Origin of the sequence: Candidatus Poriferisodalis sp. (assembly GCF_965203655.1) — a bacterium.
Taxonomy (GTDB): Bacteria; Actinomycetota; Acidimicrobiia; order Acidimicrobiales; family Poriferisodalaceae; genus Poriferisodalis.
In genome coordinates, this window is the sequence record NZ_CBDBDD010000009.1 from 57,672 (window position 1) to 113,828 (window position 56,157).

Genomic DNA, 56,157 nt, shown 5'->3' on the forward strand with positions numbered 1-56,157 from the left:
CTGGGGGAGGCCCTGCGCGGTGCGCTGCTGCATGCTGACGCCGAGGCGGCCCCTGCCCCGCGGACTGAGGCGCTGCTGTTCTGCGCCGATCGGGCGCAGCACCTCGCGTCCGTCGTGGCGCCAGCGCTGGAGTCGGGCCGTGACGTGGTCACCGACCGGTCCTACGGGTCGACGCTGGCCTACCAGGGGTACGGACGGGGGTTGCCTCTGGACGAGCTGCGGGAGCTGATCGACTACGCCAGCCGGCGACCCGCCGGTGCGTCCGGCGAGCTGCCCGAGATCATCCTGCCTGACATGGTGGTGCTGCTCGATGTGCCGCTGGCAGATGCCGACCGGCGCGTGCACCGCCTTGACCGCCTCGGCGGCGAGCAGATGACGCTGCTGGAACCAGATCCGGAATCAGACCCAGAATCAGACCCGGCGACCGACCAAGGCGCCGATGAGCCGGCCGGCGACGGCCCGGACCGCCTGGAGGGCGAGGAGCTGGAGTTCGCGTTGCGCGTGTGGCGCAGCTATCGCGAGCTGTGCGACGCCGAAGGTGATCGCTGGGTACGTGTGGACGCCACGGGCAGCGTGGACGATGTGGCGGCACGGGTGGCCGAGGCGGTCTCGACGCATCCCGCGATGGCGGGCTAGGCCGCCGCAATGGCCACGACGCCCGACGACAACGACGTAGACGCAACCGCCGACCGCGGCGCCGAACCGGCGGAGCTCTCGCTGTTCGACTTCGGCGACGAGCCAGCGTCGACTCCGCCTGAGTCCGCGCTACCACCTGAGCCGCTCGAGCCACCCCCGCCTGCGCCTGCGCCCGCGCAGCGTGCCGCAGAAGCTGCCCCGGCCGGGGAGGCAGTGCCGTCCGACGAAGCTGCCGCGGCTGCCGACGCGGCACCAGGCGACGTGGAGGCGCCGGCTGAAGCGGCCACGCTGGCGTCCGTTGCGCCGCCGCCCCTGCCCCCGGCTCCGCCAGTCGACGAGCCGCCGGTGGGCAACCTGCTGGACGGCATCGTCGGGCAGCCGGCCGCAGTCGACCGCCTGCGGGCGGCGCTCGACTCGCCGCTGCCCGCGTACCTGTTCGTGGGCCCCGCGGGCGCCGGCCTGCGTACCGCCGCATGCCGGTTCGCAGGCGAACTGCTGGCGGCCCGCAGCGCCACGCCCGAGCGGGAGCGCCGTCTCGCGCTCGCCAACCAGCACCCCGACCTGCTGGTGTTCGACCGCGTCGGTGCGGCCATGACTGCAGAACAGGCCCGTGAGGCGGTCCGTGCCGCGGCTGCCGCGCCTGTCGAAGGGGACCAGAAGGTCATCGTTCTCAGCGATGTCGACCGCGCCGGGCTGCAGGCACCCATCCTGCTGAAGTCCGTGGAGGAGCCGCCGCCGTCATGCGTGTTCGTGCTGCTTGCCGAGGAGGTCAACCGGGCGATGGAGACGCTGGCGTCCCGCTGTGTCCGCATCGACTTCGAGGCGATGAGCGAGGCGGACCTCAGCGCCCTGCTGCGCGACGACGGCATCGCAGACGAGCGAGCCTCCTTTGCCGCTGCGGCAGCCGGCGGCTCGATCGAGCGCGCCCGCCTGCTCGTCTCCGACGACGCTGCTGCGACACGCATCGAAACGTGGCGAGGCTTGCGCCGATCGCTGAATGGCACCGCGTCGAGTGCCATGGCGGCCACCGACGCCGCGCTTGCAGCCGCCGAAGACGCAGCGGCACCCCTCGAAGCCCGTCACGACGCCGAACGAGCCGAAGCCGATGAGCGTGCGGAGCTGTACGGCACCAACACCGGCCGCAGCTCGCTCGACGAGCGCCACCGCCGCGAGCTGCGGCGAGTGCGCACCGACGAGCTGGCCATGGGTTTCGCCGTGATGTCGGCACAGGTCCGCGACGAAGCCCGCACCGGTGCACTGCCGGCCGGAGCTGCAGCGAACGAGCTGGGAGCCATCGCAGATGCCGCAGAAGCCCTGCGCTTCAACGCCAACCAGCGCCTCGCGCTGAGCGGCCTGTTCATCGGCCTCGGCCGTTCCCGGCTCTAGAACTCCACCGGCGAGCTAGCCGACGAGCCCGAGGTGGGGATTGAACCCACGACCTGCTCTTTACGAGAGAGCCGCTCTGCCACTGAGCTACTCGGGCCGGAACCGGCGGCTCACGGTAGCAGTGCGTGCCTGCCGTCCACGAGGGGGTTCGCGAGCCGGTGACCACTAATATCTGCCGCATGGAGCTTCTGGGTGCGCAGGTCTGGCACTACTGGTTGGCGGTGCCGCTGACCGTGGCGACGGTCGCGACCGTCGTGAAGCTGGTGGCGGGGTACGTGCAGAAGGTGGTCTCGCCCCGGTACCCCAAGCGCTGAGCACCCAGGTGAGCGACCCGGCCGACGAACACGTCGACTGGGATCTGGCGCGCCGGATCGCCGTCAAGGTCGCCGGCACCGAGCCGCTGTACCGGTCGTACCTCGCCGAGCCGCTGCGCGCTGACTTCGCCCGGTTCGTGCCGGTCGCCGCCGAGCTGGTGGCGATCGAGACCGGCCTGGAGACCCCGGGCGAGGCCCACGCCGAGGTCATCGACCGGGCGGGCTGGATCGACGCCAACATCGCCGCCTTCCGGCGGTTGCTGCAGCCCGTGCTGGGCGCACCCGGCACCGACGGCGAGCCTGCGGAGAGCTCCACCGTGACGCGCACGCTGGGCGCTGTCGAGCTGGGCGGGGTGCTGGGCTGGATGTCCAAGCGGGTGCTGGGCCAGTACGACCTGCTGTGGGCCTCCGACGACGACACGGCTCCCGGTGCCGCCATCGCCAACGGGGCCCGTGGCGAAGCCGGCGAGACCGCCGGCGACACCGTCTACTTCGTGGGGCCGAACATCCTGGTCACCGAGAAGCGCTACGCGTTCGTCCCCGCCCAGTTCCGCCTGTGGCTGGCGCTGCACGAGCTGACGCACCGCTCGCAGTTCACCGGCGTGCCGTGGCTGCGACCGCACTTCTTGAAGCTGGTGAACGGCCTCGTCGACGAGGCGCAGCCTGATCCCGAGCGGCTGCGCGAAGGCCTGCGCACGCTGGTGTCGGGACGCCGCAAAGGGCAGGACCTGCTCGGCGACGGGGGCCTCGCAGCAGTGTTCGCATCCGAGCAGCAGCGCGATCTCATCGCGCAGGTCGGCGGCATGATGAGCCTTGTCGAAGGCCACGGCGACGTGACCATGGCGAGGGCAGCCCGCGGCCACATCCCCGACGCGGAGCGATTCGCACTGGTCATGTCGCACCGGCGCCGCAACGCCCGTGGCATGAACCGGCTGCTCCAGCGTTTGCTCGGCATCGAGGCCAAGCTGGCGCAGTACCAGGCCGGCGAGGAGTTCATCGCCGAGATCGAGGCCGAGCGCGGCCCGCGAGCGGTGGACCGCATCTGGGAACGCGCCGAGCACCTGCCGTCCATGACCGAGATCCGCAATCCCGCAGCGTGGCTGGAGCGTGTCGCCGCCGCCTGAAGTTCCCGGCGGTGCCCCACGAGCTGAGGTGCCGGGGTTCGCAGTCGAACTCGATGCGCTGCTCGAGCGATGCACCTTCGGCGATGTCTCCGGGCGCGAGCTGGTCTGCGGGCTGTCGGGCGGTCCCGACTCGGCCGCCTTGGTGGTGCTGGCCTGCCGGTTCGCGCAGCGCAGTGGCACCCAGGTCGCCGCAGTCCATGTCGATCACGGCCTGCGCGACACCGGCGGCGCGGAGGCTTCCCACGTCGAAGCGCTCTGCAGCCGGCTCGAGGTGCCGCTGCGGGTCGTGCACCTGCAGGTCGCACCGGGCGCCAACCTGCAGGCGCGGGCCCGCGAGGCCCGCCATGACGCTCTCGGCCCCGGCGCGCTGCTGGGCCACACTGCCGACGATCAGGCCGAGACCGTGCTGCTGCACCTGCTGCGGGGCGGCGCGCTCGACGCGCTCGCGGCCATGCGCGCCGACCGTCGGCCGCTGCTCAACCTGCGACGGGCGGACACCGAACGGGTCTGCGAGCTGGTCGGCTACGAGCCCCTGCGCGATCCATCCAACGTCGACGCACGGTTCTGGCGCAGCCGCGTCCGCCACGAGGCGATCCCGTTGCTGTGCGACATCGCCGGCCGCGATGTCGTGCCGCTGCTGGCACGTGCCGCCGCAACCGCCGCCCCCGAAGCCGACCTGCTCGACGAGCTCGCGGCCGGCATCGATCCCACCAGCGCCGCCGAGCTGCGAGCGGCACCGCCGGCGCTGGCACGACGGGCAGTCCGCGCATGGCTGCGCACCTCCCATCCGCCCGATGCCGCCACGGTCGAACGGGTGCTGGAGGTTGCCCGTCACACGCACCGGGCCACCGAGGTGGGCGGCGGCCGCCGTGTGATCCGGTCTGCTGATCGACTCCGGCTCGAAGGCTGACGCGTCCGCTAGGTTCGGCCCACGTGGCAGGGGTACCGGCATCAGGGGCATCGGCTTCGCCGGATCCCCTCAGCGACCTCGACTCGATGCTGGCCGGCGATCCCAACGTCGGCGAGGTGCTGGTCTCGGGCCCCGAGATCGCCCAGCGGGTCACCGAGCTCGGCGCGCAGATCACCGCTGACTATGCGGGGCGCGAACCGTTGCTGGTGGCGGTGCTCAAGGGGGCCGTGATGTTCGCCTCCGACCTCAGCCGCGCCATCGACCTGCCGGTCGAGATGGACTTCATGGCGGTGTCGTCCTACGGCAGCAGCACGCGGTCCAGCGGCGTGGTGCGGATCCTCAAGGACCTCGACATCGACATCGCCGGGCGCGACGTGATCCTGGTGGAGGACATCGTGGAGAGCGGGCTGACGCTGTCGTACCTGCGCCGCAGCCTGCTGGCCCGCGGCCCGGCATCGCTGGCGGTGTGCTCGCTGCTGACCCGTGAGCACAACGGCAGCCTGAACGGGCTCGTCGACTACATCGGGTTCCGCCTGCCGCCCGTGTGGGTGATCGGATACGGGCTGGATCTGGCCCAGAAGTACCGCAATCTGGCCGAGATACGCGCCTACGACTCTTCTGCCGGCGACGAGTCCTGAAATACGCCCGGCAGCGCCGTGCACAGCCGGATCGGCACCGGTAAATTCGGCGGCGGACACGCTCTGAGACACTGCGAGCGTCGGTGACGCTCCGAGGCACTGCGAGCGTCGGTGACGCTCCGAGAAACGACGCACTATGAGAGGGAAGTGGGCGGAAGGCATTCAGCCCCGCAACTTCAACTGGGTCGTTGCCGAGCGCCTCGCAGTGTGCGAGCGTCCGGGTGGCTATGGCGCCAGCCACCGGCGCGTCCGGCGGCAGGAGGAGATCATCTGGCTGCGTCGCAACGGCTTCGACATCGTCGTGTCGCTCATCTCGGCGCCGCACAATCTTCACAACTACGACGAGCTGGATCTGCCGTACTTGCACCGTCCATGGCCCATGTTCGACGACCTCGGCGAGTACCTGCAGGGGGTCCACGACGACCTCGAACAGCTGGCCGCCGAGCGCAAGCGGGTCATCCTGCACAAGGAGCGGGTGGGCGAGGACGTCTGCGGGTTCGTGGCCTCGTACCTGCTGCTGTCGGGCAAGGTGCCCACAGGCCCCCAAGCGACAGCCATCACCGAGCGGATCTTCTCCCAGCGAGTCGGGCCGGAGGGCCGCCGTGTTGTCGATGTGGCGCTCGGCATCCTCGGCGCCGGCGGAGCGACAGCCTGAGCCCCGCTGTGGAAACGTCGCCGGGAACCGGATCCGACCGCATTGACGATCGCATTGAACTGCGCGACCTGCGGGTGGTGTGCATCATCGGGGTGATCCCTCACGAGCGCGCTGCGGCGCAGCCGATCAGCATCGATCTCGATATCTATGCGGACCTGCGACGTGCCGGCGCATCGGACGACGTTTCCGACACGGTCGACTACGGCGAGGTGTGCGAACGCGTCGAGGCGCTGTGCGCCGATGCGGAGCCGCTCCTGCTGGAGCGGATGGCCGAGCTGATCGCGGCGGACTTGTGCAGCGTGGAGCCCGTGACGGCGGTGACGGTCACGGTGACCAAGCTGCGACCGCCGGTGGCGGTCGACCTGGGCACCAGCGCAGTGCGCATCACCCGCACCGCGGGCTGAGACGGTGATCCGCACCGGCACCCGGGCGTTCGTGGGCATGGGCGCCAACCTCGGCAACCCGGCAGCACAACTTGCAGACGCACTCGAAGCGCTGGGTGACGCGGGCGTGCTGGCAGCCTGTTCGGGCGTCTACCGCAGCGCGCCCATCGGTCCCCAACAGCCGCCGTTCCTGAACCTCGTGGCCGAGCTCTCGGTGACCGAGGGCCCCTACGAGCTGCTGGCGCGCTGCCAAGCGCTCGAGGCGGTCGCGCACCGGGTGCGGCGGGAGCGATGGGGGCCGCGCACGCTCGACGTCGACGTGCTGCTCTACGGCGAGGAGGTGCTACGCGACCCCGAGCTCGTCATCCCTCACCCGCGGATGCGCGAGCGCCGGTTCGTGCTCGATCCGCTGGCCGAGCTGGCGCCTGAACTCGTCACGGTCGGCGATCTGACGGCAGTCGCCGATCAGGAGTGCGAGCGCATCGCGGCAGCGGACCGCCTGCGCGACCTGGCCGCAACCTCGCCGGATACGTAACCCCCGGGCGCCTGTCGGTACCGTGAGCGTGCGATGACCCAGTCGACGCCAGTGGGCGAGCCCGACGGCGGCGCTGCGGCGGCCCACCAGCATTCCGACGAAGCAGGGCCGCCGTACCGCTACGAGCGTGACGCCGTCGCGGCCGAACTGCACGAGCGGTGGTCCGATCTCGAGCCCGGCACCGAGACGGAGACCCGGGTCACGATCGCCGGCCGTCTCATGCTGCGGCGCATCCAGGGCAAGCTGGCCTTCGGAACGCTCGACGACGGCACCGGGCGCATCCAGCTCTTTGCGCCCGCTGCGCACACGCCCGACCATGCCGCGTTCTGCGACCTGAACCTGGGCGACTGGATCGGCGTCAGCGGGATCGTGATGACCACCCGCCGGGGCGAGCTGAGCGTCCGGGTCGAGCAGTGGGATGTGCTGGCACGGGCTCGCCGGCCGTTCCCCGACAAGTGGCACGGCATGACCGATCCCGACACCCGCTTCCGCCAGCGCTATGTGGACTTGTGGGTGTCGCCGGCTGTGCGGCGCACGTTCGCGCTGCGCAGCCAGATGATGTCCGAGACCCGCCGCTTCCTCGAAGACCAGGGCTACATCGAAGTCGAGACGCCGATATTCCACCCCATCCCCGGCGGCGCGCTGGCCCGCCCGTTCACCACGCACCACAACGCGCTCGACGCCGACCTGTACCTGAGGATCGCGCCCGAGCTGTACCTCAAGCGTCTCATCGTGGGCGGCCTGGACCGGGTGTTCGAGATCGGCCGGGTCTTCCGCAACGAAGGCCTGTCCACGCGCCACAACCCCGAGTTCACGATGCTGGAGCTGTATGCGGCCTATGCCGACTACGGCGACATGATGGAGCTGACGTCGTCGCTGGTGGAGCACCTGGCGGTGACACTCACCGGCTCGGCGGTGCTCAGCGTGGGAGACCGCCAGATCGACGTCACCAGGCCGTGGCGGCAGGCCACGATGGCCGAGCTGGCCAGCGAAGCGGTCGGCCGCCCCATCAGCGTGCACACGCCGCCGGGCGAGCTGGCTGCGCTGGCCGAGGCGCACGACGTGGCGGTGCCTGACGGCGCGCGCACCAGCTCAGCCAGGCTGCTCACCGAGCTGTACGAGAAGCTGGCCGAACCCACGCTGACCGGACCGATCTTCGTCACCGAGCACCCGGCGGAAACGTCGCCTCTGGCCCGGCGCCACCGAGGCGATCCGCTGCTGGCCGAGCGTTTCGAAGCCGTCGTGGCCGGCCGCGAGCTGGCCAACGCCTTCAGCGAGCTGATCGACCCCGACGACCAGCGCCAGCGCTTCGAGGCCCAGGCCGCCGCGCGGGCCGAAGGCGACGACGAGGCCATGGCCGTCGACGAGGACTACCTGCGCGCCCTGGAATACGGACTGCCGCCCACCGGCGGGCTCGGCATCGGCATGGACCGGCTGGCCATGCTGCTCGCCGGGGTGGAGGCCATCCGCGAGGTCGTGCTGTTCCCGACGCTGCGCCCCGAGCAGGACTGAACCGCAGCGCCTGATCAGTCCCCCGGCGCCGCCGGCGCGTCGGCGCGCAGGATGAACAGCCCTTCGGCCTTGACGCACATCCCATCGGGACCGTGCACCTCGGCGCGCTGGACGATCTTTCGGCCCGACGTGTGATCGACCCACGCCCGCAAGTGCAGCGGCACGCCCAGCGGGGTGCCGGCGTGATAGTGGACAGTCAGCCGGCCGGTGTAGGCCTGACGGCCCCGCATGCGGTTGAGCGCGCCCATCAGCTCGTCGATGATCAGCGCCACCACGCCGCCGTGGGTGCGCTCGGGCGGTCCCGCGAACATGGGATCCACGACGGCCTCGCCCCGCACGGCCCCGTCGGACTCCTTGAAGTACTTGACGTTCACCGATGCCGGATGCAGCACCCCGCCGCCGATCGAGAACGGGTCGAACTCGATCTCGTCGCCGGGCTCCAGCGGCAGCGGGAAGTAGCGGTTCTCGTAGATCTCCCGCAGGTACGGCCGCGAGAGCATGTCGTCGAGCTTCACCCGCAGCGTGCCCTGTTCCAGCCGCTCGGCGGTGGCTTCGACCGTTGCGGTGATCTCGTCGAGCACGTCGTCGTCGACCCGCCGGTTCGCCAGCGCTTGGTTCAGCCGGCGCATTGCGGCGGCGGCCCGCTCGGTGGCAGCCCAGTCGCGTGGAGCCTCGTCGGCAGTCACGGCCCGTGACGCTAGCTGCGAAGCCACATACGCTCCGAGTATGCGGCGCACCATCTTTGACGAAGAGCACGAGATGTTCCGCGAGACGGCCAAAGCCTTCGTGGAGCGCGAGATCGTCCCCAACCACGAGAAATGGGAGGCGGACGGCAAGATCGACAAGGCCATGTTCCGCAAGGCGGGAGACGTGGGCCTGCTGGCGACCGCCGTCGACGAGCGGTACGGCGGCGGCGGGGTTGCGGACTTCCGCTACAACGCCATCGTCAACGAGGAAGTCCACGCGTCGGGCGCGGCCAGCTCGGGGCAGTGCATGACGCTGCACAACGACATCTGCCTGCCCTACTTCATGAACCTCTGCAGCGACGAGCAGGCCGAGCGCTGGATGGGTGGCCTCGCCAGCGGCGAGCTGATGAGCGCCATCGCCATGACCGAGCCGGGGACCGGCTCGGATCTGGCCTCGATCACCACCACGGCGGTGCGCTCGGGCGACGGGTACGTGGTGAACGGCGCCAAGACGTTCATCACCAACGGCATCAACTCCGACCTGGTGATCGTGGCCGCCAAGACCGACCCCACCGAGAAGCACCGGGGCATGTCGCTGATCGTGCTGGAGGAGGGCATGGAGGGCTTCGAGCGGGGCCGCAATCTGGACAAGCTGGGCTTGAAGTCCCAGGACACGGCCGAGCTGTTCTTCGACGACGTGTTCGTGCCCGAGGAGAACCTGCTCGGCGGCGAGGGCAACGGGTTCCTGCACCTCGTGCGAAACCTGCCCCAAGAACGCCTGTCGATCGCGGTGGGCGGCGTGGCGCACGCGCAGGCTGCGTTCGACTGGACGGTGGACTATGTCGGCGAGCGCACGGCGTTCGGCCAGACCATCGCCTCGTTCCAGAACACCCGCTTCGAGCTGGCGGAGATGAAGACCGAGCTGGACATCGCCTGGGTGTTCGTGGACCGGCAGATCGAGGCGCTCAACGCCGGCGAGCTGACCGCCACCGATGCCGCCGAGGCCAAGTGGTGGGTGACCGAGATGCAGCTGCGGCTCATCACCCGCTGCCTGCAGCTGTTCGGCGGCTACGGCTACATGAGCGAGTTCCCGATCTCCAAGGCGTACGCGGACGCTCGGATCCAGACCATCTACGGCGGCACGACCGAGATCATGAAGGAGATCATCGGCCGCGAAGTCGCCGGCACCCGGTAGGCAGTGGACCGTGAGAACCATCAACTCAGTAGCGATCATCGGCGCGGGCACGATGGGTGCCGGCATCGCCGCAGCGTCCGCGGCGGCGGGGTGCCGGGTGCTCGTGCTCGACACTGACCCCGAAGCAGCGCAGCGCGCGCTGGACGGCATCGACGACGAATGCCGGGACCTTGTCAGCATCGGCACGGTCGCCGACCGGCTCGACGACATCGCCGGCTACGACTGGGTGTGCGAAGCGGTCATCGAGGATCTGGCCGCCAAGCGCGAACTGTTCGAGCGGCTCGAAGCTGCGCGCAGCGACAGCTCGGTCATCTCGTCGAACACGTCGGGCATCCCGTTGCGCCAGATCTCCGACGGCATGAGCGAGCGCTTCCGCCGTGACGTGGCGATTACCCACTTCTTCAACCCCGTGCGGGTGATGAAGCTGTTCGAGCTGGTGCCAGGCGAAGACACCGAACCCGAGGTGATCGACGCCTTCGCACGCTTCGGCGCCGAGCGGCTCGGCAAGGGCGTGGTGCACGCCAAGGACACGGTCAACTTCATCGGCAACCGCATCGGCTGCTTCTTCATGCTGTCCGGCCTGCACCTGGCCAAGCCGTTCCTGGCCGACGGCATGACCCAGGAGACCGTCGATGCGGTGCTCGGCGCGCCGGTCGGGCTGCCGCCGACGGGTCTGTACGGGTTGATCGACCTGATCGGCCTTGACGTCATGGAGCTGGTGGGCGCCAACCTGGCCCAGAACCTGCCGCCTGGCGACCGGGGGCTCGACTTCACTGCGTTTCCTGCCGCGGAACAGGCGATGGCCGACCGTGGTCAGCTCGGTCGCAAGACCGGCGGCGGCTTCGCCAGGCGCACCAAGCTGCCCGACGGGTCACGCAAGGCCGAGACCTTCGACCTCATCACGGCCGAGTGGCGTGATGCCGTCGCACCCGACCTCGGCGGCGTCCCTGGCGACTTGGGCGAGGTGATGTTCGCCGAGGGGCCCCAGGGAGAGCTGGCGAGGCACATCTTCGGCGGCACGCTGGCCTACGCGGCCGGCCTCGTGCCCGAGATCGCAGACGACATCGCGAATGTCGACAACGCCATCCGCTGGGGCTTCAACTGGGTGCACGGCCCCTTCGAGATGCTGGACCATCTCGGGCCCGGACGGGTGATCGAGTTCCTGCGCAGTGTCGGTGCACCGCTGCCGGTCATGCTGGCCACGCTCGAAGCATCCGGCCAGCCGACGTTCTACAGCGAGACCGCTGACGGCACCCGCACCCAGCTCATGCCCGACGGCACCCAAGCACCAGTCGATAGCTGACCCGCCAACGGCCCGCGATCAGCGGGCAGGGCGGACGATGGCGTCGGTCATGCGAACCGCCTGCATCATCTCCGCGGCGTCGTGCACCCTCACGACGTCAATGCCGGCACAGATGGCGGCAACGATGGTCGACGCTGTCCCGAAGAGACGATCGCCGGGCTTGGTGTCGGTGACCGCGCCGATCGTGGACTTGCGCGACGTGCCGATGAGCACTGGCAGCTCCAGCGACCAGAACTCGGGCAGGCGGCGCATCATCTCGAGGTTCTGCGACACGCCGAAGCCGAAGCCGAAGCCCGGATCGACGACGATCCGATCGGTGCCGATACCGGCGTCCGCACAGATCTGCAGGCTGGCTTCCAGCCCGGCGATCACGTCGGCGACGAGATCGGTGTGGGGCCGGCCGCGCTGGTTGTGCATGATGACGGCGGCCGCGCCGCGTTCGGCCACCAGCGGCGCCATGTCGGGATCGAGGCGGAAACCGGTGATGTCGTTCACCACCGACGCGCCGGCATCCAAGGCGGGAGCCGCCACGTCGGCCCACGTGGTGTCGACCGAGATCGGCAGCTCGGCCCCGATGCGGTCCAACTCGGCCCGGACGGCGCCGATGACCCCCACGGCGCGGCGCCGCTCCTCCTCCAGCGGAGTGGGCTCGGCGCCAGGCCGGCTGGACGCGCCGCCCACGTCGATGATGTCGACGCCGGCAGCCACCAGCTCCCGTGTCAAGGCCAGCGCCTCGTCGAGCCGATCGGCGACGCCGTCGCCTGAGAACGAGTCGTCGGTGGCGTTGATGATGCCCATCACGAACGTGCGGGTGCCCCACTCCCAGCACAGCCCCCGACCCGGGTCCCACACCGGGTGGCGGTAGCAGCGGCGCACCGGCCAGGGGGGACCCATACCGGGCACGCTCAGGATCGGCCCGCGGCGCCCGCACGCGAGGCGATCGGCGGCAGCGTCCCGAGCAGATTCGACGCAGCGGCCCGCAAGCCGATCACCGCCGGCGTCGCATCGAGCGGGGCCAGAGCGTCGAGCGCGTCCAACACGTAGCCCTGCGCGGTGTCAACCGAAGTGGCGATCTCGGGGCTGTCCACCACGATCGCTCGGGCTCGATCTCTCCGCTCGTCGTCCAGCGGCTCTCCCAGCAGCTCCGCCAACATCTCACGGGAAGGATGGCTGTCCGCCAGCATCCGGATGACCGGCAGGGTGTACACGCCCTCGCGCAGGTCGTTGCCCGAGGGCTTGCCGAGTTCCTCGTCGGTGGCCACCAGGTCGAGCACGTCATCGACGATCTGGAAGGCCACGCCGTACGCAAGGCCGAAGCTGGTGAGGCGCTCCAGCGACCGGGAGTCGACGCCCGAGACCAGCCCGCCGATGCGGCACGAGGTGGCGTATAACTCCGCAGTCTTGCCCTGGATGGCCAGCAGGTACTGCTCCTCGGTGCGGCTGCGGTCATAGATCAACTGCAGCTCACGCACCTGTCCCTCGCACAGCCGCCCGATGGTGGCGGCCAGCAGGGCCGCGACCTCGGTGCCCAGCGACGCTGCGAGCTCGGACGCTTTGGCCAGCAGGAAGTCGCCGGCCAGGATCGCTTTGAGGTTCCCCCAGCGGTGGTTGACGGCCTCGATGCCGCGGCGTGTCTCGGCGTCGTCCATGACGTCGTCGTGATACAGCGAGCCCAAGTGCACCAGCTCCACGGCCACGCCGCCGCGCACCATCTCGTCGGTGACTGCTGCGGGCGCGGCGCCGTCGGGATCGAGCGCCAGCGCCGAAGCGATGACGAACGCCGGACGCAGGCGCTTGCCGCCCGCTGGGATCAAGTGCGAGGTCACCTCGGTGAGGAACTCGTCGCCGGTGACCGCAGCGGCCCGCAATGCCGCTTCGACGCGGGCCAGGTCGTCGTCGGGACGGGATCGGGTTTGCAGGGGCGAAAGCAGCGCCACGGCGCAACCGTAAACGACGGCGGCGCTGTTGCCGCACTCGTGCCGCGCAGCCTCCGCCGGGCGCGGGCAGCCTCCAAAATGCGACGGAGCGATCCGGCAGGGCATCGTTACACTGCGCTCAGGAGACCCGAAGCTCCCGTGTGCAAGGCTCACGCCAGGAGGCCCAGTGTTTGAACGCTTCACCGATCGGGCCCGCCGAGTGGTGGTGTTGGCGCAAGAAGAAGCGCGCCTGCTCAATCACAACTACATCGGCACCGAGCACATCCTGCTGGGGCTGATCCACGAAGGCGAAGGCGTCGCGGCCCAGGCGCTCGAGTCGCTGGGCATCTCGCTCGAAGCTGTGCGCAGCCAAGTCGAGGAGATCATCGGGCAGGGCAGCTCGTCGCCGAGCGGCCATATTCCCTTCACGCCGCGCGCCAAGAAGGTGCTCGAGCTGTCGCTGCGGGAGGCACTGCAGCTCGGCCACAACTACATCGGCACCGAGCACGTCCTGCTCGGACTGATACGCGAGGGCGAAGGCGTCGCCGCGCAGGTGCTGGTCAAGCTGGGTGCCGATCTCTCCAAGGTTCGCCAGGAAGTTATCCAGCAGCTCTCCGGCTACAGCGGCTCAGGCAGCGGGCGCGAGACTGTCGGCGCTTCCTCAGGCCAATCCAGCGAGCAGAGCGCACAGAGCGGCTCGCTGGTGCTCGACCAGTTCGGGCGCAACCTGACCGCCGATGCCCGGGCCAAGAAGCTCGACCCCGTGATCGGGCGGCTGCGCGAGACCGAACGCGTCATGCAGGTGCTCTCGCGCCGCACCAAGAACAACCCGGTGCTCGTCGGCGAGCCCGGTGTGGGCAAGACCGCCATCGTGGAAGGCCTGGCCCAGAAGATCGTCAACAACGACGTTCCCGAGCTGCTGCGCGACAAGCAGCTCTACACGCTCGATCTCGGCGCGCTGGTGGCCGGTTCCCGCTACCGGGGCGATTTCGAGGAGCGCCTGAAGAAGGTCCTCAAGGAGATCCGCACCCGCGGCGACATCATCCTGTTCATCGACGAGCTGCACACCCTGGTCGGCGCCGGCGCCGCGGAAGGCGCGATCGACGCCGCGTCGATCCTCAAGCCGATGCTGGCGCGCGGCGAGCTGCAGACCATCGGCGCCACCACGCTCGAGGAGTACCGCAAGTACCTCGAGAAGGACGCCGCGCTGGAGCGCCGCTTCCAGCCGATCACCGTGGACGAGCCCACGCTCAGCCACACCATCGAGATTCTCAAGGGGCTGCGCGACCGCTACGAGCAGCACCACCGGGTCACCATCACCGACCAGGCGCTCGTGGCCGCGGCCAATCTCGCCGACCGCTACATCGCCGACCGTCACCTGCCCGACAAGGCCATCGACCTCATCGACGAGGCCGGCTCGCGCCTGCGCATCAAGCGCATGTCGACCCCGCCCGACTTCAAGGAGATCGAGACCAAGCTGGCCGATGTCACCGAGCGCAAGAAGCAGGCGGTCGAATCACAGGACTTCGAGACCGCCGGCGAGCTGCGCGACGAAGAGAAGGACCTGCTCGAGCGGCGCACCGAGGTGATGGCTCAGGCCAAGGCCGAGGGTCACGACCTGTTCGACGAGGTCGACGAGGAAGGCATCGCCGAGGTGCTGTCGATCTGGACCGGCATCCCGGTGTACAAGCTCACCGAGGAGGAGACCCAGAAGCTCCTCAAGATGGAAGACGAGCTGCACAAGCGGGTCATCGGCCAGCACGACGCCATCAAGGCGGTCAGCCAGGCCATCCGCCGCACCCGCGCCGGCCTGAAGGATCCCAAGCGTCCCGGCGGCTCGTTCATCTTCCTGGGCCCCTCCGGTGTGGGCAAGACCGAGCTGGCCAAGACGCTGGCCGAGTTCCTGTTCGGCGACGAAGGCTCGCTGATCAGCCTGGACATGTCCGAGTACATGGACAAGTTCACGGTGAGCCGGCTCGTGGGCGCGCCCCCCGGCTACGTGGGCTACGACGAGGGCGGCCAGCTCACCGAGGCAGTGCGACGCAAGCCGTTCTCGGTGGTGCTGTTCGACGAGATCGAGAAAGCCCACCCGGACGTCTTCAACACGCTGCTGCAGATCCTCGAAGAGGGACGGCTGACCGACGCGCAGGGCCGCTCGGTCGACTTCCGCAACGCCGTGCTCATCATGACCTCCAACCTGGGCACTGCCGACCTGCGCAAGGCGCGGGTGGGCTTCGCGACCAACGACGAGAGCGCCAGCTACGAGCGGATGAAGGAGAAGGTCAACGATGCGCTCAAGGCGCAATTCCGGCCCGAGTTCCTGAACCGCATCGACGACACGATCGTGTTCCACGAGCTGAGCGTCGAGGAAGTGGTGCAGATCGTCGACCTGATGATCAAGCGCACCTCGGACCAGCTTCGGGCGCAGGGTCTGGGCTTGGAGCTGACCGACGCTGCCAAGGAATGGCTGGCCCGCACCGGGTACGACCCCCAGCTCGGCGCCCGGCCGCTGCGCCGTGCGCTGCAGCATCACGTCGAGGACGCGCTGAGCGAGCGGATCCTCTACAAGGAATTCCACGCCGGCGAGATCATCGTGGTGGATGTGGAGGACGACGAGATCGTGTTCCGTGCCATCGAGGGCTTCGACCCCGGGCCGATCGAGCTCGAAGAGGCCGCGACGGCCGAGTAGCCGTGCCATGGCGGGCACGGTGCTTCCAATGCCAGTGCCGCACACCTGCGGGCAGTCGTGGTTGCGCTTTGCTGTCCCGTTGGTGGCTGCGGCAGCAGCGGTGCTGGCAGTGGGCTGCCGCGCCGACATCGTCGTCGACGTCGACATCGCGCATGACGGCGCCGGCGAGGTCATCGTCGAGGTCACCTTCGACGAGGAGGTGATGCGCTGGACGCCCGACCTTGCCGAGCTGATCACCCACGACGACCTGGTCGGCTGGAACGTCAGTCAGCAGGCCTCGGACACCGCCGCCGGCCAGCGCTTGGTAGTGGTTGCGTCGAAGCGTTTCGCGTCGCCCGCTGAGCTGGCCGAGGTGCTCGGCGAGATCGACCGGCCTGCGGACGGTTCGGCTGGCTTGTTCAGGTCTGCGACCTATGTGGGTTCGCGCGACGGCGCACGAGTGCGCTACGAGCTGACCCTCACGGTCGGCTTGGACCGTCCGGTCAGCAGCTTGGTGAACCCCGCCACCGCTGATGCTCTCGAAGGGGAGCTGTTCGGCATGCCGATCGCCGACATCGAAGCTCGCGCGGGAGCGCCGCTGGACGAGCTGGTGTCGCTGGTGGTGCAGGCGTCCGTGCCCAATGGCGCTGGCAGATTGCCTGAATCGGGGGCTTTGACGCTCAATGAAGGGGGTGTGCACGAGCTTCGGGTGGTCGGCGAGCTGGTTGATGCCGAGATCGCGGCCGCAGACGCCGAAGCCGAGCGGCTGGCTCAGCGTGCTAGCCGGGGTGCTCGCATTGCGATCATCTGGGGGATTGCTGTGGCCATCATTGCCGGGCTCTTAGTGGCTCTCGCTATTCGCAACCGGCGTCGGCGGGCGGGACTCACCTTCCGCTAGCCCTAGGCAGGTGCCCGGGCTGGAGAGGGGCCGGGGCACCCGTGCCTCAAACAGATGAAGCGCTTGGTCGGCGAGTTTGGTGTGGGCGGGGCGCTTCATAACTGCGCGCGGGCACCCCGGCCCCTCCCCAGCCCTCGTCTCCTGGTGTCCCCGGTCGCTGTTGCTACTGCCCTGAGCCAATTCCATATTGTTCACGAATCGCATTCACGTCACACGGGTTTGCTACACATAAGGGCTGCCGCAAACAGGGCGCGGCGTGATGATGGGACACGGTCGATGGCGACAGTCGAGTTGAGACAGGCTGAGAGTGCCGGCGAGCGCAGCAACCTGTCCTCGCTCGCGGTGCGGCGTCGGCCGAAGCGACTTGGCCCGTTCGTCTACCGGGATGTGGCGCACGCGGAGTTGCCCCATGTGGTCAGCTTCTCGGGCGGCCGTTCCTCGGCGGCGCTGACGTTCATGGCGGCGGAAGAGGGTCTGCTTGACCCGGGCCGTGGCGACGTCGTGTTGTTTGCCAACACTTCAGCCGAGCACCCGGGTACCTATGAGTTCGCTGCGGAGTGCAAGCGGCGTCTCGAGGCTGAGTTCGGGCTGCCGTTCTTCTGGTTGGAGTTCACGACCGTCGAGGATGCTTGGCGCGGAGAGTACTGGCGCAAACTCAGCTACCGGTTGGTGAAGCCAGTCCGGATCGAGGACGATCCCGAGGGCTTCCGTAGCAGCGGCGAGCTCTTCGAAGACTTGGTGAGCCTCCAGGGCATGTTGCCGAACGTTCACAGCCGTACATGCACCGCCAAGCTCAAGCTGTATCCCTCTCATCTGCTGCTGGGCGAATGGCTGGGTGGCACCGACGGGCCTGCGCACGCCGGGCACTACTGGTCCGTCTCCGATGACGGAAGTGGGGGGGGGGGGGGGGTCTTGTTAGCCCCGTCCGCGTTGCGAACCGCTATGCACAGGCACGCGGAACCGCATCACGTGAATCAGTAATCCGCAGGGCTGAACACCTCAATACCCGTCCTTCATCACGCGCACAGCAGTACTGGAAGAACTTCACCGACGCGCCCGTTCGGGCAGCTTCGATGGGGGCTGCACCTGCACCGATGCGCGGCCCGGATGCAGCTCCACACGTGAGACTTCTCGGCCTGCGGGCCGACGAAGATCGACGCGTCAACCGCGTCTTGTCGCGTTCGCTGTTCGCCGAGGGAGCTACGACGGCGAGATGCAGCGTCAAGACCCAGCCTCCCGGCGAGCGGCCGTACTTTCCGCTTCACGATGCTGGCTTTGTCGCAGCGGACGTTCGCGGCTTCTGGCGGTGTCGCGACTTCGATCTCGACATCCCACCCGATGCGGGCAACTGCGTGTTCTGTTTCATGAAGGGGACGCGGCAGCTTGTCGAACTCGGGCGCAGCAGCGACCCGCGCCGACGCCCGGACACACCATCGGACATCGGCTGGTGGGCAGATTTTGAGGACCGCCATGTGCGCCTGGCGCCCAAGCGCGGCGGCACTGGCATCTCGCGCTTCGGCTTCTTCGGGGTCAACGCCCGGCCCTTTAGTGATCTTGCCGACGGATTGACGCACAAGGAGGACAGGTATGCCACAGGTACACCCGCCTGCGACTGCACGGACTGAGCCACGGGCAGTTCATGGCTGCTGACCGGCATCGACGGATCGCAGGGCAGCGCCTCAGCGCTGACCTCTACTTCGCGCCCACGCATTCCCCGCATGGCTTCACACATCCCGCGCTGTCTCATTTCGACGGCGATGTCGAACCGGTTGTTCGCGAGTTGCTACAGAACAGCGTCGATGCCGCTGACAAGGCAGGCCGCCCCTGCAAGGTGCACTTTGAGATTCGAGATATCGACAACCACGAGTTGCCGGGGTTCGAGACCTACCGCCGCACCTTCGAATTGGCTGTCGAACAACGAGAGCAGGAACGAGGGGGAGCGCCGCCGACACACGATGAGAAGATCATCGTTGATCGCATCGGGCACCACCTGACAACCCCGCGCATCCCGGTGCTGATCTGCGTTGACAACGGCACCGGCATCACGCCGGCGAGGATGCAGAGCCTGCTCACCAGCGGCAACAGCGACAAGGGAGACGGTGGCGCCGGGTCGTTCGGTCTCGGCCACCACGCGGCCTTCTCCGCATCCGATCTGCGCTACGTGCTCTATGCCTCTCGTTTTCGTTCGAGCGAGGGCGAGCTTAAGTCGGTCTCGTCAGGCCACGCCGTACTGGCCACTCACATCCGTCAGCACGCCAACACGAAGCGCATCCATGCACATGACGGATTCTGGGTGAACGACCGGGACCAGGGCCAGCTCTTTGTGGAACCGGGCGAGGCATACCCGCGCAACGTGCCGCCAATGCTCAGCCCGACCATCGAGGCGATGCCCGACACCGGAATGGTTGTGTGCATTGCTGGATTCAACGAGTTTCAGCGCGAGGAGTTCGATCTGACATCGATGCACGCCATCGCATACGTGGCCGCGTCGAACTTCTGCGACGCCGTGCAGGCAGAGTCTTTGACGGTCACGGTTTGCGATGCGCGATCCGGAGAGGAGCTGATCGTCGACCCTTCCAGTCTCGAACGCATCCTTCGGTCAAGGCGCGAGGAGCGACGGGCACCGAAGCAGGGGCAGATTCAGGGATCGTTTGCCTACAGCGCGCACGAAACGCTCACACGAGGCACAGCGATTGCCCACGAGATGGGAGACGGAGTCGCGGTCGCGATTCGGAGTGTCGAAGGCAACGTGCGCTCCCGTGTCCACCTGTACCGCAAGGGAATGTGGATCACGTCGAGCGCAGAGAGGCTGCGTCACAACGACTTCAGCGACTACATGCCCTTCGATGCTGTCGTGTCACTTCGCGACGGTGACCTAGAGCGTCATGTGCGTTCGGCAGAAGGGCCCGAACATCGCGGCATCGACTTCAAGCGACTGGACCCAGCAGAGAAGAAGCGTCTTCGCCAACTGCTGCGCGAACTTGGGGCCGTCATCAGGGTGAACCTTGAAGCGAAGAGCGAACAGGAAGAGTTCCGCCCCGACGACTTCGCCATTGTGCAAGGCGATGCGACCCAGACGCTCGAGTCTGTTGGCCGCACCAGTCCAGGTTTGGGCGGTACTCGCAGGGGCCGCGGTCAGGGCGGCACACGACCTGGCAAGAAGAAGGGCACCGGTATCGTGCGGAAATCGGGAAGGGCCAGGCCGGGCTCTGTTCCCAAGTTCGCCTGGGCTCCGCTTGAGGCTGCACCCGAGGCTCGCGTCTTCACGGTGCTGTTCAGTCTGAGGGAGGAGATACCCGGGCTCATCGGCATACGACTGTCGGTACCGACTGGTTCAGACCAAACCTGCGACTCGCCGCTGCCCCAACGATTCCTCCAGCTCAGAGCCATTCGATGCGATGGCCAAGAGTTGGCGAGGACGCGCACACCGACCGGGGTTCAAGAGCTGACGTTTGAACCGCCGCCGCAGTGGGCTTCACAAGGCGAGCGCAAGACGCTCGAGATCGAAGTGACCGGCGAATCCGAAGAGTTGGCCATCGCGCAATTGGAGGTCGTGCGGAGGCAGCCGCCGAAGGCGATTCCCAAGAGCACCGGGGAAGGCGAGTCGACGGACGAATCCGCTGCGACGCCTCAAGCTGCCGGTGCCGAAAGGTGAGCATGATCAGCCCCCGAATACCTCTTTTGACGGAGGACGGAACCCGGCTCGACTGGCCTGACGCACAGTACGAGCCACGGATCGAGCGCAAGGGTGCTGAGACCAAGGTCACGGTCAACCATGTACTCAAGGGCGCCACGGCGCTCGCCGATGCCCTCGGGCGGTGCGAAGCCGCTTGGCAGACCGAAGTGCGATGCCCGCGGTTGCTGCACAGTGAGCACTTCATCAGCTTCGACGACAGGCAAGTTGTGGAATGGCGTGAGGATGCCGTGGACTGGGAGAACACCTACCTGCTGCCCGGCATGGCGTCGGTCGAGCCGAGCTTGAGTGTGTCGGGTGACCTCGCGGGCGCTGCGTGGACATCTGGCGAGTCCATAGATGTGCCGACCGGAGTGTTGCTCGCCCGGGCGGATGTACGCCGCCTGAAGCCGCTCATGCAGTCACTGCTCGTGTTCCGCAGGGATGATGCACTCGGCGACGGTCAGATGAAGGTCGAAGAGGACACGACATCTGACGACCCATGCTTCAAGGTGCGCATCGCGGCCGACATCTTCGCGGAGTCGCGCTGGAATCGGGATCGGCGTATAGCTGCGCTCATTGGCGCGTTTGCCGCGATGGCACGCCCCGAGTCTCGTGTGCAGCCAGGCAACGAACTGCATGATCATCCAGTCACCAGGCAGCTGCGCTCGCACCTGCTTGAGCAGGGGTCTCTGACGTGGGACGAAGAGGGCTTCGACTGCGTGTACGCGGCAACGCTCTTCGAGCCGATGGAGATGACCGAGCTTGGCAGCGAGGACGGTGACGACGAATGATCAGCCACGCTGACCTCGATGCGCTGATCAGCCGAACAGCGTTTCGTGACTGGCAGAGCGGTCTCATCTATCAGGGGAAGCGGCACAAGAGCCAGTCCGAAGCCGATCAGGCCGCCATCCAACGGGACACGGCACGACGTCAGCAGGTGCTTGCTGAGGCCATCGCCAGTGGGCCGCACGCGGTCCGAGACTTCCTTTGCCGGATGGCCTCGAGTTCCGGGGTGGCCGCGCTATTGGACGATCTGCCCGCGTTGCCGCGCCCGCTCACCGAGGCCGAGATGGCGCAGACGACCCTCCATGTGGACCGTGAGGTATCGGACGTATTGGACGATTGGGGCATCACGCCGATGCTGGCCGGCGAGTCCAGCTTCTGGGCCTTGTGCCACGCACGCTGGATCGGCGATGAGATGTTCCCCGACGGGGTCGCACGGGTCTTCGCTGGCGGCGAGAAGACGGCGTCTGACTCCGAGGCGATGACTCGAACGTTTCTGCGTCGGGTCTGTGGGTTGCCGGTGGAGCGGGGAAACACGTCGGTCATCACCGACTGTGCCCTTTCGACCGCTTGGTGGCGGTTTCGACTTGCCAGCGAGGTGTCCGACACGCTGGTCAACGAGGGTGAAGCGTTGACCGTTGCCCAGGCACATCGGGTGCTGCAGGGCTCAGTCGTCTGGGAGACCTTCGTGCTGAACATGATCCGCAGGCTCGCTTCGCTCAACGCCCCCCGCGCACGGGCGGCTGTCGTCTTGGCATTGCATGAGCACTCCTTGCGGAACGGCGGACGATCGGTGCCGCGGGAACTCGTCACCGGCTGCATGCAGCAGGTCGCTCAACTTGGCGATCGCTTCAGCTTTGCCCTCATCGACTGGACACGGCTCGCCGAGACGGCGGCCGGCGCGCTCGATAGCGAGGTGAACCATGCCGTCGATTGCTGAGCTGCTGTTCGATGCAGAGAAGGGCCAGATTCACATACCCGACTTTCAGCGACCGTGGGTCTGGAACAAGAACCAGGTGCGCGACCTGTTCACGTCCCTCTATCGGCGGTATCCGGTGGGCGCCATGGTGTTCTGGCCCAACCGCTCCAACGGAATCCAGCTTCATTCGCTGATTGACGGCCGCCAGCGGCTCACGGCCCTGTACCACGTGATTCGCGGCCAACAACCTCCGTGGATGAGAGAGACCCCGGGCGCATTCGCCCAGCCGCTGGGGTTCAACGTTGTCGATGAGGAGTTCGGCTACCTCAGCGACAAGCTCGCTGAGGATGTGCGTTGGGTGAACGTGTCGGAGGCCTTCGTTGACACCGACTTCTTGGAGCACTTTGACAGTGCGGCTGCGTCTTCTGCCTCAGGAGGGCGCGTCAGCCACGCAGCAGTCGTGGAGCGCATAGCGCGCCTCAGAGACATCACGCAGACGCACATCAACAAGGAGGTCCTACCAGAGAACCTCGACATCGACCGCGCTGTGGATGTCTTCGAGATCTTGAACCGCGCCGGCACGAAGGTGCGCGAGGCCGACTTGGTCGTGGCCCGCCTCAGCTTGGTGTGGCCCGAGGTGCGGGAATCCCTCGACAAGGCGATGGACCGATGGGAAGAGAGCGGCTTTCGCGTGCCGAGCGAGGCGGTGCTGCGTTGCCTGGCGGCGGTGGTTGCCGACACCGTCGACTACGAGGGGCTCTATGGCTCGAAGGGGGACCGCGAGCGGCCGCCGACGGCAGAGAAGCTCATGACGGCCTTCGAGCAGCTCGTCGCCGCCACAGATGCTGTCCTGACCAAGCTGCGGAACAAGCTCGGGCTTTCGCAGGTGAGGCCCACCGTGCTGAACCGCGGCTACGTGCCCGTCGTATTCGCGGCACAGCGTCGTGCGAGCGACGAGCTTCCCCACGTCGACGTTGACGCAATGATCGGCTGGTGGCAGCTCAGCAATCTGCACAATCACTGGTCCAGCGATGTGCGCAACCGACTGGCAGTTGCGGTCAGCGCCTTGGGCGATGGCGCAGGCGCTTCGCAGTTGGTCGAGCAGCTCGGCAAACCAGGCAGGCCGCTCGCGCTCGAGCCCATCGATTTTCGCATCCAACGGAAGCCCTCGAGCGCCGAATACAGGCTTCTCCTGACGATGACCAAGCGGTGCGGCGCAATGGACCTGCCTAGTGGTGAGTCGCTCTCGTTTGACCACATCGGCGAGAACGTGGAACTCGAAGCCCATCACATCTTTCCGAAGGCGTTCTTGGCGAAACAGTCAGGCGTGCGTGTCGAGCAAATCGACCAGTTGGCCAACATCGCGTTCATCACCAGGAGGAAGAACCTGAAGATCGGGTCGAAGTCCCCCGCTGAGTACCTAGGGGAGTTGGCCGATGAGAACTTCGAGAACCTGCGCTCGCAGTGGATTCCCACCGACCGCGCTCTGTGGCGCCCAGGCGCCTACAGCAGGTTCCTTGAGCAACGCAGCCGGCTGCTGGCCGAGCAGGCGAACGAGTTCCTGAGGGGACTGCTAGGCGACGAAGCCTGGCAGGCTGCAAAGGACCACTGAGTTCCACAGCCATAGCCACGTCCACGGTCTCGGCCGCTGGGTCGCTCGCAAGCATGGCAGAACCAAATTGGCTACTTGGTCGCCTCGATGCGGTGCAGCGCAACGGCAGAGCGCTCGTTTTCCCTAGCGCCTGCGAGGCGGGGATCCCCGTTTACGGCGGTCGTTCGCCTGACGAGTTAGCCGTCGAGAGCCCCGTGTCGGGTGGCGTTCAGGGGCTGCGGGCCGTTGCCGTCGCGTCGCTGGGCGGGTCGGTGTTGCGGGGTTCGGGGGGTTGGAGTTGGGGTCGGCCGTTGGGTGGGGTGTGCATCTTGCGGTTGTGGTTGTGGAGGTCTTGGTGGCAGGGCTCGCAGAGTGATGCGAGGTTGGGTATGTCGGTGGGGCCGTCGTTCTCGAAGTAGTCGATGTGGTGGGCTTGGGTGTGCTCTGAGGTGAGTTCGCAGCCGATGCAGCCGCCGTCGCGTGCGGCGAGTACGAGGCGTTGGGCGTCGCTGGCGTTGCGTGTGCGGCCCAGGGCGAGTTTGGACCAGTCGGCGCTGAACATCGCTGGGAGGACCTTGGCATCGACTGCGCATTCGGCGAGCATTTGTGCTGACAGGGGAGTGCCGTCGTCGAGGCGAGGGTTGGCGAGCCGGTCGTTGGTGGCGTCGTAGTCGGCGATGATCAGCAGGTTGGTGTTGGCGCGCCGGGTGGTGGTGCTGCCGGCGATGAGGTCGCTGATGGCGTCCGCGGTGAGCTGGGCGCGGGTCGGCTCGACGGTCTGGCCGTCGGCGCCGGTGGGTGTGGTGGCGGTGTTGCGGTGGCGGGCTGAGCGCAGTGCGGTTTGGATGGCGATGTTGACTTGGCGGCCGGTGACTGCGTCGAGCTTGGCGCGCAAGTTCCACATGCCGTCGTCGCCGATGCGCATCGAGCCGCTGCGCTGGTGGCGTTGGAGGGCGTGCTCGGCGTCGATGGGGCTGAGATCGTTGGCGGCGGCCTCGGCGGCGAGGTCTGCGTAGACCTGCTGGCTCTCGTAGGCCAGGGTGTGCTTGGCGACGGTGTCGGAGGGGTAGGCCCGGCACAGTCCCAAGAAGCTGTGTTCGCTGCGGCGGTGCTGCTTGGGCGCTTCGCGGGCGATCACCTTCGCGTGGGACATGTGGATCTCGCCGGCTCGCAGCGCGTCGAGGGTGCCGGTCATGTCGTGGTCAACGAGGCTGCGGGCCAGGCGGGACTCGGCTCGTGCTTGGGAGGAGTTCATGCGGGTCAGGTCCCGCAGCTCATAAGCGGCAGCCTGGGTGCCGTGGCGCGAGGTCAGCTCGCCCAGCACAGCGAGGTACTCGCCCTCGATGCGGTTGCGCTCTGCTACCAGTTCGACCATACGGTCTCGCAGCCCGCTGTAGCTCAGCGACCCCAGCTCGGAGTCCCCAATGGGGCCGCCTGCCTCGCCCCCAGCGGCATCCGCCGCAGAGTTGGCGTCGGCGGGATCATCCCCGAGCAGCCGCGCATCGGCGTCGTGCCAGTCCGGCTCGGCATCGGGCCACACCGACTCCCTCCGGCGGCTGCCGAGTCCGTCATCAAGAGCATCGTCGAGGGCCGGAAGATGGTCCCGGATCAGCTCGGCGAACATATAAGCAGCATACAAACGTATGCAACCAAACACAACCAAAAGCATAGAGATATTTGGACATTCTTCATGTAGCGTGACAGCCCACTGGGCGATCTCCGCTCGGGACCGGCACACCCGAGGTGGATCATGGCGGCCAACCAAGGGCTTCTACGCCGCATCACTGCCCGGCCTGACGTACTTGGCGGGAAGCCCATCGTCCGCGACCTGCGCATTTCCGTAGAACTTCTGCTGGGCCTCCTCGCACAAGGGGTCGCTCCCGAGGAGATCCTTGACGATTACCCAGGGCTCGAGCAGGACGACATGTGCACCTGCGCCGCCTATGCGCACGCGGTGACCGCTCGTCGTCTGTTGGCGACGGACCGTCGCCGAATCGTGCAGCTGCGGGCCAATACGATGTTGGCCGCGCTACACGGATGAAGTGCTGCTTGCAGCGGAACGGCGTGGCGCTTCGCAGACCACCTCGTATAGCGTTGTGGCCCTAGGGCGAATGACGCAGAGTCCGCCCCGGAGCAAGACCGGGTCGTTCGCAAAAATGGGAGACCCAGGTTCGAGTCCTGGTACCTCGCAAGAGGTATAGCTCAATGGGAAGAGCGTCCATTTTCTTCGCGCCTACGAGTCACTCGAGTGGCCAAATCGCGTTGTAGGTCTGCCGCGGTGATCCTCGCTCAAGGGTGCTTCGTGGGGTCGGGCCAGACGCCTTGGCTGTGCGCCGCTTGAAACAGCAGTGGCTTCGACGCACCCCCCTGACGCTTCTAGATCGGCGCTAGCGCGCTACAGGCGCCGCTCGCGGCGGTACTTCAAACGTGCCTTCAACCCAACCCAGCCGAGCGCAGCGAACGGCGCAGCCGCAATGAAGCTCACGTAGTAGTCGAGGCCGACGAGCCACCGGAACATGAACGCTGCAATCAGGAACGGGATCGTCACCATGAACGCCTGCGCCTGGCGTTCCTTGGCGTACTTGGAGGTGAAGTCAGGCCGCCACCACGACGGCATATCCGGTTCGGATGGCACGCTCAGCCGCCAGCTACTGTCGCACCGGCTTGGGCTTGTTGGCAGCCATATTCATGCACCGCACGGTATCGGGCCTGTCAGGAATTTTGTGTATCGGGCGTGATCTGAGGGTCCGCAGCCGGGGGCTGTGGGCTGGAGAGGATCATGTCTGTGACTGATCATGACATGCCGGCTGTGCCGGCGAGCGAGGCTGCCGGCGAGGCGGCGATGGCCGACTGGGCCGAGCAGCTGGTGGCCCAGGCCCGCGCTGAGGGCGTGGAGCTGACCGGTGACGGTGGCCTGTTGACCGGGCTGGTGCGCCAGGTGCTCCAGACCGGTCTCGAGGTCGAGATGACCGAGCATCTGGGCTATGAGCGTCACGCTCCTGAGGGCCGCGGCACCCCGAACTCGCGCAACGGGTCGACGCCCAAGCGGGTGACGACCGAGATCGGCGAGGTCGACCTGGCGGTGCCGCGTGACCGGGCGGGCACCTTCGAGCCGACCACGGTGCCCAAGCACCGGCGCCGTCTCGACGGGCTGTCGGGCAACGTGATCAGCCTCTATGCGAAGGGGCTCACCACCGGGGAGATCCAGGACCATCTAGCAGAGATCTACGACACCTCGGTGAGCCGGGAGACGATCTCGAAGATCACCGAGGGGATCGTCGCCGACATGGCGGTGTGGCAGAACCGGCCCCTTGAGCCGGTCTACGCCGTGCTGCTGATCGACGCGATCGTCATCAAGGTCCGCGACTCCCAGGTCGCCAACCGGCCCGTCTATGTCGCCATCGGCGTCGATCTCGCCGGCGAGCGCGACGTGCTGGGCCTGTGGCTGGGCCCCGCAGGCGGCGAGGGCGCCAAGCAGTGGGCAGCGATGCTGACCGAGCTGAGAAACCGAGGCCTCGCTGACGCGTTGATCGTGTGCTGCGACGGGCTGCGGGGCCTGCCCGAGTCGATCCGGGCGACCTGGCCCCAGGCCACGGTGCAGACCTGCGTGGTGCACATGGTCCGCAACAGCCTCCGCTACGCCTCCAAACGGCACTGGGGGCCGATCACCAAGGCAATGCGGGAGATCTACACGTCGCCCACCGTCGAGGCCGCCGAGGCACGCTTCGAGAGCTTCGCCGAGGACTGGGAGCACACCTACCCCGCCATGATCGGCTCCTGGCGGCAGGCCTGGGACGAATTCGTGCCGTTCCTGGAGTTCCCCGCTGAGCTGCGCAGAGTCGTCTACACCACCAACGCCATCGAGAGCCTCAACGCCAGATTCCGACGGGCCGTGCGCCATCGAGGCCACTTCCCCAACGAGCAGGCCGCGATGAAGGTCCTCTACCTTGTCGCCAACGCCAGACGCAAAAGCCGCAGCAACCTGACCGGAAAGACCAACGGCTGGAAGACCATCCTGAACACCCTGACCGTCCACTACGGCGACCGGATCGCCGACCACATCCGATGAACACCATCACGGCCGGTTACACAAAAAATCCGAGTGTCACTGTTGGGTCTGCCGGGGCTTTCTGCCAGGGGGTTACGGTCCGGCCTCGTGCTCGGCGGTGACTCCACAAAATTCTGGCCTGGTGCCTGTTGATTGACCTGTCGCGTCGAGCGTGGGGCCGGCAGGAGCGCTCCTGTCTTGAAGGGAGCCTGACTGTCTCGACTCGGTTGTGACGAAGCGCCCCTGCCGTCCCGGACCCACCGGAACATCACTTCCAGCAGGAGCACAGCATGACATCTGCGGTCGGGGGGATCGACCCCCACCAGGACACCTTCACTTTGGGGATCGTCGACGCCAACGGCGTCGAGATCGGCCACGAGACCTACGCGAACACCGCTGCGGGCTACGCCGCTGCGATCGATCTGCTCGACGTGCACGGCGTCGAGCAGGTCGGCGTGGAGGGCTCGGCGAAATGGGGAGCCCATGTCGCGATCGCTCTCGCCGCGGCGGGGTTCGACGCCCGCGAGGTGCCCGCGTCCCGCTCGGCCGCGCAGCGCCGATCTCGGCGGCTGGGCAAGACCGACGCCGTCGACGCGGTCGCCTCGGCGCGGGCGCTGCTGGCCGAGCCGACGCTGGGCCCCGTCCAAGCGCTGGAGGTCTATGACCCCCTCGTCGCTCAGATCGAGGCCGTGCTCGAGCACCGCAGAACCCTTGTGGCTGCTCGCACATTGATGCTGCACCACATCGCGGACCAGATCTCCAAGCTCCCCACCGAGATACGTGACCAGCTCACCACAGTCGGCAAGATCGAGAGCCGGCTGCGCCGCCTCGAACACCTCGACCCCGCCGCCTGCCCGACCCCCGCCGGCAGCTACCGCTTGGCCCAGCTTCAAGCGTTCATCGAACAAGACCGCGAAGCGCGCCGCGAGATCCGCCGCCTGGAGCGTCTCATCGACGAGCTGCTCGACCGCCACGGCACCACCCTGCGCGACGAGCCCGGCATCGGCCCCATCGCCGCAGCCACCCTGCTGTGCGAGGTCGGCGACCCCACCCGGTTCGACCGCGAGTCCAAATTCGCCCGCTGGTGCGGTACCGGCGCCGTCGCCTTGTCCTCAGGCGAAGGCGGCGGCCAGCCCGTCAAGCACCGGCTCGACTTCAGAGGCAACCGGCGCATCAACTCCGTGCTGCACATCGCGTCGGTCACCCAGGCCCGCAGCCAGCCCGATGCCGCCGCCTACCTCACCCGAAAAACCGGCGAGGGCAAGACCCGACGCGAAGCACGACGAGCCCACAAACGCCACCTCGCCAACCGCGTCATCCGCAGAATGTGGCGAGACGAAAAACACCGGCAACAGGCCCGACTTCACGTCGCCTAACCACCACACTTGACAAGGGAGCGTCTGACAGTCCCGGGCAGACTTGAGGGGTGGGGCGGGCTTGGGCTCTTGTTTTGGCTGCTGGGGCGGGGACGCGGTACGGGGCTGTGGCTGGTGGCCACACCAAGGTGATGGCGAACATCGCGGGGCGGCCGATGGTTGCGTGGGGTGTCAAGGCGGCTCGGGCGGCGTGCGATGGGGTGACGCTCGTAGTCGCACCGTCCATGGTTGACAGGTTCGGCGCGGGCGTGGACGCGGTCGTGGCTGGTGAGGGGACTCGGTCGGGGTCTGTTCGGGCTGGGCTGGAGATGGTTCCTGATGATGTGGATGTTGTGGTTTGTCATGACGCTGCTCGGCCGGGGGCCTCTGCGGAGCTGTTTGCGGCGGTGATCGGTGCTGTTCGGGGTGGGGCTGATGCTGCTGTGCCGGCGCTTGCTGTGAGCGACACGTTGAAGCGGGTGCCGGAGTGGAGCGATTCGGGGGGAATCGTTGCGGGCACGGTGGATCGTTCGGGACTGTTTGGGGTGCAGACTCCTCAGGCGTTTCGGCGGGAGGCGCTGGTGGCGGCTCATGTTGGGGAGCCCGAGGCCACCGACGACGCTGCGCTGGTGGAGGCTGCTGGCGGCACGGTCGTGGCGGTGCCGGGCGAGGCGGCGGCGCACAAGGTCACCACGCCAGCCGATCTCGTCGTTGTGGAGGCCTTGCTGCGTGGCCGCGGCGCGGGCGGAGGGCTCTAGCGTCAAGCGGTGTGACAAGGGCTGACGGGGGCGAGCGCGGTCCGGCGATGCGGGTGGGACATGGCTATGACGCGCATCCGTTTGCTGGTGGCGATCCTTCGGGGCGGACTCTGGTGCTGGGCGGGGTCCGGTTTCCGGGTGAACGGCCGCTGGTCGGGCACAGCGATGCTGATGTTGTTGCTCATGCGGTGATCGATGCGATGTTGAGTGCGGCTGGGCTCGGCGACATCGGCACGCAGTTTCCTGACAGCGATGAGCGCTGGCGTGATGCCGACAGCATCGAGATGCTGCGGCAGGTCTCGGCGCTGCTCGCTGAGAACGGCTGGTTGCTGGCGAATGCCGATTGCACGGTCATCTGCGATCGGCCGATGATCGCCCCGCATCGCGACCAGATGCAGCACCGGCTCAGCAGCGCAGCCGGCGGACCGGTCACAGTGTGCGGCAAGCGCACCGAGGGACTTGGCAATGCCAACGGGATCGTGGCCCACGCTGTGGCGCTCCTGACCGCCAGGGGCGGGCAGCAATCAGCACAGTTGGCCAGCGGCGAGCAGCCGTCAGTGCTGGATGAGGGTGGCAGCGAGCGGTGAGTGCGGAACGCGGCAGGCGGCGGGATGCGTCCGCTCAGCGCGGTGGCGCTACCTCGCGGCGTGGTGAGCGGGGCGGCGGGCCATCTGGTCGCGGCAGAGGAGCACCGCAGCGGGGTGGCGGTTCAGCGAACCGGGCGGGCTCCAGGCAGGGTGGTGCCAATCAGGCGCAGGCTGGTCGGTCCCAGGGACGGCCGAAGGGTCTTGGCGGCGATCACGTTGAGGGCCGGCAGGCCGTGCGCGAGCTGCTGCGGGCCGGCAAGCGCAAGGTGCACGAGGTGCTGATCTCGGAGGACGCGCACTCGGCCGCCACGCTGGCCGAGATTGTCGACCTCGCCGGCGATCGCCGCGTGCCGCTGCGCGAAGTCACCCGCCGCAAGCTGGACGAGACAGCGCTTACTGCCGCGCCGCAGGGCGTGATTGCCAAGGCCGCTGCTGTTCAGCCGGTGCCGCTGGAAGAATTGGCGAAGCCTGCAGGCGACAGGCTGCCGCTCGTGGTCGCGACCGACGGCGTCACCGACCCCGGCAATCTCGGTGCCATCCTGCGCACCGCCGAGGTAGCTGGTGCGACCGGGGTGGTGCTCACCAGCCACCGTTCGGCGAACCTCACGCCGGCCGCGGTGAAGGCCGCCGCGGGCGCCGTCGAGTACCTGCCCATCGCCCTCGTCGGCGGTTTGCCCGCTGCGCTGGCAAAGCTGCGCGATGGCGGGCTGTGGGCCATCGGTCTCGACGGCTACGCGCCGGACGGGCTCGAATCGCTGCGGGTCGGCGACGAGCCGCTGGTGCTGGTGCTCGGCGCCGAGGGCCGGGGACTGTCGGCGCTGGTGGAGCGCCGGTGCGACCAAGTGGTGTCGATCCCGGTGCTGGGCCGCATCGAATCGCTCAACGTGGCAGCCGCTGCCGCCGTGGCCCTGTTCGACATCGCTCGCGCCCGGGACTCAGCCTCTGCGCCCTGAAATCCGGGGTGTCGCCCATACGCTGGGGCCGGTGCCCGAGTAGCTCAACGGCCAGAGCACCGCTCTTGTAAAGCGGGGGTTGTGGGTTCGATTCCCACCTCGGGCTCACGACAGGGTGATCACCAGGTTGCCGAAGTGCTCCTTGCGCACGAAGGCCTCCTGCGCCTCGCGAATGCGCTCGAGGGGGAACGTGCCGCCGAGCACCGGGCGGATCTCGCCGCGCTCGATGTAGCCGACGAGGCCTGCGAACAGGCCGGGCCCGTAGATCGTGGCGCCGTGCAGCTCCAGGTCGTTGAGGTACACCGTCCGCAGATCGACTTCCACCATTGGTCCGGCGATGGCGCCCGAAGTGACATAGCGCCCGCGGCCTGCCAACGCATCGAGCCACAGCCCGACCGCTTCGCCGCCGACCACATCGGCGATTGCGTCGAACGGGCCGCCGTTGGCTTCGACCGCCGCAGCGACATCGTGCTCGGGACCCTGTCGCGGCACCACCGCATCGGCCCCGAGTTCGAGCACCTGCGTTGCCTTGGAAGCGCCGGATATCGCCACCACTCGTGCGCCCCGGCGGCGGGCGAGCTGCACCAGTGCCGAGCCCACGCCACCGCTCGCGCCCGGTACCGCGATGCTCTCGCCGCTGGTGAGCCCGATGCGCTGGAGCATGTGCTCAGCCGTCGAGGAGGCGCAGGCGAACGTTGCCAGCTCGGCATCAGACAGATCGGAGTCGACCGGATAGGCGTTGACGGCAGGCACCGCGACGTACTCCGCGAAGCCGCCGTCGACCTCGCTGCCGAGATAGCGCGCTTTGCTGCGGTCGCTCGGGTCGGCGGGATCCTTCAGCCAAGGCTCCACCATGACCCGCTGGCCGATCAGGCCCGCATCGGCACGTTCCCCCGCAGCGGTCACCCGCCCGACGACATCGGCACCCTGGATGCGGGGAAACTCCACACCCCGGCCGCCCCAGGTGGAATCTGCTGCATCCGCGTCGGCGTATCCCTCGCCCGACGTCGCCGCCGTCACCGACTTGCTGTACCAGGCCACCCGGGTGTTGATGTCGGTGTTGTTGATGCCGCACGCCGCCATCTCGATGAGCACCTCGTCGGGCCCCGGCACCGGCACCGGCACGTCGTCGCGCACCTGCAGCATCTCCGGCCCGCCATGACCCACCAGCAGCGCCGCCCGCATGGTCTCCCGGGAGCTCATTGGCGCAGCCTTGCCGAAGTGGGGTCGTACACCGGTGCATCCAGCACTCGCGCCGGGCGGTGGTCGCCGAGGACACGCACCGTCAAGGAAGTGCCTGGTTCGGCGTCGGCCGGGTTCAAGTAGGCGAACGCCAGGCCCTGGCCCACCCAGAAGCCGTACGCGCCCGTCGTCACCAGCCCGACCGGGCGTCCGTCGCGGTACACCGCGTCGCTGCCGCCGACCTCGGCTACGTCGGTGTCGACAGCCAGGTAGGCCAGCTTCCAGCGCCACGGCCGCTTCCCGCTGGCGGCATCCGCACGGCGGGCCAGCAGTGCGTCGCGCCCCACGAAGTCTCCCTTGTCAGGCTTGATGAAGCGCTTCAGGCCGGCCTCGTCGGGCGTGACGTCATGGGTCAGGTCGCGGCTGATCATGTACCGCTTCTCCATCCGCAGGCCCTCGGTGGCGTGATTGCCGACATTCGCCATGCCGTGCGGCTCACCGGCATCTCGGAGCACCCCATACAGATCGTCGATGCGGCCGAGCGGCACATGCAGCTCCCAGCCCAGCTCGCCCGTGAATCCCACTCGCAGTGCCCGCACGCCCGGCACGCCTGCCACCGTGATCTCACGGCACGACAACCAGCAAAAAGCCTCGTTGCCCAGATCGGCACCGGTGCATGCGCCCAGCACGTCCCGCGACCGGGGCCCGGCCAGCGTCAGCACGCCGAAATCGCTCGAGCGGGTGACCAGCCGTGCGTCGGCACCAGCCGGCCAGTGCGTCTCGAAGAACTCCCGCTCCTTCAGCTCGAACACCGCGGCGGACACCAGGTAGAAGTGCTCGGGCCCGAGCCGCGACACCGTCAGCTCGCCTTCGATCCGTCCCGTCGGCGTGAGGGTGTAGGTGAGCGACATGCGGCCGGTCGACGGCAGCCGGTTGGTGGTCAGCCGGTCCAAGACCGCCGCTGCGTCAGGTCCGGTCAGGTCGAACTTTGCGAACGCCGTCGAATCGATGATGCCGACCCGCTCGCGCACCGCGGCGGCCTCGGCAGCGGCCACCTCGAACCAGTCGGTGTGGCGAAACGAGACCACGTCGCGCTGGGGCAGCCCGGCGGCGCCCGGAAACCACTTGGGTCGCTCCCAGCCGTACACCTGGGTGAAGACCGCGCCGGCATCCGCCAGCGCACCGAGCACCGGCGAGCTGCGGTAGGGCCGGGCCTCGGGTCGCTCCAGCCCAGGCAGCGGGGTCTGGTGGCGGAACTCGTAGTCCTCGGTGCCCTTGATGCGCCCATAGGTGGCCACGTCGTCCGGCTCGATGTAGCCGAAGCGCCGGGCGTCGTAGCTGCGCAGGCTCAAGTCGGTCTCGCCGTGCACCATCCAGCGCGCCAGCTCGCGGCCCAATCCTGGTCCGTCGGCCAGACCCACCTGCACACCGGCGAACTGCCAGAAGTTCGGCACACCCGAGGGACCGATGAGCGGATCGCCGTCGGGTGTGTGGGCAATCGCGCCGCGGATGACCCGGCGGATGCCGTAGTCGGCCAGGATTGGCACCCGCTCGAAGGCGCGCTCCAGCCACAGCCCGACCCGGTCGTAGTCGGCATCGAACAGCGGATTCTCCAGGTCCCAGCCGGGTCCGTCCGCCCAGACCGACTCTGCGTTGCGCTGCTCGTAGATGCCGATGAGCCCGGCGTCCTGCTCTTGGCGGATGTAACCCGAGACGTAGTCGTCGCGCACCACCGGCAGTTCGCGTTCGAGTGCCGCGAACTCGGCCACCGGGGTGGACACGAAGTACGAGTGCAGCGCGTTTGCCATCGGCACGGCCAGCCCGACCATCTGCGCTACCTGGTGGGCGTAGCAGCCGGCGGCATTCACGACGTGTTCGGCGTGCACCGTGCCCGCCTCGGTGACGACGTCGAAGGTGCCGTCGGTCCGCCGCCCGATGTCGACGACTCGGTTGTGGCGGCTCACGCCGGCACCCAGCTTCCGGGCCACCGCCACCAGCGCATTGGTGGCGCCGGTGGGATCGACGTGGCCGTCATCGGGCGTCCACACTGCGCCCTGCACTTCGGAGGTCTCGAAGAAGGGGTGCAGCTCGGCGATGAACTCGGGGCCAACCCAGTGCATTTCGTTGCCGACGTAGTCCGCCAGCCCGAGCTGCGCTTGCAGCCAGTCCACCTCCTCGTCGTGGTACGCGATGCGGAAGCTGCCGCTGCGGTGCCACGTCGTCGCAACGCCGGACTCCGCAGGCAGGGCGTCGTACAGCTCGCAGGCGTAGCGGCGCATCGCAGCCAGCGTGTAACCGGAAACCGAATGGGTGACCTGGCCGGCGGCGTGCCAAGTGGAGCCCGAGGTCAGCTCGCCCTTCTCGATGAGCAGCGTGTCTGACCAGCCCTCTTGGGCGAGGTGGTACAGCAAGCTGGCGCCGCAGATGCCGCCGCCGATGATCGCCACACGCGTCGATTCGGGAAGGCTCATGCGCCCTCGCTGTGGTCACGATGCGGCTGCAGAATGAGGCAGAATACCGCTCAGTGGCAGCCCACCAGACACTGGTGCACGGGCTCTCAACGCCCAGCGCAGTTCACGCAGCCCTGCGGCAGCCGGAGTACTACGTGCCGGGTCTGCCGGTCGACGAGGTGGCACGCCGCTACGGGCTGAGCGCCGCGGACATCGCGAAGCTCGGATCGGCGGAGAATCCCTACGGGCCGTCGCCGGCCGCGCAAGCTGCCGTGGCCGATGCGATCAGCCGGATGCAGCTCTACCCGTCGTGGACCGCCGAGCCGCTGCGCGAGCGGCTGGCCGAGACCTACGGCTACGAGCAGCGCAACTACCTCTGCGGCGCCGGCGAGACCGAGATCATCTCGGTGCTCATCCGGGCCTTTGCCGGTCAAGGCGATCCGATCTTGATGCCGGCTCCGTGCTTCCCGATGTACCACCTCTTCGCCGAGGCAGAGGGCCGCGTGGCCGACTTGCGCTACGAGGCGACCGATCCCCGGACGATGGCGGTGGACGTCGACGCTTACATCGGGGCGATCCGTCCCGAGCACAAGATCGTGTTCATCACCAATCCCCACTCGCCCTCAGGTACCTGGATGGCCGAGCCCGACTTGCGGCGGGTGATCGAGGCGGCCTCGCACTGTCTCGTGGTGCTCGACGAGGCCTACGTGCACTACTCGGGACACCACGGCGGCATCGGGTTGGTGGAGGAGTACCCGAACCTGATCGTGCTGCGGACGTTCTCGAAGGTGTACGGCCTCGCGGGGCTCCGGCTGGGGTTCGGCGTAGCCCACGCCGGTGTCATCGACGCGCTGCTGGCAGCGAAGCCCACATGGAACGTCGGCCAGCTGCAGATCGCGGGCGGCGTGGCCGCGCTGGGGGATCACGAGTTTGTCGCCAAGACGGTGGACACCATCTGCGACGCGCGCTCCTATGTGCAGGAGCTCTTCGATGTCAAGCTCGACCGGTTTCGCTGCGTCGAGGGCTCCCGGTCGAACTTCTTCCTGATCGAGTTGTTGGATCAGGACCTGAACTCCAACGATGTGTGGCAGTCGCTCCTGGAACGGGGGGTGATCACGAAGGACGGCGCCGTGTCGTTCCGCGGCCTCGGCACGCGGTTCCTGCGAGCCGACGTCGGCTTCCGCGGGCGCATGGACCAACTCGTTGCGGCGTTAGGGGATCTTCCGTGAGCCGGGCGCTTGCCGCCCGCTACTACACCGACCCGGAGATCTTCTCCGCCGAGCTGGACGCGGTGTTCGCTCGATCCTGGGTGATGGTGGGCCACGAGTCCCAAGTCGCGGAACATGGCCAGGTGCTGACGGCCACGGTCGGCGACGAGTCGGTGTTCGTGGTGAACAACCGGGGGCAGCTCGGTGCCTTCTACAACGTGTGCCAGCACCGCGGCCATGAGCTGTTCCCCCCGCAGCGGCCCGGCGGCGACGAGTTCTCCGTGCCAGGGCTCATGACATGCCCCTACCACGCGTGGGTGTACAACCTTGACGGCACGCTGGCCAGCGCGCGCAGCCGGGATGTCGGCGAGATCTGCCTGCCGCCGGTGCGAATGGAGCAGCTCGGCGGTTTTGTCTTCGTGAACCTTGACCACGGCGCGCTTGGCTTGGCGCAGGTGGCTCCCGGCGTGGAATCCGAGTTGCTGGCCAACGCGCCCGCGGCGCCCGAGCGGGTGCTGAGCTGGCGCAACACCCACCTCGTGAGGGCCAACTGGAAGGTCGCGGTGGAGAACTACAACGAGTGCTACCACTGCCCCAACGTGCATCGTTCATTCACGACCGGCGTGGTCGATCCGGCCAGCTACCGCATCCGCTGCGAGGGCGACGTGATCCGCCACGCGGCCAAGGGCGCACCGCCCTCCCAGTCCGGTTACACCCGTCTCGGTGAGGGCGCCGACTACGTGGCGTACTTCGTCTGGCCCGCTTCGGCGATCCAGGTGTACCCCGGCCAGGTCGTCAACACGTTCCGCTGGATTCCGCTCGCTGTGGACCAGACGCTGCTGGTACGGGAGTTCTGGCTGGACACTGCCGAGCCCTCTGATGTGCAGCGCGAGGTGATCGACTTGGACTGGCAGACGACGGCCACCGAGGACTTCGGCTTGGTGGAATCGGTGCAGCGCGGCATGTCGAGCCGCGGCTACCGACCCGGACCGCTCGTGTGCGAGCCCTCAGGCGTCGGCACGGTGCACAGCGAGGATTCCGTCGCGCACCTGGGGCAGCTGGCAGTGACGGCACTGGGCGACCGTGCCGGCTGATGGCTGACGAGGTCGGGTCCAACCGCACTGCAGCACTGGCCGAGTTCCTGGCAGGCGCCGCCGGCAGCGTGCCCGGGCGCCTCGCAGCCAGCGCCGAGAACTGCGTGCTGGACACGATCGGCTGCATGGTCTTCGGCGCCTCGCTGCCGTGGGCTCAAACGGCGGCCGCCTATGCCCAGCAGGCGGGTGGCCCCCGCAGCTCGTCGATCATCTGCGGCGACCGCACCACGGCGGCCATGGCTGCCTTCGCCAACGGCACTGCCGCGCACGCGTTCGAGCTGGACGACGTTCACGAGGAGTCGATCTCGCACCCAGGCGCGGTGGTGGTGCCCGCGGTGCTGGCGTTGGCCGAAGAACTGGGCGCGTCGGGTGCCGATGCGCTGGAGGCCGTGGTGGTGGGCTATGAAGCGATGGGCCGGGCGGGGATCGCCGTCGGGCCCGCAGCCCACCTCCTGCGGGGGTTCCACCCGACCTCGATGTGCGGTGTGTTCGGTGCTGCCGCTGCTGCCGGTCGGCTGCTGGGGCTGAGCGCCCCGCAGCTGCGTGACGCCTTCGGGATCGCCGCCACGCTGGCGTCGGGGACGATGGAGTTCGCGTCGTCGGGCGGCCAGACCAAGCGTCTCCACGCAGGTCGCGCCGCCGAGGGCGGCATGATGGCAGCCCGGCTGGCCGCCGGCGGCTTCGAAGGACCGGCCGACGGGCTGGCCGGAACCTACGGCTTTTGCCGGGTGTTCAGCGACGAGCCCCGAGTCGAGCTGCTGACCGACGAACTCGGGAGCCGCTGGATGCTGGACGAGATCACCGTCAAGCCGTGGGCGGCGTGCAGCGACATCCACCCGCTGATCCAAGCCACCCTCGAGCTGCGCGCCGCTTACGGCTTGCGCCCCGACATGGTCGAGCGCATCGAGGCGACGGCGCCCACGAAGGCCGCTGTCCACAACAGCGGGGACGGCACGGCTTCAGTAATGGCTGCGCAGTACTCGGGTCCGTGGAACATTGCGGCGGCGCTCGTGGCGGATCCCGCGGACCCTGCCACCTACGGCGCGGACCGGATTGCCGATCCGGTGCTGGTCCGACTGCAGTCGAAGGTTGTCGCCATTGCTGCGGATGCGCGCTGGGATGCAACCTACGCGCACAAGATGGGCGGCTCGGTGCGCATCACGTTGCGCGACGGTCGCGTGCTGGAACGCTCGGTGTGCGGCCAGAAGGGATCCATGCACGATCCCCTGAGTGCCGATGAGATCGAAGCCAAGTTCGCCATGCTCGCTGGGTCGCACGCAGATGTGCTGCGGGACTGGGTGCGAGCCTTGCCGGCTGCCTCCAGGGTGGCGCTGCCCGCCGTGGCCCCTGAGGCCTCTTCATGAGCGCGCCGCACCCGCCGCGGATTGCCGTGGTCGGCAGCCTCAACGCCGACGTGACGCTCTGGGTGCCGCGCCGGCCCTCGCCCGACGAGACGCTGCACGCCGAGCGCATCGCGTGGTTCCGCGGGGGCAAGGGCGCCAACCAGGCCATCGCAGCGGCCCGGTTGGGTGCCGAGGTGGTGATGGTGGGCCGGGTCGGCGACGACACCCAGGGACGGTGGCTGCGATCGGGCCTCGAAGCGGAGGGGATCGACTGCCGGCACGTCGCCAGCGTCGACGTTCCGACCGGGCTGGCGGTAATCACCGTCGATCCCGACGACGTGTCGATCGTGGTGGCTGCGGGTGCCAATGCATCGCTGGATGCTGCGGGCGTGCAGGCGGCCGCCGCCGAGATCGCCGCGGCCGATGCGCTGCTGCTGCAGGGCGAGGTGAGCGCCGCCGCTGCCCGGGCCGCCGCCGAGATTGCCCGCGAGCACGGTGTGACCGTCGTGGCGAACCCCGCTCCGTACAACGACGTGGCACCGGCGGTGCTGCCGCTGGCGGACGTCATCATCGTGAACCGCGCCGAAGCTGAGCAGTTGCGTCGCCCCGAGGCCGGCGGCGGGGTTGGGGATCTGCGCTCCGATGCGGTGCTCGTGGAGACGCGGAGCGCGGCGGGCTGCGTCGTCGGCGCGCCTCGAGTCGCCGAGACTGCGCAGCTTTCACAGAGGGCGCCGGACATGCCCGCCGACGGCGCAACGGATGCCGACCGGGAGATCACCGTGCATGCACCGCAGGTCGCCGCAGTCGATGCCACCGGCGCTGGGGACGCGTTCGCCGGAGCGTTGGCGGTGGCCATGGCGTCAGGTGCGACTGTTGAGGAAGCGGCGCACCTGGCCGTGCGGGCCGGCGCTTGGGCAGTGACGGTCGCCGGAGCGCAGCCGAGCCTGCCGACGGCTGAGCAACTGGCAGGCTTCGGCGATCTCGCCCCCTAGCTGCCTCGCTCAGGCTGCCCCGTACAGCCGGTCTCCGGCATCGCCGAGGCCCGGCACGATGTAGGCCTGTTCGTTGAGGTGGCTGTCGACGGCGGCGGTCACGATGCGGATGTCGGGGACACTGCTGCGCAACGCCTCGATTCCCTCTGGCGCTGCCAGGGCGCACACCATGGTGACCCGGCCCACGCCCGAGGCTGCCAGCACGCGGATCACCTCCGCCGCCGAACCGCCGGTCGCCAGCATCGGGTCGAGCACCAGCACGGGCCGGTCCTCCAGCACGCTCGGCAGCGATTCGAGATAGCACTCGTGGCTGACGCCGTCGGGTGACTCGAGCCGCCGCATGCCGATGAACCCGACCGGTGCGGCGGGCAGCAGTCGCAGCGCCGCATCCAGCATCCCCAGCCCGGCCCGCAGCACCGGCACGATCGCCGGCATCGGGTCGAGCCGGGATCCCTCGGCAGGCCCCAGCGGCGTCTCCACTTGGGCCGGGGCCGATGTCGCATCGGCAAGGGCTTCGGACACCAGCAGGAATGTCAGCGAATCGAGCCGCTGGCGGAACTCCTCGACATCGGTGTCCTTGTCGCGTAGCCGGGTGAGGAGGGCTGCAGCTACCGGATGGTCGACGACGGTGATGTTCATGGGCTGATGTTCTCGTGTTCGCTCATGTGGACGGGCTCTGCCAATGGACCAAGGTTCCGTGCGCAAGTTAGGTCCTCAGGGGTACACCCGCCGACGCTTCATTGGCCCTACGCTCACAGCACTGCCGCCGTCAAGCGGTTCTCGCCACATCTCAAGCAACTTGCCGCGTCTGCCAGCACGGTGGTGCGCGGTTGCCCTGCACACCCAAGGGAGGTCACCCGATGAACAGCCAAGCCGGCGAATCCAACAGCGGCGCAGCTGTGCGCGGACTGCTGCTGGTGCTGGTGGCCGTCGTCGTGGGCGTGCTGCTGCTGCGCTCGGTTGACGATCCTGACGAGGTTGTGACGACGGACACCGCGCCCGCAGCCGAGCCCGGCGACACGCTTCCGGCGGTGACACAGCCGCCCGCGACGACCGGCGCACCCAGCGACGGCGGCACGACCGGCGGCGACACTGTCAGCACGGTTGTCGTGGCCACCACGACGCCTGCGGCCACCGACACCACCTCCACCGATGCCGAGCCCTTCCAGCCCAGACCGGCCGCGGAGGTCTCGATCCAGGTGGCCAACTCCACGACGGTGCGCGGCGCAGCGGGGCGGCTCACCGACCGCTTCAAGACGCTGAGCTACATCACCAAGTCACCCACCAACTATCTGGGCACGCCGCTGGAGCGGACTCGCATCTACTACCAGCCGGGCTCGCTGCTCGAAGCACGGGCGATCGCCGGAGTGCTCGAGCTCGACGCCGACAACGACGTCTTCACGATGCTGGCTGACACAGCGGCCGTGCAGAGCTTCGAGACGCCCGACGTGCTGGTGACGCTGGGGACCGATCTGGCCGAGTAGCCGATCGGGCGGAGCCGTCTCTATGCGAGTGGTTGCCTGCCCGGACAAGTTCCGCGGCACCGCGTCGGCTGCGCAGGTCGCGGCAGCCATCGAGGCAGGCATCCGCCGGCACGCCGGCAGCGCTGCGGACGTTGCGTGCCTGCCCGCTGCGGACGGCGGCGAGGGCACGCTCGAGGCGCTGGGCGGACCGAACCGCACGTCGCTGGTGACCGGTCCGCTGCGTGCGCGCATCGAAGCCGCATGGCGGCTGGAGCGCGACACGGCGATCATCGAGATGGCCCGCGCCAGCGGGCTGCTGCTGGCTGGGGGAGCCGAGGGGAACGATCCGCTCGCAGCAACCACGGCGGGCACAGGCGAGCTCATCGCGGAGGCCGTCGCCAGCGGTGCCCGGCGAGTGATCGTGGGCGTGGGCGGCTCGGCCACGACCGACGGCGGACTGGGCGCGCTCGACGCCATGGCGCCGCTGGCCCGCCTCGCCGGAGTCTCGGTGGTGGTGGCCTGCGACGTGCGCACGCGGTTCTGTGACGCTGCGCGCATCTTCGGCCCGCAGAAGGGCGCCTCGCCGCCGCAGATCAAGCTGCTGACCCGCCGCCTCGAGCGCCTCGCCGACCTGTACGCCGAACGGTACGGCGTCGACGTCAGCGAGATGGCCCGAGCGGGTGCCGCCGGGGGCCTCGCGGGCGGGCTGGCGGCGGGTATGCGTGCCGAACTGGCAGAGGGTTTCGAGGTGGTGGCGGACGAGATCGGCCTGGCCGAGGCGATCGAGCGAGCCGACCTGGTCATCACCGGCGAGGGCCGTCTCGACGCAGGTTCGTTCGACGGCAAGGTCGTGGGAGGCGTGCTGGCGATGGCCGCCGAAGCCCGAGTGCCCACCGGCGTCATCGCGGGCGCCCGCGAGCCGGGCTTCGAACTCGACGCTGCGACGGGACCCGGCGATCAAGGGCAGGCGACCGGTTTGGTCGTGCTGTCGGAGCGCTACGGGCCGGAGCGGTCGATGACCGACACGCTGTCAGCGGTGAGCGACGCTGCCGCCGCCCTGGCCGCCGACCTCATCGGGGCCGCGGGAGTTGGCGGTTAGCACTCTCAGCTCTAGAGTGCTAACCGCTGCAGGCAGTGCGGCAGCGATGCGGCCACCCGTCCGTCGCCGCCCATTGTCCCGTTATCCATTCAGCATCCATTCAGACAGTGTCACCGAGGACAGGAGCCACCTGATATGGCCAAGATGATCAGCTTTGACGACGAGGCCCGCCGAGCGCTCGAGTCAGGCATGAACCAGCTTGCCGACGCCGTGCGCGTCACGCTGGGCCCCAAGGGCCGCAACGTCGTGCTGGACAAGAAGTGGGGCGCCCCCACGATCACCAACGACGGTGTGTCGATCGCCAAGGACATCGAGCTGGAGGACCCGGTCGAGCGCATCGGGGCCGAGCTTGTCAAGGAGGTCGCCAAGAAGACCGACGACGTAGCCGGCGACGGCACCACCACCGCCACCGTGCTGGCCTGGACGATGGTGCGCGACGGCCTGCGGAACGTGGCGGCCGGTGCCAACCCGATGGCCATCAAGCGTGGCATCGAGGCGGGCGTCGAGGCCGCCGTCGGGGCCATCGAGGACATGGCGATCAGCGTCACCGACTCCAAGACCCATGTCGCGCAGGTCGCGGCCATCTCGGCTGCCGACGGTGACATCGGCCAGCTGATCAGTGACGCGTTCGACAACGTCGGCAAGGACGGCGTGATCACCGTCGAGGAGTCCCAGACGTTCGGCCTCGAGATGGATCTCGTCGAGGGCATGCGCTTCGACAAGGGCTACATCTCGCCCTACTTCGTCACCGATCCCGACTCGCAGGAAGCGGTGCTGGACGATGCCTACCTGCTGTTCATGCAGGGCAAGATCTCGGCGGTGCGTGACGTGCTGCCGGTGCTCGAGAAGGTGACCCAGGCAGGCAAGCCGCTGGTGATCATTGCGGAGGACATCGAGGGCGAGGCGCTGGCCACCCTGGTGGTGAACAAGATCCGCGGCACGATCCGATCGGTCGCCGTGAAGGCGCCCGGATTCGGCGACCGCCGCAAGGCCATGCTGGCCGACATGGCGATCCTGACCGGCGGTCAGGTCATCAGCGAGGACGTCGGCCTCAAGCTCGAGAACACCACGCTCGACCTGCTGGGCACCTCCCGCCGGGTGGTCGTCACCAAGGACGAGACCACCATCATCGAGGGCTCGGGCGACGAGGGCGAGGTGCGGGGCCGCATCGAGCAGATCAAGAACGAGATCGACAACACCGACTCCGACTACGACCGAGAGAAGCTGCAGGAACGGCTGGCGAAGCTGTCCGGCGGCGTGGCGGTGCTGCGGGTCGGCGCAGCCACCGAGGTCGAGCTGAAGGAGAAGAAGCACCGCATCGAGGACGCCGTCAGCACCACCAAGGCAGCCATCGAGGCTGGCGTGGTGACCGGAGGCGGCGTCACGCTGGTGCGTGCCGAGTCGGCCGTGCAGGCGGTCGCCGAAGCGCTCGACGGCGACGAGGCCACCGGTGCGCGGCTGGTCGAGCGTGCGCTGGCCGGTCCGCTGAAGCAGATCGCCGAGAACGCCGGCTACGAAGGCGGCGTGGTGCTCAGCAAGGTGCGCGACCTCGACGGCGCGATGGGCCTCAACGCCGCTACCGGCGAATACGAGGACCTTGTCGGTGCCGGCGTGATCGATGCCGCCAAGGTGACGCTGTCGGCGCTGCAGAACGCTGCGTCGATCGCGGCGCTGTTCCTCACCACCGAGGCAGTGATCTGCGACGAGCCCGACGCCGGCGGCGCTCCCGCCATGCCGGACATGGACTTCTAGCGCCAGGCACACTCACTCTGGGAGAACCGCCTCCCAGAAGTTCAACAGAACAGCCCAACCCAACGCAACGGCCCGGGTCTTGTGCCCGGGCTGCTGCGCGCCTGGGCGGCACAGCCGGGGCGGAGCGCAACGAAGGGCGCCGGTACCCTGACCGGATGCGGCGGGGGCGCACGATGCGAGTGCTGGTGGACCGCCTGCGCCAGGGCACGTGGCGACAGTCACCCGATGAGGTCGTGGTGGAGGAGCCGCTCGAGATCCGCCTCGACGGGCACATGGTGGCCACCACCATGCGCACGCCCGGCCACGACTACGAGCTGGCGGCGGGGTTCTGCGCCGGCGACGGGCTGCTCGACGGCGCGGCGGTGACGGGCGTGCGCTACTGCGGCGAGGGTCCCGCGGCCGAATTCGAATACAACGTCGTCACCGTGGAGACCGGCGGCAAGGCGCCCGTGCCGACGCCCCGCCTCGGCAACGTCAGCGCCGCCTGCGGGATCTGCGGCAGCACCACCATCACCGACATGGCCGCACGCTTGGGGCCGCTGGCGGGCACCCGTCAATTCAGTGTCGACGCCGTTCATGCAGCCCTGGCTTCGGTGCCGGCGGCACAGGAGATGTTCGGCCGCACCGGCGGGCTGCACGCCGCCGCGACCTTCGACGCCGACGGTCGTATCGACGTGCTGCGCGAGGACATCGGGCGCCACAACGCCGTCGACAAGGTGATCGGCAGACGCTTGCTCGACGGACGTGACGACGCAGGCGCGATGGCTCTGTTCGTGAGCGGTCGGGCCAGTTTCGAGATGGTGCAGAAGGCGTGGGCGGCGGGCATCGGCACCCTCGTCGCTGTCAGTGCACCCAGCTCGCTTGCGATCGAGTCGGCTCGGGCTGCGGCCATCACGCTGGCGGGCTTTGCCCGCGGCGATGAGCTGAACGTGTACAGCGGCAGCCTGGCAGGGGTTCCCGAGCGTCTCGGCGAAGCCTCCGCACCTGCCGGGGCTCCTCCCTAGGCTGCCCGGGTGTCACAGATGCCAGAGGTGACGACGTCGGTCGGATGGGGCGTGCTGCACCTGTTCTGCAAGCTCACGCCCGCCGCCGACCGGGCTGGTGTGCTCGCCGCCGTCGGGGACACCGTCGACGACGATCACCAGGTGCTGGCCGTGGCCGTGCTGGGACACAAGGCCGATGTCGGCTTCATGGCGCTGGGGCCCGACCTGTGGCGGCTGCGCAAGCTGCAGACGCTGGTGCAGCAGGCAGGCCTCGAGGTCGCCGACAGCTATGTCTCGATGACCGAGGTGAGCGAGTACGCGCCCGACCTGCCGCCGGAGATGAAGACCCCGCGGCTCTACCCGCAGCTGCCGCCCGAGGGCAAGCGGGCATTCTGCTTCTACCCCATGTCGAAGCGCCGAGGTGCGGTGGCCGAAGGCAGCGGCAACTGGTTCACGCTGCCGTACGACACCCGCCGCGAGCTGATGTATGAGCACGGCACGTCAGGCCGCAAGTTCCGCGGCCGGATCCTGCAGGTGGTGACCGGGTCCACCGGAGTCGACGACTTCGAGTGGGGCGTGACGCTGTTCGGCGAGCACCTCGACGACCTCAAGGAGGTCGTGTACACGATGCGCTTCGACGAGGCCAGCGCCATCTACGGCGAATTCGGCACCTTCTACACCGGACTCCTCGCCGACACCCCCACGGTCCTCGATCGCATCGGCCTTCGCTAGAAGGCGCTTCAGACACGGCCTCCAGCAAGAGGCGGCTTCGCGGTCGGCGGAGGGCGAGTCGTAGTCTGTTGGCCAGCACATCCGGGCCCTGCTCGGGCTGCCCGGCGAGACCACTCTGCGAGGTTGCGATGTCTGAGTACTCCGCCCCGGTCGACGACATGCTGTTCGTGCTTGAGCACGTGGCCGACCTGGAGGACTTGGCCGGGCACGAACGGTTCGCGCACGCCGACCTGGAGACCGCGAGCGCGCTCCTCGACGAAGCCGGCCGCTTCATGTCTGCCGAGGTTGCCCCGCTGAACGTGCCCGGCGACCAGCAGGGGCTCGACTTCGACAACGGCGTGATCACCCATCCCGACGGCTTCGCCGATGCCTACCGCAAGTTCGTCGACGCCGGCTGGAACGGCATGGCCTTCGACGACGACTTCGGCGGCGGCGGGATGCCGTGGTGCGTGGGCCTGGCCGTCCAGGAGATGCTGACCTCGGCCAGCATGGCGTTCAGCCTGTGCCCGCTGCTGACCCAGGGTGCCATCGACGCCCTCACCCACCACGCCGACGAGACGCTGCAGCAGACGTTCCTGCCCAAGATGATCAGCGGAGAGTGGTCGGGCACGATGAACCTGACCGAGCCCCACGCCGGCTCTGACGTGGGCGCCCTCACCAGCCGTGCGATCCCGCAGGACGACGGCAGCTACCTCATCACCGGCACGAAGATCTTCATCACCTACGGCGAGCACGAGCTTGCCGACAACATCGTCCACCTGGTGCTGGCCCGCACGCCCGAGGGCCCCCCGGGCACCCGCGGCATCAGCCTGTTCCTGGTGCCGAAGTACTTGGTCAATGCCGACGGCTCGCTGGGGCCTCGCAACGACCTGCGCGCAGTGTCCACCGAGCACAAGATCGGCATCCACGCCAGTCCCACCTGCGTGATGTCCTACGGCGACGAGGGTGGTGCGGTCGGCTATCTCGTGGGCCCCGAGCACGGCGGCATGCGGGCCATGTTCACCATGATGAACAACGCCCGGCTGTCGGTGGGCCTGCAGGGGCTGTCGCTGACCGAGCGGGCGTACCAGCAGGCGCGGGAGTACGCGCTGACCCGCAAGCAGGGGCGGGCGATCGGCGCCGAGCTGCCGCCGGGCGAGTCGTCGCCGATCGTGGATCACGCCGACGTGCGGCGGATGCTGCTGACGATGCGGGCGAACGCCGAGGCCATGCGCTGCGTGATGTACCTGAATGCGGCGGCGATCGACCGGTCCATCGTGGCAACCGATCCCGACGAGCGCGAGCGGGCCGACGAGCTCACCGCGATCCTGACGCCGATCAGCAAGGGCTGGGGCACCGATCTGGGCGTGGAGATGACCTCGCTCGGCGTGCAGGTGCATGGCGGCATGGGCTATGTGGAGGAGACCGGCGCCGCGCAGCACTGGCGCGACAGCCGGATCGCCCCGATCTACGAGGGCACCAACGGCATCCAGGCGGCGGACCTGGCCTTCCGCAAGCTGCCGCTCGGCGGTGGGGAGGCCATGGCGCGCCTGATCGGCGAGATGGGCACAACCGCAGGCAGCCTGGCCGCCAGCGACGATTCCGATCTGGCTGCGATCGGCGCTGCGCTGGGCGACGGCGTTGCGGCCATGGGCGAAGCGGCGATGTGGCTGGGCGGTCAGCTCTCGGCGGCGCCGAATGATGTGGCCGCGGGCTCGTCGCCGTTCATGCGGCTCGCCGGCGTGGTGGTCGGCGGCTGGCTCTTGGGCCGCAGTGCGCAGGCGGCTGCTGGGCTGCTGGCGGATCAGGGCTTGACAGTCGCTGATGCCCGAGACGGGGGTTCGGGTGGGTCCGACGGCGCTGTGTCACCGCAGTTCCTGGCCGACAAGGTCGCCACCGCTCGCTTCTATGCCGATCAGATCCTGCCGTCGGCTCGCGGGCTGGTGCCTGCGGTCACCGGCGGCGCCGAGCTGTTCTACGCCATCCCGGCCGACCGGCTCTGACCCCGCAGGCCTGTGGCAAGGAGCGAGCGCGGGAGCGACGACATGACCGGCGCTGATCCCGCCGACGGCACGATCGAGCGGCTGAGCGGCTTCTTCGAACGTTCGGGGCCGGTGATCGTGGCGTTCAGCGGCGGTGTTGACTCGTCGTTGGTGGCCTGGGCCGCCAACGACGTGCTCCGCGACGATGCGCTCTGCGTCACTGCCGTCTCGCCGAGCCTCGCAACCGACGAGGCAGCCGACTGCGCGGCCCTGGCGGCCGAGTGGGGGCTGGTATGGCAGACCGTCGAGACCGACGAGATGACGCGCGCCGCGTACCGCATCAACGACACAGACCGCTGTTTCCACTGCAAGTCAGCCCTCATGGACCAGCTCGAACCGCTCGCGTCGGCGCGGGGCGCGCTGGTGGTGCTCGGCGTGAACGTCGACGACCTGGGCGATCACCGGCCGGGCCAGCACGCCGCACGCGACCGGGGCGCCCGCTTCCCGCTGGTGGAGACGGGCTTCACGAAGGACGACGTGCGGCGCGTCAGCGCTGATCTGGGTTTGCGAACCTGGGACAAGCCCGCCGCCGCATGCCTGGCCTCGCGGTTGCCCTATGGCACTCAGGTGACGGTGCCCTTGCTGGCACGGCTGGACCGGGCCGAATCGGCCCTGCGCCGGCTGGGCTTCGGCCAGCTGCGGGTCCGCGACTACGGCGACACGGCGCGCATCGAGCTGCCGCTCGACGATCTGGCCGAGGCGGTCCAACGACGTGAGGCCATCGTGGAAGCGATCAGCGGTGTCGGCTACCGCTATGTGACGCTCGACTTGGAGGGCTTCCGCTCGGGCAACCTCAACGGCGCGCTTGCGGACGGCAACTGCGTTGTACCCGCCGCCTCAGAGGCCAATCGATGAGCGTCGCATCGGTGGACGAAGCGGCGACGCTGCTGGCCGACGGGGCGATCGCTGCGTTGGGGGGCTGGGTCGCGCGTTGCGTGGCTGAGACGTGCGAGCGAGCAGGTGTCGACCCCGCGGGCCTCCGTGAGCAGGTACGTGCAGCGGGCGAGCAGTGTGTCGCCGAGATCGGCCCTCCGCTGCGGGACCTGCTGGCTACCGATGTCGACGAGCAGCAGACCACGCCGCTGAGCGTGCTGCGCAGCGCCGTGCGATTCCCGACCCAGGTGCTCGCGGACGGCGGTGTGCCCGAACCCGATCGCGACGATTTCGAAAGGTCGCGTTTCGGGGACGATCCCTACGGACTGACGCCGGCCTCGTTCGCCGACATCCACCCCGACCTCGGCCCGCTCGGCATCGCCTGGGGCGCAGCCAAGGCGTTCGAGGTGCTGCAGCGTCGTCGCACGGCCGAGCCTGCGAGGCGCATCGACACGGCCGAGCCTGCGAGGCGCATAGACACAGAGGGGCAGCGATGACGGCGTTCAGCGATCGCCGCGCAGCGCTGGTGCAGACGGCCGATGCTGCCGAACTGCCCGGCGCGCTGAGCCAGCTCACCGATTCGTGGCTGGCCGAGCAGTTTGCCGCCGAGGCTGCCGACTGGGGGCTGAACGGCGACCACGGCTCGGGCAGCGGCGTGGCGCTCGTGGCCGTCGGCGGCTACGGCCGTGCCGAGCTGTGCCCCGGCAGCGACATCGACTTGTTGCTGCTGCACGACGGCCGCGAGTCGCTGCTGGCGAGCGACGGTGCGCTGGGGGACAGCCCGCAGCGGGGCAACCTGGCCGACCGCCTGTGGTACCCGATCTGGGACGAAAAGCTGAAGCTGGGCCACGCCGTGCGCTCGCTGGCGGGGACGCTGGACCTGGCAGCGTCGGACATCGACACGGCAACGGCGTTAGTGGATGCCCGCCACCTCGCGGGCGACGAAACTCTGACCGCCCAACTCATCGAGGGTGTAAACGCCGACTGGCGCGACAACGCCTCACAGCGGCTCGACGACTTGCAGCGCGCCGTCAATCGCCGGCACAACCAGAGCGGCGAAGTGGCCTTCCTGCTGGAGCCCGACCTGAAGACCGGCCGTGGCGGGCTGCGTGATGCCCATGCGATCCGCTGGGCGCAGCTGGCGGGTGCCGATCTTCCCGCCGCAGACGCCGGTCGCCTCGCCGACGCCTACCAGACGTTGCTGCGGGCACGGGTGGAGCTGCACCGCACCACCGGCCTGCGCAGTGACGTGCTGTCTGCGGACGACCAGGACGCCGTGGCCGAGCGATCAGGCGCAGTCGACGCCGACGCGTTCATGGCTGAGATCGCACAGGCCGGGCGCATCATCGCGTTCCTATCGGACCAGCTGTGGTCGAGCGTCGCCCGCAAGCAAACCGAGTTCGTTGCACCCGATGTCGATATAGCTGGATTGTCGGTGAGCGACGGCGAACTGGTCATCGACGGCGACCCTGCTGCCGATGTGGTGCTGGTGCTGCATGCGGCGGTGCAGTCGGCCCGCGGCGACATCCCGATCAGCCGTGCCAGTCTCGACAAGCTGGCCGAGCGCCAGGCGCAGTTTCCCGATCCGTGGCCGCACGGCGCCCGGGACCTGTTCGTCGAGCTGCTCGGCTGCGGGCACCGGGCCATCAACGTCATCGAGACCCTCGATTACTTCGGCGTGTGGACCAAGGTGCTGCCCGAGTGGGCGCCGAACCGCAATCGCCCCCAGCGGTCTCGCTACCACCGCTTCACTGTCGACCGGCACCTGCTCGAGGCCGTCGCCATCGCAGCCCGCTTCACCCACCGTGTGGCACGGCCCGACCTGCTGCTGATGGGAGCGCTGCTGCACGACATCGGCAAGGGCTATCCGGGCGACCACACGCAGGCCGGCATGCGCCTGGCGGGTCCGATCGCCCGACGCTGCGGCTGGAGCTCCGACGACGCCGACACGCTGGTGCGCCTGGTGCAGCACCACCTGCTGCTGACCGACATCGCCACCCGGCGAGACCTCGACGACCCGCTGACCGTCGCCACCGTTGCCCGCGCCGTGGACACGCAGGAGTTCTTGGAGCTGCTGGCCGTGATGACCGAGGCCGACTGCATGGCGACCGGGCCGATGGCGTGGGGCGACTGGACTGCAAACCTGGTCTCCGCTCTCGTCGAGATGACCTCCGAGCACTTGAGCGGCGCGGACCAGGCGCAGTCCAGCCATCGGCGCCTGCTCACCGAGGAGGTCGTGGAATTGATGGCAGCCGGGGAGACGGCGCTGCGAGTCGAGGACGACGTGCTCACTGTGGTGGCGCCCGACGAGCGCGGGCTGTTCAGCCGCGCTGCGGGCGTGCTGGCGCTGCGGGGGCTCGACGTGCTGCAGGCGGACGCCTATTCGAGCCCGGCGGGCATGGCAGTGTCGTCGTTCCGCATCGTGCCGCCCGATACGCCGGTCGATTGGGATCGGGTCGTTTACGACGTGCGCCGGTCGCTGCGCGGCCACCTGGCGCTGGAGGCGCGCATCGCCGAGCGCGCCCGGGTGTACCGGCGCCGCCGGGCGCTGTCAGCCACCAGGGCCGCGACCAAGGTCACCTTCGATGCCGAGTCAGCCACGGGCGCAACAATCGTGGAGATCCGCACCGAGGATCACATCGGCGTGCTCTACAAGGTGACCCGGGTGCTGGCCGAGATGGGCCTCGACATCCGCTCGGCCAAGATCCAGACGCTGGCGAACGTGGTGGTCGACTCGTTCTACGTGGTCGGTCCCGACGGTCCGGTCATCGACGAAGCGCACCAGCGCGAGGTCGAGCTGGCCCTGCACCACGCCCTCGCCTAGCTGTTCAGTCTGGTTCCTGCTGGCGCAAACTGTTCAGTCTGGTTCTTGCTGGCGCAAGAACTGCTCCAACTCGTTGATGAGGCCGTCGGGGTTCTCGACCATCTCGCTGAAGTCCTCGACGGCTTCGGCGGCGGACTCTTCGAGGATCTGCTGCGCGTACTGGGCGAGAGTGTCGTCGCCGGCGACCAGCTCGTCGATCTGGCGGCCGTAGTTGGCAGCGGCGCTGTGCAGCTCGGACTCGCCGAGCGTGACGCCCATGAACTGCGCGACGCGCTCGGCCAGTGCCAGCGCCGCCTTCGGCGAGGGGTAGTTGTGCACGTAGGTGGGCACGGTGGCCCAGAACGACACGCTCGCGAAGCCGGCTCGGTGGCAGGCGTCGTTGAGCACGCCGATGATGCCGGTCGGCCCCTCGTAGGTGGACTGGCGCAGGCCCATCGTGAGGTTCAGCGCGGCGTTGTTGGATGCCCCCACCACGTTGACCGGCGCATTGTGATGGGTGTCGGTGAGCAGCGCGCCCAGCGTCACCACCGTGGAAACGCCCAGCGTCTCGGCCATCTCGATGATCACGTCGCAGAACGTGCGCCAGCGCAGCCGGGGCTCGACACCCAGCACGGTGATCACCGACCGGCCGTCGTCGGCCTCGCCGACGCGCACATCGGGTGTCGGCCAGTCGATCTCCCGCTCGCCGTCCACGACGTGCACGCTCGGCCTCACCGAGGCGAAGTCGTAGAAGAACTCCGGGTCGATCTGGGCCACGGGATGGCAGCGAAAGCGCCGCCGCAGGTACTTGGCCGACTCGGTGGCGGCATCGCCGGCGTCATTCCAGCCCGAGAACGCTGCGATGAGAACGGCGTCGCTGCCTGGTTCGGGGTGCTCGAACCACTCCATATGGCCCACGGACGGGAGGCTATCCGCGCCCTCCTGCGAGCCGACCCTGCGGTGACCGGATGCACCTACCATGCGCTTCGTGGCCTATCAGACCGGTACCGGCGGCGCAGCGCCCGCCTCGGCGCACCCTGATGTGCAGATCGCGGTGTGCGAGGGGGTCAACGACGAGCTGGTTGCCGCGTTCGCCCGCCTGCACCCGCAGCTGTCGAGCTCGCCACCGCCCGACGCGGCAGCGCTGGAGCGCATCGTGGGTCACGCCGCCAACACGGTGCTCATCGCGCGAGATAGCGCAGGCGGGATCGTCGGCGCCATGATCCTGGTGCTCTTCCCGCTGGCCAGCGGGCTGCGGGCGTGGATCGAGGATGTCGTGGTGGACGAGTCGGCACGTGGCCGCGGCATCGGCGCGGCGCTCAACCGGCGGGCCATCGAGATCGCCCAGCAGGCGGGTGCCCGCACGGTGGACCTGACCTCTCGACCCGACCGGGAGGCCGCCAACCGCCTGTACGCCCGGCTCGGCTTCAACCAGCGGAACACCAACGTCTACCGGCTCGAGTTGTGAGTACGGTGCGCAGCCAGACAGCCTTCCGCAGACGGCTGCAACACCCTTGAGGAGGCCCCAGGACCATGGATCCCGACAGCATCAACCTGGGCCTGCTCGTCCTGCGAGTCATCGTGGGCGTCACCCTGGCGCTGCACGGCATCGCCAAGTTCCGCGGCGGCATCGGGGGCGTCGGCAACTGGTTCGCCGCCGAGGGGCTGCGCCCAGGCCTGCTGCACGCCTACCTCGCTGCTCTCACTGAGATCGGCGCCGGCTTCGGCCTGGCGCTGGGGCTGCTGACGCCGCTCAGCTCGATGGCGTTCATCGGCGTGATGTCGACTGCCGGGTGGGTCGGTCATCGCAAGAACGGCTTCTTCATCATCCGCGAGGGCTGGGAGTACGTGTTCGTGCTGGCCGTGGCGGCGGCGGCCGTGGCGGCGACCGGTCCCGGCGACTGGTCGGTGGACAACGCAATCGGCCTCGACTGGAGCGGGCCGGTCTGGTTCGCTGTCGCCATCGCCGGCGGGCTGGTGTCGACGGTCCTGCTGCTGGCGGTCTGCTACCGGCCCAACGCCCCAGCGGAGCAGTGACAACCCCGCTCCGTCGGCGACACTCTGTCAAGCACACTCGCGCGCTGAGATCACCCCAATGAGACCGACCCAGTGAGGCGCGGGCGATGAGGTGGGGGCTCTTCGGGCGGCTGGTCGGCTACAGCACGGTGTCGGCCGGCACGGTGGTGGTGACCCAAGCCGTGCTGGTCGTGGCCTATGCCGTGCTGGAGTGGCAGGCGGTCGTGGCCAACGTGGCGGCGGTGTGCGTCGCCGCCGGGCCGGCCTACTACGCCAACCGACGCTGGGTCTGGTCTCGCACCGACCGCCATTCGCTGACCGGCGAGATCCTGCCGTTCTGGGCTTACAGCCTCGCCGGGCTCGGCATCTCGTCGCTGGCAGTGGCGCTGGCCGACCGGTGGTGGCAGTCCACCGTGGCCGTCTCGGCGGCGAACCTCATCGGCTTCGGAGTTCTGTGGGCGGGGAAGTTCATCCTGCTGGACCGGGTGCTGTTCGCCCGGCCCGAGGCCCCTGCCAATGCGCGGGGCTCAGCCTCTGGACGCCAGTGAATCCAGAGCTGTCAGCGCTGGCCCAGTGGGTGAAGGGCTTCATGCCCCACGACGAGGGCATGGCGCTGTACCGGGCCGCGACCGAAGTGGCCTCGCTGGGGCCGTTGGTGGAGATCGGCTCGTACTGCGGCAAGTCGGCGGTGTACCTGGGTGCTGCTGCGGCAGAGTCCGGCGGGGTGCTGTTCACGATCGACCACCACCGTGGTTCCGAGGAGATGCAGGCGGGCTGGGAGCATCACGACGCCGAGCTGGTCGACCCCAGCACCGGCCGCATGGACTCGCTGCCGGTCCTGCGCCGGACGCTCATCGACGCCGGCCTCGAAGACGCCGTCGTAGCCATCGTGGGCGACTCAGTCACGGTCGCGGCGCACTGGTCGAGCGCTGCCCTGGTGTTCATCGACGGCGGCCACGGCGACGCGCCGGCCCATGCCGACTACGAGGCCTGGGTGCCCAAGGTGATGCCGGGCGGCCTGCTGGCCATCCACGACGTGTTCCCCGATCCCGCCGACGGCGGCCGCCCGCCCTATGAGATCTGGCTGCGCGCTCTGGACGACGGCTTCATCGAGCACGCCTCCGAGGGCAGCCTGCGCGTCCTGCGCAACCCGGTCAGCGACCCGGCGTGGTCGTGAGCGTGCCCGCAGCCGCGCTGCGCTGGTCGAGCGCGTCGGTGGCCAGCAGCACGGCCGCAGCGGTGTAGCTGGTGCGCTCGGCGTCGGGAAAGGTCCGGGACTTGGGCACGACCCAGCCGGTGTAGTAGCTGCCGTCATCATTGCGCATCGCAGACGTGGCCTCGATGAGCCGCCGGGCTGTTGCCGCATCGCCGGTGCGGAGGTAGGCGATCGCGCACTCGCACGTCTCTGCTGCAGTCACCCAGGCTTGATCGGCCACACAGCGCACGCCTTGAGCGAGCACGAACTTGGGCGCGCCGGCGGCGAGGTGGGAGCGGGCCTGTGCGCCGGTCAGCGCGCCACTCAGCACCGGGTAGTACCAGTCCATTGCCCAACGGTCCTTGGGCTCGAAGCCGTCGGGCCGGTGGCGGATCTGGCGGAGAGTGCGGGCCAGGGTGCTTGCCCACGCGGGACGCTCGTGACCGGTCAGCTCGGCCAGCGCCAGCCCGCACCGAAGCGACTGGCAGATCGACGACGACCCGGTCAGCAGCGCGTACGGCCACGGTGTGCCGTTGGCGTGCACCGCCCAGGGGATGTGCCCGCTGGCGGTGCGCAGGCTCACCACGAAGTCGAGCGCCCGTGCCACGGTCGACCACATCGCCTCGACGAACCCGCGGTCGCCGGTGGCAAGCCAGTGATGCCAGACGCCCACCGCGACATAGGCGCAACAGTTGGTGTCAACCTTGAAGTCCTTGACGCCGAGTGCGGTGTAGTAGTTGTGCCAGCTGCCCGTGTTGTGCTGGTTCGCCTGCAGCCACTCGTACGCGCGCTCGGCCGCCCGGTAGCGCCCCGCCGTCGCCAGCGCCATGGCCGTCTCGACGTGATTCCACGGATCGGCATGCCCGCCGTCGAACCACAGGATGAGACCGTCGGGCTGCTGGCAGACCTCGATGGCATCGGCCGTGGCAGCGACCTCCGCGCCCGTCAGCAGCGGCGCCGTTTCGACCACCAATTCAGGCCGCATGAGCGGCTCCCACCGGTTCGGCGAGCGACTGAGATGCCTCATGGGCACGGGCCTTGTAGGCGTACAGGACTGTTGACTTGGGCAGCACGGCATTGAGCAGGCGGTCGAGCGTGCGCGTGAGCGGCGGTGCCTCGGTCATGTCCCACACCAGCAGCCGGTGGTAGGCCCGCACCAGCGGGTGCTGATCGTTGTGCGGCCCGACCAGGCAGCGCAGCCACCAGTACGGCGTGTGCAGACCGTGCGCGCCATGACTGTCAGAGACGTACAGGCCGGCCGCTGCCAGCTTGGCTCGCAGCTCGTCGGCGCTGTAGATGCGCACGTGGCCGTCGGGCACGGCGGGCGCGTGGTAGTCGGCCGACAGCGCCCAGCAGACCCGCTCGGCGGCTCGCGCGGGAACCGTCACCGCAATCGTGCCGCCGGGCCGCAGCACCCGTGCCAGCTCGGCGATGGCGCACTCGTCGTCGACGATGTGCTCGAGCACCTCCGCAGCGATGATCCGGTCGAAACTGGTGTCTGGGTACGGCAAGGCAGTGGCAT

The 56,157-nt window shown here is 68.6% G+C and carries 54 protein-coding genes and 2 tRNA genes (2 of these 56 running past the window's edge); 44 read left to right on the top strand and 12 right to left on the bottom strand.

What is annotated here, in order from left to right; genetic code table 11:
• Window positions 1-636: the 3' portion of a dTMP kinase gene (gene tmk / locus ACOGW9_RS11605; protein WP_419911384.1), read on the top strand. Its footprint begins 123 nt before the window's first position; 636 of the gene's 759 nt are visible here — the last part of the coding sequence; the start codon falls outside the window, past its left edge; it ends in the stop codon at window positions 634-636.
• Window positions 637-645: 9 nt separating this feature from the next.
• Window positions 646-2,022: a hypothetical protein gene (locus ACOGW9_RS11610; RefSeq protein WP_419911386.1), complete on the top strand. Its 1,377-nt coding sequence runs from the start codon at window positions 646-648 to the stop codon at window positions 2,020-2,022.
• 25 nt (window positions 2,023-2,047) lie between these two features.
• On the opposite strand, the gene ACOGW9_RS11615 is transcribed toward ACOGW9_RS11610, so the two are convergent.
• Window positions 2,048-2,119: transfer RNA gene (locus tag ACOGW9_RS11615), tRNA-Thr, on the bottom strand.
• Window positions 2,120-2,201: 82 nt separating this feature from the next.
• Here ACOGW9_RS11615 and ACOGW9_RS11620 point away from each other — a divergent pair.
• The 8 genes from ACOGW9_RS11620 to lysS all read left to right on the top strand — a co-directional run bounded on the left by ACOGW9_RS11620 (window position 2,202) and on the right by lysS (window position 8,093).
• On the top strand, window positions 2,202-2,336 hold the full coding sequence (locus tag ACOGW9_RS11620; protein ID WP_419911388.1) for a hypothetical protein: 135 nt from the start codon (window positions 2,202-2,204) through the stop codon (window positions 2,334-2,336).
• Window positions 2,337-2,344: 8 nt separating this feature from the next.
• Window positions 2,345-3,460, top strand: a complete 1,116-nt coding sequence (locus ACOGW9_RS11625) for a zinc-dependent metalloprotease (RefSeq protein WP_419911390.1) — start codon at window positions 2,345-2,347, stop codon at window positions 3,458-3,460.
• A 28-nt stretch (window positions 3,461-3,488) separates the two neighbouring features.
• Window positions 3,489-4,370 (top strand): tRNA lysidine(34) synthetase TilS, encoded by an 882-nt coding sequence (gene tilS, locus ACOGW9_RS11630; RefSeq protein ID WP_419911392.1) that lies wholly within the window; start codon window positions 3,489-3,491, stop codon window positions 4,368-4,370.
• Between the two features lie 86 nt (window positions 4,371-4,456).
• Window positions 4,457-5,008 (top strand): hypoxanthine phosphoribosyltransferase, encoded by a 552-nt coding sequence (hpt, locus tag ACOGW9_RS11635; RefSeq protein ID WP_419913063.1) that lies wholly within the window; start codon window positions 4,457-4,459, stop codon window positions 5,006-5,008.
• A 136-nt stretch (window positions 5,009-5,144) separates the two neighbouring features.
• Window positions 5,145-5,663, top strand: coding sequence for a hypothetical protein (locus tag ACOGW9_RS11640; protein WP_419911394.1), 519 nt, complete (start codon window positions 5,145-5,147; stop codon window positions 5,661-5,663).
• Between the two features lie 8 nt (window positions 5,664-5,671).
• On the top strand, window positions 5,672-6,067 hold the full coding sequence (folB, locus tag ACOGW9_RS11645) for a dihydroneopterin aldolase (RefSeq protein WP_419911396.1): 396 nt from the start codon (window positions 5,672-5,674) through the stop codon (window positions 6,065-6,067).
• A gap of 4 nt (window positions 6,068-6,071) precedes the next feature.
• A complete protein-coding gene (folK, locus tag ACOGW9_RS11650) occupies window positions 6,072-6,581 on the top strand; it encodes a 2-amino-4-hydroxy-6-hydroxymethyldihydropteridine diphosphokinase (RefSeq protein ID WP_419911398.1) in 510 nt (169 codons plus the stop codon).
• Between the two features lie 33 nt (window positions 6,582-6,614).
• Window positions 6,615-8,093: a lysine--tRNA ligase gene (lysS, locus tag ACOGW9_RS11655; RefSeq protein ID WP_419911400.1), complete on the top strand. Its 1,479-nt coding sequence runs from the start codon at window positions 6,615-6,617 to the stop codon at window positions 8,091-8,093.
• A gap of 14 nt (window positions 8,094-8,107) precedes the next feature.
• On the opposite strand, the gene ACOGW9_RS11660 is transcribed toward lysS, so the two are convergent.
• Window positions 8,108-8,779 carry a PaaI family thioesterase gene (locus ACOGW9_RS11660; protein ID WP_419911402.1) on the bottom strand — a complete coding sequence of 224 codons (672 nt, stop codon included), beginning with the start codon at window positions 8,777-8,779 and terminating at the stop codon, window positions 8,108-8,110.
• Between the two features lie 40 nt (window positions 8,780-8,819).
• Here ACOGW9_RS11660 and ACOGW9_RS11665 point away from each other — a divergent pair, with 40 nt between their 5' ends.
• Window positions 8,820-9,974, top strand: a complete 1,155-nt coding sequence (locus tag ACOGW9_RS11665; RefSeq protein ID WP_419911404.1) for an acyl-CoA dehydrogenase family protein — start codon at window positions 8,820-8,822, stop codon at window positions 9,972-9,974.
• 10 nt (window positions 9,975-9,984) lie between these two features.
• Window positions 9,985-11,277, top strand: a complete 1,293-nt coding sequence (locus ACOGW9_RS11670; RefSeq protein WP_419911406.1) for a 3-hydroxyacyl-CoA dehydrogenase family protein — start codon at window positions 9,985-9,987, stop codon at window positions 11,275-11,277.
• Window positions 11,278-11,295: 18 nt separating this feature from the next.
• Here the strand turns inward: ACOGW9_RS11670 and folP are convergent, their stop codons facing one another.
• Together folP and ACOGW9_RS11680 are read right to left on the bottom strand one after the other, a co-directional pair.
• Window positions 11,296-12,171, bottom strand: a complete 876-nt coding sequence (gene folP / locus ACOGW9_RS11675; RefSeq protein ID WP_419911408.1) for a dihydropteroate synthase — start codon at window positions 12,169-12,171, stop codon at window positions 11,296-11,298.
• Between the two features lie 11 nt (window positions 12,172-12,182).
• Entirely contained in the window at window positions 12,183-13,214 is a 1,032-nt protein-coding gene (locus tag ACOGW9_RS11680; RefSeq protein ID WP_419911410.1) for a polyprenyl synthetase family protein, read from the bottom strand.
• 166 nt (window positions 13,215-13,380) lie between these two features.
• On the opposite strand from ACOGW9_RS11680, the gene ACOGW9_RS11685 reads away from it, so the two are divergent.
• From ACOGW9_RS11685 to ACOGW9_RS11720, 8 genes are all read left to right on the top strand, one after another.
• Entirely contained in the window at window positions 13,381-15,882 is a 2,502-nt protein-coding gene (locus ACOGW9_RS11685; protein ID WP_419911412.1) for an ATP-dependent Clp protease ATP-binding subunit, read from the top strand.
• Window positions 15,883-15,910: 28 nt separating this feature from the next.
• On the top strand, window positions 15,911-16,759 hold the full coding sequence (locus ACOGW9_RS11690; RefSeq protein WP_419911414.1) for a hypothetical protein: 849 nt from the start codon (window positions 15,911-15,913) through the stop codon (window positions 16,757-16,759).
• A 276-nt stretch (window positions 16,760-17,035) separates the two neighbouring features.
• Window positions 17,036-17,740: a hypothetical protein gene (locus ACOGW9_RS11695; protein WP_419911416.1), complete on the top strand. Its 705-nt coding sequence runs from the start codon at window positions 17,036-17,038 to the stop codon at window positions 17,738-17,740.
• A 140-nt stretch (window positions 17,741-17,880) separates the two neighbouring features.
• Window positions 17,881-18,384, top strand: coding sequence for a hypothetical protein (locus tag ACOGW9_RS11700; RefSeq protein ID WP_419911418.1), 504 nt, complete (start codon window positions 17,881-17,883; stop codon window positions 18,382-18,384).
• Between the two features lie 14 nt (window positions 18,385-18,398).
• Window positions 18,399-20,414, top strand: coding sequence for a hypothetical protein (locus ACOGW9_RS11705; protein WP_419911420.1), 2,016 nt, complete (start codon window positions 18,399-18,401; stop codon window positions 20,412-20,414).
• Window positions 20,415-20,440: 26 nt separating this feature from the next.
• A complete protein-coding gene (locus ACOGW9_RS11710; RefSeq protein ID WP_419911422.1) occupies window positions 20,441-21,226 on the top strand; it encodes a hypothetical protein in 786 nt (261 codons plus the stop codon).
• Window positions 21,223-22,158 (top strand): hypothetical protein, encoded by a 936-nt coding sequence (locus ACOGW9_RS11715; RefSeq protein WP_419911424.1) that lies wholly within the window; start codon window positions 21,223-21,225, stop codon window positions 22,156-22,158. The genes ACOGW9_RS11710 and ACOGW9_RS11715 overlap by 4 nt, the downstream gene beginning before the upstream one ends.
• Window positions 22,142-23,749, top strand: coding sequence for a GmrSD restriction endonuclease domain-containing protein (locus tag ACOGW9_RS11720; RefSeq protein WP_419911426.1), 1,608 nt, complete (start codon window positions 22,142-22,144; stop codon window positions 23,747-23,749). The genes ACOGW9_RS11715 and ACOGW9_RS11720 overlap by 17 nt, the downstream gene beginning before the upstream one ends.
• A gap of 208 nt (window positions 23,750-23,957) precedes the next feature.
• Here ACOGW9_RS11720 and ACOGW9_RS11725 read toward each other — a convergent pair whose 3' ends face one another.
• Complete coding sequence (locus ACOGW9_RS11725) at window positions 23,958-25,352, bottom strand: HNH endonuclease (RefSeq protein ID WP_419911428.1); 1,395 nt, start codon at window positions 25,350-25,352, stop codon at window positions 23,958-23,960.
• Between the two features lie 126 nt (window positions 25,353-25,478).
• On the opposite strand from ACOGW9_RS11725, the gene ACOGW9_RS11730 reads away from it, so the two are divergent.
• Window positions 25,479-25,769 (top strand): DUF433 domain-containing protein, encoded by a 291-nt coding sequence (locus ACOGW9_RS11730; RefSeq protein ID WP_419911430.1) that lies wholly within the window; start codon window positions 25,479-25,481, stop codon window positions 25,767-25,769.
• Window positions 25,770-26,123: 354 nt separating this feature from the next.
• Here the strand turns inward: ACOGW9_RS11730 and ACOGW9_RS11735 are convergent, their stop codons facing one another.
• Window positions 26,124-26,363, bottom strand: coding sequence for a hypothetical protein (locus ACOGW9_RS11735; protein ID WP_419911432.1), 240 nt, complete (start codon window positions 26,361-26,363; stop codon window positions 26,124-26,126).
• Window positions 26,364-26,507: 144 nt separating this feature from the next.
• Here ACOGW9_RS11735 and ACOGW9_RS11740 point away from each other — a divergent pair, with 144 nt between their 5' ends.
• The 6 genes from ACOGW9_RS11740 to ACOGW9_RS11765 all read left to right on the top strand — a co-directional run bounded on the left by ACOGW9_RS11740 (window position 26,508) and on the right by ACOGW9_RS11765 (window position 31,535).
• Complete coding sequence (locus ACOGW9_RS11740) at window positions 26,508-27,797, top strand: IS256 family transposase (RefSeq protein WP_419911434.1); 1,290 nt, start codon at window positions 26,508-26,510, stop codon at window positions 27,795-27,797.
• A gap of 269 nt (window positions 27,798-28,066) precedes the next feature.
• The gene (locus ACOGW9_RS11745; RefSeq protein ID WP_419907360.1) at window positions 28,067-29,152 is read left to right on the top strand and encodes an IS110 family transposase; all 1,086 of its coding nucleotides are present in this window, start codon (window positions 28,067-28,069) and stop codon (window positions 29,150-29,152) included.
• Between the two features lie 50 nt (window positions 29,153-29,202).
• A complete protein-coding gene (locus tag ACOGW9_RS11750) occupies window positions 29,203-29,889 on the top strand; it encodes an IspD/TarI family cytidylyltransferase (RefSeq protein ID WP_419911436.1) in 687 nt (228 codons plus the stop codon).
• Between the two features lie 11 nt (window positions 29,890-29,900).
• Window positions 29,901-30,476, top strand: a complete 576-nt coding sequence (ispF, locus tag ACOGW9_RS11755) for a 2-C-methyl-D-erythritol 2,4-cyclodiphosphate synthase (protein ID WP_419911438.1) — start codon at window positions 29,901-29,903, stop codon at window positions 30,474-30,476.
• Window positions 30,473-31,429: a 23S rRNA (guanosine(2251)-2'-O)-methyltransferase RlmB gene (gene rlmB, locus ACOGW9_RS11760; protein WP_419911440.1), complete on the top strand. Its 957-nt coding sequence runs from the start codon at window positions 30,473-30,475 to the stop codon at window positions 31,427-31,429. The genes ispF and rlmB overlap by 4 nt, the downstream gene beginning before the upstream one ends.
• Window positions 31,430-31,462: 33 nt before the next feature.
• Window positions 31,463-31,535, top strand: a tRNA-Thr gene (locus ACOGW9_RS11765).
• Here ACOGW9_RS11765 and ACOGW9_RS11770 read toward each other — a convergent pair.
• Both ACOGW9_RS11770 and ACOGW9_RS11775 read right to left on the bottom strand, forming a co-directional pair.
• Window positions 31,535-32,632 carry an alcohol dehydrogenase family protein gene (locus ACOGW9_RS11770; RefSeq protein ID WP_419911442.1) on the bottom strand — a complete coding sequence of 366 codons (1,098 nt, stop codon included), beginning with the start codon at window positions 32,630-32,632 and terminating at the stop codon, window positions 31,535-31,537. The two genes, ACOGW9_RS11765 and ACOGW9_RS11770, sit on opposite strands and share 1 nt — an antisense overlap.
• Window positions 32,629-35,082, bottom strand: coding sequence for an FAD-dependent oxidoreductase (locus ACOGW9_RS11775; protein WP_419911444.1), 2,454 nt, complete (start codon window positions 35,080-35,082; stop codon window positions 32,629-32,631). The genes ACOGW9_RS11770 and ACOGW9_RS11775 overlap by 4 nt, the downstream gene beginning before the upstream one ends.
• Window positions 35,083-35,135: 53 nt before the next feature.
• Here ACOGW9_RS11775 and ACOGW9_RS11780 point away from each other — a divergent pair, with 53 nt between their 5' ends.
• From ACOGW9_RS11780 to ACOGW9_RS11795, 4 genes are read left to right on the top strand one after another with little or no spacing between them, the layout of a single operon-like run.
• On the top strand, window positions 35,136-36,290 hold the full coding sequence (locus tag ACOGW9_RS11780) for a pyridoxal phosphate-dependent aminotransferase (RefSeq protein ID WP_419911446.1): 1,155 nt from the start codon (window positions 35,136-35,138) through the stop codon (window positions 36,288-36,290).
• Window positions 36,287-37,363, top strand: a complete 1,077-nt coding sequence (locus ACOGW9_RS11785) for an aromatic ring-hydroxylating oxygenase subunit alpha (protein WP_419911448.1) — start codon at window positions 36,287-36,289, stop codon at window positions 37,361-37,363. The genes ACOGW9_RS11780 and ACOGW9_RS11785 overlap by 4 nt, the downstream gene beginning before the upstream one ends.
• Window positions 37,363-38,727: an MmgE/PrpD family protein gene (locus tag ACOGW9_RS11790; RefSeq protein ID WP_419911451.1), complete on the top strand. Its 1,365-nt coding sequence runs from the start codon at window positions 37,363-37,365 to the stop codon at window positions 38,725-38,727. The genes ACOGW9_RS11785 and ACOGW9_RS11790 overlap by 1 nt, the downstream gene beginning before the upstream one ends.
• Complete coding sequence (locus tag ACOGW9_RS11795; protein WP_419911453.1) at window positions 38,724-39,698, top strand: ribokinase; 975 nt, start codon at window positions 38,724-38,726, stop codon at window positions 39,696-39,698. Before ACOGW9_RS11790 ends, ACOGW9_RS11795 begins: the two co-directional genes overlap by 4 nt.
• Window positions 39,699-39,707: 9 nt before the next feature.
• Here the strand turns inward: ACOGW9_RS11795 and upp are convergent, their stop codons facing one another.
• Entirely contained in the window at window positions 39,708-40,337 is a 630-nt protein-coding gene (upp, locus tag ACOGW9_RS11800; protein WP_419911455.1) for a uracil phosphoribosyltransferase, read from the bottom strand.
• Between the two features lie 221 nt (window positions 40,338-40,558).
• Between upp and ACOGW9_RS11805 the strand changes: the two genes are divergently transcribed.
• The 9 genes from ACOGW9_RS11805 (at window position 40,559) to ACOGW9_RS11845 (ending at window position 51,445) form a co-directional block, all read left to right on the top strand.
• Window positions 40,559-41,182, top strand: a complete 624-nt coding sequence (locus ACOGW9_RS11805; protein WP_419911457.1) for a LytR C-terminal domain-containing protein — start codon at window positions 40,559-40,561, stop codon at window positions 41,180-41,182.
• A 22-nt stretch (window positions 41,183-41,204) separates the two neighbouring features.
• On the top strand, window positions 41,205-42,260 hold the full coding sequence (locus ACOGW9_RS11810) for a glycerate kinase (RefSeq protein WP_419911459.1): 1,056 nt from the start codon (window positions 41,205-41,207) through the stop codon (window positions 42,258-42,260).
• A gap of 135 nt (window positions 42,261-42,395) precedes the next feature.
• The gene (gene groL / locus ACOGW9_RS11815; RefSeq protein WP_419911461.1) at window positions 42,396-44,012 is read left to right on the top strand and encodes a chaperonin GroEL; all 1,617 of its coding nucleotides are present in this window, start codon (window positions 42,396-42,398) and stop codon (window positions 44,010-44,012) included.
• A 155-nt stretch (window positions 44,013-44,167) separates the two neighbouring features.
• Window positions 44,168-45,016 carry a formate dehydrogenase accessory sulfurtransferase FdhD gene (gene fdhD, locus ACOGW9_RS11820; RefSeq protein ID WP_419911463.1) on the top strand — a complete coding sequence of 283 codons (849 nt, stop codon included), beginning with the start codon at window positions 44,168-44,170 and terminating at the stop codon, window positions 45,014-45,016.
• A gap of 18 nt (window positions 45,017-45,034) precedes the next feature.
• Window positions 45,035-45,727: a chlorite dismutase family protein gene (locus tag ACOGW9_RS11825; protein WP_419913065.1), complete on the top strand. Its 693-nt coding sequence runs from the start codon at window positions 45,035-45,037 to the stop codon at window positions 45,725-45,727.
• Between the two features lie 128 nt (window positions 45,728-45,855).
• Window positions 45,856-47,709: an acyl-CoA dehydrogenase gene (locus tag ACOGW9_RS11830; protein WP_419911465.1), complete on the top strand. Its 1,854-nt coding sequence runs from the start codon at window positions 45,856-45,858 to the stop codon at window positions 47,707-47,709.
• 42 nt (window positions 47,710-47,751) lie between these two features.
• Complete coding sequence (gene larE / locus ACOGW9_RS11835; RefSeq protein ID WP_419911467.1) at window positions 47,752-48,603, top strand: ATP-dependent sacrificial sulfur transferase LarE; 852 nt, start codon at window positions 47,752-47,754, stop codon at window positions 48,601-48,603.
• The gene (locus tag ACOGW9_RS11840; protein WP_419911469.1) at window positions 48,600-49,118 is read left to right on the top strand and encodes a hypothetical protein; all 519 of its coding nucleotides are present in this window, start codon (window positions 48,600-48,602) and stop codon (window positions 49,116-49,118) included. The genes larE and ACOGW9_RS11840 overlap by 4 nt, the downstream gene beginning before the upstream one ends.
• Window positions 49,115-51,445 carry a [protein-PII] uridylyltransferase gene (locus ACOGW9_RS11845; RefSeq protein WP_419911471.1) on the top strand — a complete coding sequence of 777 codons (2,331 nt, stop codon included), beginning with the start codon at window positions 49,115-49,117 and terminating at the stop codon, window positions 51,443-51,445. The genes ACOGW9_RS11840 and ACOGW9_RS11845 overlap by 4 nt, the downstream gene beginning before the upstream one ends.
• Window positions 51,446-51,478: 33 nt before the next feature.
• On the opposite strand, the gene ACOGW9_RS11850 is transcribed toward ACOGW9_RS11845, so the two are convergent.
• Window positions 51,479-52,333 carry a PAC2 family protein gene (locus ACOGW9_RS11850; protein ID WP_419913067.1) on the bottom strand — a complete coding sequence of 285 codons (855 nt, stop codon included), beginning with the start codon at window positions 52,331-52,333 and terminating at the stop codon, window positions 51,479-51,481.
• Between the two features lie 79 nt (window positions 52,334-52,412).
• Here ACOGW9_RS11850 and ACOGW9_RS11855 point away from each other — a divergent pair, with 79 nt between their 5' ends.
• The 4 genes from ACOGW9_RS11855 (at window position 52,413) to ACOGW9_RS11870 (ending at window position 54,617) form a co-directional block, all read left to right on the top strand.
• Window positions 52,413-52,892, top strand: coding sequence for a GNAT family N-acetyltransferase (locus ACOGW9_RS11855; RefSeq protein ID WP_419911473.1), 480 nt, complete (start codon window positions 52,413-52,415; stop codon window positions 52,890-52,892).
• A 65-nt stretch (window positions 52,893-52,957) separates the two neighbouring features.
• A complete protein-coding gene (locus tag ACOGW9_RS11860; RefSeq protein ID WP_419911475.1) occupies window positions 52,958-53,461 on the top strand; it encodes a DoxX family protein in 504 nt (167 codons plus the stop codon).
• Window positions 53,462-53,547: 86 nt separating this feature from the next.
• The gene (locus ACOGW9_RS11865; protein ID WP_419911477.1) at window positions 53,548-53,988 is read left to right on the top strand and encodes a GtrA family protein; all 441 of its coding nucleotides are present in this window, start codon (window positions 53,548-53,550) and stop codon (window positions 53,986-53,988) included.
• Window positions 53,985-54,617 carry a class I SAM-dependent methyltransferase gene (locus tag ACOGW9_RS11870; RefSeq protein WP_419911479.1) on the top strand — a complete coding sequence of 211 codons (633 nt, stop codon included), beginning with the start codon at window positions 53,985-53,987 and terminating at the stop codon, window positions 54,615-54,617. The genes ACOGW9_RS11865 and ACOGW9_RS11870 overlap by 4 nt, the downstream gene beginning before the upstream one ends.
• Here the strand turns inward: ACOGW9_RS11870 and ACOGW9_RS11875 are convergent.
• Both ACOGW9_RS11875 and ACOGW9_RS11880 read right to left on the bottom strand, forming a co-directional pair.
• Window positions 54,595-55,620 (bottom strand): prenyltransferase, encoded by a 1,026-nt coding sequence (locus ACOGW9_RS11875; RefSeq protein ID WP_419911481.1) that lies wholly within the window; start codon window positions 55,618-55,620, stop codon window positions 54,595-54,597. The genes ACOGW9_RS11870 and ACOGW9_RS11875 overlap by 23 nt on opposite strands.
• Window positions 55,610-56,157 carry the 3' portion of a class I SAM-dependent methyltransferase gene (locus ACOGW9_RS11880; protein ID WP_419911483.1) on the bottom strand. 235 nt of this gene lie beyond the right edge of the window, so the window shows 548 of its 783 coding nt (coding positions 236-783); the start codon falls outside the window, past its right edge; its stop codon occupies window positions 55,610-55,612. Before ACOGW9_RS11880 ends, ACOGW9_RS11875 begins: the two co-directional genes overlap by 11 nt.

What these genes read in the sequence shown, in the direction of transcription:
- ACOGW9_RS11770 (WP_419911442.1), bottom strand. Translation starts at nt 32,632, where the DNA reads ATGAGCTCCCGGGAGACCATGCGGGCGGCGCTGCTGGTGGGTCATGGC.
- ACOGW9_RS11640 (WP_419911394.1), top strand. Translation starts at nt 5,145, where the DNA reads ATGAGAGGGAAGTGGGCGGAAGGCATTCAGCCCCGCAACTTCAACTGG.
- ACOGW9_RS11665 (WP_419911404.1), top strand. Translation starts at nt 8,820, where the DNA reads ATGCGGCGCACCATCTTTGACGAAGAGCACGAGATGTTCCGCGAGACG.
- ACOGW9_RS11690 (WP_419911414.1), top strand. Translation starts at nt 15,911, where the DNA reads ATGCCAGTGCCGCACACCTGCGGGCAGTCGTGGTTGCGCTTTGCTGTC.
- fdhD (WP_419911463.1), top strand. Translation starts at nt 44,168, where the DNA reads ATGCGGCGGGGGCGCACGATGCGAGTGCTGGTGGACCGCCTGCGCCAG.
- hpt (WP_419913063.1), top strand. Translation starts at nt 4,457, where the DNA reads ATGCTGGCCGGCGATCCCAACGTCGGCGAGGTGCTGGTCTCGGGCCCC.
- ACOGW9_RS11715 (WP_419911424.1), top strand. Translation starts at nt 21,223, where the DNA reads ATGATCAGCCACGCTGACCTCGATGCGCTGATCAGCCGAACAGCGTTT.
- groL (WP_419911461.1), top strand. Translation starts at nt 42,396, where the DNA reads ATGGCCAAGATGATCAGCTTTGACGACGAGGCCCGCCGAGCGCTCGAG.
- ACOGW9_RS11695 (WP_419911416.1), top strand. Translation starts at nt 17,036, where the DNA reads ATGGCGACAGTCGAGTTGAGACAGGCTGAGAGTGCCGGCGAGCGCAGC.
- ACOGW9_RS11845 (WP_419911471.1), top strand. Translation starts at nt 49,115, where the DNA reads ATGACGGCGTTCAGCGATCGCCGCGCAGCGCTGGTGCAGACGGCCGAT.
- ACOGW9_RS11840 (WP_419911469.1), top strand. Translation starts at nt 48,600, where the DNA reads ATGAGCGTCGCATCGGTGGACGAAGCGGCGACGCTGCTGGCCGACGGG.
- ACOGW9_RS11775 (WP_419911444.1), bottom strand. Translation starts at nt 35,082, where the DNA reads ATGAGCCTTCCCGAATCGACGCGTGTGGCGATCATCGGCGGCGGCATC.
- ACOGW9_RS11810 (WP_419911459.1), top strand. Translation starts at nt 41,205, where the DNA reads ATGCGAGTGGTTGCCTGCCCGGACAAGTTCCGCGGCACCGCGTCGGCT.
- upp (WP_419911455.1), bottom strand. Translation starts at nt 40,337, where the DNA reads ATGAACATCACCGTCGTCGACCATCCGGTAGCTGCAGCCCTCCTCACC.
- ACOGW9_RS11850 (WP_419913067.1), bottom strand. Translation starts at nt 52,333, where the DNA reads ATGGAGTGGTTCGAGCACCCCGAACCAGGCAGCGACGCCGTTCTCATC.
- ACOGW9_RS11805 (WP_419911457.1), top strand. Translation starts at nt 40,559, where the DNA reads ATGAACAGCCAAGCCGGCGAATCCAACAGCGGCGCAGCTGTGCGCGGA.
- ACOGW9_RS11745 (WP_419907360.1), top strand. Translation starts at nt 28,067, where the DNA reads ATGACATCTGCGGTCGGGGGGATCGACCCCCACCAGGACACCTTCACT.
- larE (WP_419911467.1), top strand. Translation starts at nt 47,752, where the DNA reads ATGACCGGCGCTGATCCCGCCGACGGCACGATCGAGCGGCTGAGCGGC.
- folP (WP_419911408.1), bottom strand. Translation starts at nt 12,171, where the DNA reads ATGGGTCCCCCCTGGCCGGTGCGCCGCTGCTACCGCCACCCGGTGTGG.
- ACOGW9_RS11740 (WP_419911434.1), top strand. Translation starts at nt 26,508, where the DNA reads ATGTCTGTGACTGATCATGACATGCCGGCTGTGCCGGCGAGCGAGGCT.
- ACOGW9_RS11705 (WP_419911420.1), top strand. Translation starts at nt 18,399, where the DNA reads ATGGCTGCTGACCGGCATCGACGGATCGCAGGGCAGCGCCTCAGCGCT.
- ACOGW9_RS11830 (WP_419911465.1), top strand. Translation starts at nt 45,856, where the DNA reads ATGTCTGAGTACTCCGCCCCGGTCGACGACATGCTGTTCGTGCTTGAG.
- ACOGW9_RS11725 (WP_419911428.1), bottom strand. Translation starts at nt 25,352, where the DNA reads ATGTTCGCCGAGCTGATCCGGGACCATCTTCCGGCCCTCGACGATGCT.
- ACOGW9_RS11795 (WP_419911453.1), top strand. Translation starts at nt 38,724, where the DNA reads ATGAGCGCGCCGCACCCGCCGCGGATTGCCGTGGTCGGCAGCCTCAAC.
- ACOGW9_RS11825 (WP_419913065.1), top strand. Translation starts at nt 45,035, where the DNA reads ATGCCAGAGGTGACGACGTCGGTCGGATGGGGCGTGCTGCACCTGTTC.
- ACOGW9_RS11720 (WP_419911426.1), top strand. Translation starts at nt 22,142, where the DNA reads ATGCCGTCGATTGCTGAGCTGCTGTTCGATGCAGAGAAGGGCCAGATT.
- lysS (WP_419911400.1), top strand. Translation starts at nt 6,615, where the DNA reads ATGACCCAGTCGACGCCAGTGGGCGAGCCCGACGGCGGCGCTGCGGCG.
- ACOGW9_RS11610 (WP_419911386.1), top strand. Translation starts at nt 646, where the DNA reads ATGGCCACGACGCCCGACGACAACGACGTAGACGCAACCGCCGACCGC.
- ACOGW9_RS11730 (WP_419911430.1), top strand. Translation starts at nt 25,479, where the DNA reads ATGGCGGCCAACCAAGGGCTTCTACGCCGCATCACTGCCCGGCCTGAC.
- ACOGW9_RS11860 (WP_419911475.1), top strand. Translation starts at nt 52,958, where the DNA reads ATGGATCCCGACAGCATCAACCTGGGCCTGCTCGTCCTGCGAGTCATC.
- ACOGW9_RS11875 (WP_419911481.1), bottom strand. Translation starts at nt 55,620, where the DNA reads ATGCGGCCTGAATTGGTGGTCGAAACGGCGCCGCTGCTGACGGGCGCG.
- ACOGW9_RS11865 (WP_419911477.1), top strand. Translation starts at nt 53,548, where the DNA reads ATGAGGTGGGGGCTCTTCGGGCGGCTGGTCGGCTACAGCACGGTGTCG.
- ACOGW9_RS11620 (WP_419911388.1), top strand. Translation starts at nt 2,202, where the DNA reads ATGGAGCTTCTGGGTGCGCAGGTCTGGCACTACTGGTTGGCGGTGCCG.
- ACOGW9_RS11790 (WP_419911451.1), top strand. Translation starts at nt 37,363, where the DNA reads ATGGCTGACGAGGTCGGGTCCAACCGCACTGCAGCACTGGCCGAGTTC.